This is a genomic window from Streptomyces sp. NPDC006235, from assembly GCF_040613735.1.
In the GTDB taxonomy this organism is placed as follows: Bacteria; Actinomycetota; Actinomycetes; order Streptomycetales; family Streptomycetaceae; genus Streptomyces.
Window position 1 is genome coordinate 57672 of record NZ_JBEXSR010000033.1, and the last position, 51125, is coordinate 108796.

The window sequence follows — 51125 nt, forward strand, 5'->3', positions numbered from 1 at the left end:
TCCAGTCATCCGAAATTTCGGCCTGCTTTCGGTTCGTCGACGCCACGGATACTAGGGAGCTTGCCGAGCTTGTCAACCTCCACCACTTGAAGTCACCGAAACATTTCGGGCTATACCACGAATGATGCGAGACCTATTGACGGGAGCTCTGAACCCCCTAGCATCCAGGATGCTCACCAGTCGACAGCTGTCCGCCATCCCGAACACCACAGAGGGAGCGACACATGGATATGTCATGCCCTCGTCAACCCATGGAGCGCCGCCGTGCGCTGGCCGCCGGCACCGGCCTGATCGCCGGCGCCTTCCTGCCGCTGGCCGGAGCCTCCCGGACGGCCGCGGCCGCCCCCGCGTACACGAACCCGGTCATCTGGCAGGACTTCGCGGACATCGACGTCATCCGCGTCGGCGCCACCTACTACGCCTCCGCCTCGACGATGCACTACTCGCCGGGCGCACCCGTCCTGCGCTCGTACGACCTGGTGAACTGGGAGATCGCAGGTCACTCGGTACCCGTCCTCGATTTCGGCGCCAAGTACGACCTGAACGGTGCCCGTGGTTATGTCAGAGGGATCTGGGCGTCCTCGCTGGCCTACCGGCCGAGCAACAGGACCTTCTACTGGCTCGGCCAGATCGACTTCGCCAGGACGTACGTCTACACCGCCACCGACGTCGAGGGCCCGTGGAGCCGGCTCACCACGATCAGCACGCCCTACTACGACGCGGGACTGCTCGTCGACACCGACGACACCCTCTACGTGGCGTACGGGAACACCACCATCAGCGTGGCCCAGCTCTCGCCCGACGGGCGCAACCAGGTGCGCACGCAGCAGGTTTTCACCACACCGTCGAGCGTGGGCACCCTGGAGGGCGCCCGCTTCTACAAGATCAACGGGCAGTACTACATCTTCGTGACCCGCCCCGCCAACGGGCAGTACATCCTCAAGTCGTCGGGCGGCCCCTTCGGCCCGTACACGATGCGGCAGGTCCTGCTCGACCTGCGCGGGCCGATCCCCGGAGGCGGCGTCCCGCACCAGGGCGGGCTGGTCCAGACGCAGGGCGGCGCCTGGTACTACATGGCCTTCGTGGACGCCTACCCCGGCGGCCGGATGCCCGCCCTGGCGCCGGTCACCTGGACTCCGGACGGCTGGCCCGTCGTGCAGCTGGTGAACGGCGCCTGGGGCACCTCGTATCCCACTCCGGCCGTGCCCACGCCGCCCCGCCAGGTCATCCCCATGACCGGCGTCGACACCTTCGACGGCACGCGCCTCAAGCCGAGATGGGAGTGGAACCACAACCCGGACAACGCCAAGTGGTCCGTCGGCAACGGGCTGACCCTGCGGACCGCGACCGTCACCAACGACCTGTACTGGACGCGCAACACCCTCACGCACCGCATCCAGGGTCCCACCTCCACGGCGACGGCCCTGCTCGACTTCTCGGCCATGCGGGACGGCGACCGGGCCGGGCTCGCGCTGCTGCGTGACTCCTCCGCCTGGATCGGGGTCAAACACGACGGCGGCGCGACGCGGGTGGCGATGGTCAACGGGCTGACCATGGACGGCAACTGGAACACCACCGGCACCGGCACCGAGGTCGCGAGCGCGCCCGTCTCCGGCGGCCGGATCTGGCTGCGTGCGAGCGCGGACATCCGCCCCGGCGCGGCCCGCCCCGGCACCTTCTCCTACAGCACCGACGGCACCAACTTCACCCGCCTCGGGCCCGCCTTCTCCCTGGGCAACGACTGGCGGTTCTTCATGGGCTACCGATTCGCCCTCTTCAACCACGCCACCCGGGCGCTCGGCGGCGCGGTCCGCGTCTCGCGGTTCGAACTGTCGACGCCCTGATCCGATCCCACCGACCGCACCACCCAACCCCCCACCGATCACGAGGAGAAGCATGAACCCGCTGAAACGGCTCGGACGGCGCCGAGCGTCGGTCTTGTCCCTGCTGGCCCTGGGCGCCCTGGTGACGCCCGGTGCCGCGACCGCCGCGCCCGACTCCAGCGCACCCGGCGCGCCCGACGCCGTCCGGGCCTCCACGCTCGGGGCCCAAGCCGCCCAGTCCGGACGGTACTTCGGGACGGCCGTGGCCGCCGGACGGCTCGGCGACGGCACGTACACCGGCATCCTGGGCCGCGAGTTCAACTCGGTCACGGCCGAGAACGAGATGAAGTGGGACGCGACCGAGCGGTCCCGCGGACAGTTCACCTTCGGCGCCGCCGACCAGATCGTGAACGGCGCGTCGGCCCGCGGTCAGCGCGTGCGGGGCCACACGCTGGTGTGGCACTCCCAGCTGCCCGACTGGGTCAAGGGCATCAGGGACGCGAACACGCTGCGCGGCGTGATGAACAACCACATCACCACGGTGATGAACCGCTACAAGGGCCGGATCCACTCCTGGGACGTGGTCAACGAGGCCTTCGCCGACGGCGGCAGCGGCCAGCTGCGCGGCTCGGTCTTCCGGGACGTCCTGGGCACCGGCTTCCTCGAGCAGGCCTTCCGCACCGCGCGGTCGGCCGACCCGGCGGCCAAGCTCTGCTACAACGACTACAGCATCGAGAACTGGAACGACGCCAAGACCCAGGGCGTCTACCGCATGGTCCGCGACTTCAAGGCCCGCGGCGTGCCCATCGACTGCGTCGGTCTCCAGGCGCACTTCGGCGCGGGCGGTCCCCCCGGCAGCTTCCAGACGACGCTGTCGAACTTCGCCTCGCTCGGCGTGGACGTCCAGATCACCGAGCTGGACATCGCGCAGGCGTCGCCGAACGCGTACGCGAACACGGTGCGGGCCTGCATGAACGTGCGGCGCTGCACCGGCATCACCGTCTGGGGCATCCGGGACAGCGACTCCTGGCGCAGCGGGGAGAACCCGTTGCTGTTCGACCGCAACGGCAACAAGAAACCGGCCTACCAGGCAACGCTCAACGCGCTGGGCGGATCGGTCACGGCGAGGTGATCCGCTGACGACGTGGGCCCCGCTGCTCGTGCGGGGCCCATGCCGGTGGTGGCCGGACTCGCCGTCGCCCCACTGCCGTCAGCCCTTGATGGCTCCCGTGAGCATCCCCTTCTTGAAGTGCCGCTGGACGAACGGGGAGGCCACCACGACGGGGATCAGGGCGAGGACCATGACGGCCATCTGCAGTCCCAGGCTGGAGAGTTCGCCGAGGCAGCACAGGAGCAGCGCGCTGTGACGTCACGCTTACTTCCTGCCTTGTCCGCCGGCCGGCGACACGTAGCCGCATGCCCCGTCCACTCCGCCCAGCTCACCGTAAGCCATCGGAGGTCGAACCGGTGCCCCGGACGGAGGGGTTACCGGCCCTGGTGGCCGGAGGGGGGTCGGGTGGACTCGGTGTGCTCGGTGGCGGCCCAGGCGGCAAGGAGTTGCAGGGCGTCCTGCTCGGGTGTGCCGGGGGCGGCACTGTACGCGGTGAGGGTCAGGCCGGGCTGGGCCGGCAGATTCATGGCGTCGAAGTCGAGGGTGAGGACGCCGACGGCCGGGTGCCGGAAGGACTTGCGACCGGTGTGGTGCAGGCGCACGTTGTGCTTGGCCCAGGCGACGCGGAACTCCTCGCTGCGGGTGACGAGTTCGCCGATGAGTCCGGTCAGCCCGCTGTCGTGCGGAGCGCGGCCGGCCTCGGTGCGCAGCAGGGCGACGGTGGTGTTCACCGACTGGTCCCAGTCGGGAAAGAAGTCGCGGCCGTTGGGATCGAGGAACTGGAATCGGGCGATGTTGGCCGTCGCGGTGGTGGGGTCGGGGAAGAGCGGGGAGTACAGGGCGCGGCCGAGGCGGTTGGCGGCGAGGATGTCCAGGCGGCCGTTGCGGATGAAGGCCGGGGAGTCGGTCATGGAGTGCAGGACGCGCAGGACGCTGTCGGGCAGCGGACCACCGGCACGGCCCCGCCGGGTGGGGCGTTTGGCGGCGGCGCGGGCCAGGTCGTAGAGGTGGGCGCGTTCGGCGTCGTCGAGCTGGAGAGCATGCGCGACGGCGTCGAGGACTTCCTCCGAGGCACCCGCGAGGTTCCCTCGCTCCAGACGGACGTAGTAGTCGACGCTGACGCCGGCGAGCATGGCGACCTCTTCGCGGCGCAGGCCCGGCACGCGCCGGTTGCCGCCGTATGCGGGCAGGCCGGCCTGCTGGGGGGTGATCCTGGCGCGGCGGGAGGCCAGGAACTCGCGGATGTCGCTCCGGGTACTCACGCCGTCCAGGCTAAGCCGGACGGCTCAGGCGTGGGGGGTTCTGTCAGTACCGGTAACGACAGACCCTTCTCAACGTCATTGAGCTGCGGTTTCCTCGATCTCGGCGGCTGCCGGGGATGCCGGCGCCGCCTGAATCCGTCCCCCCATCCCCTGCATCTGGGAGACCCCGTGGAATTCGTCAAGCAGCAGGACACCGTCAAGGCCCCCGCGGACTGGTTCACCGGCGACGTCTGGTTCGACGTGCTCTACGCGGGCAAGGAGCCGTCCCGGATGCGTGCCAACCTGGTCCGCTTCTCCCCGGGCGCCCGTACCCACTGGCACGCGCACGTGCTGGGCCAGACCCTGCACGTCGTCTCCGGCACCGCCCTGATCGGCACCCGCGACGGCACCGTCCTCGAAGCGCACCCCGGCGAGACGGTCACCTGTCCCCCGAACGAGGAGCACTGGCACGGCGCCACCCCCGGTCGCTTCATGGAGCACATCGCCCTGTGGGAGGGCACGGGCGACGGCAGCGAGGAAACCACCTGGAACGAGCCGGTCACCGACGAGCAGTACCACCGCCCCCGCAGCCGCTGACCACCCAACGGTCCGCCATGCAGCACCCGTTCCCCCGGCTGTGCTCCGCGGACCGGCGAAAGGACTTCCGATGACCACCCAGCCCCGGCAGATCGGCGGCGGGCGCCGCACGGTCGGCGACTTCGCTCCGAAGCTCGCCGAGCTGACCGACGACGTCCTGTTCGAGGACGTGTGGAATCGCACCGGACTGGCCGCCCGCGATCGCAGTCTGATCACCGTGGCCGTCCTCGTCGCGGGCGGCGACGCCGACCAGCTGCGCTTCCACCTCGGGCGAGCCAAGGAGAACGGCGTCACCGAGACCGAGCTGATCGAGGCCATCACCCACCTCGCCTTCTACGCCGGCTGGCCCAAGGCCATGACGGCGGTCACGGTCGCCAAGCAGGTCTTCTCGGCCTGAGCACCACGGAAGGCACACCCTCCCCATGCGGGAACCAGTCATGATGCGGGAACCAGTCATGCGTCTTGTCGAAGGGATGGTGCGATCGTGAGCCGGATCCTGGTGACCGGCTCCGCGGACGGCCTGGGACGTGCCGCGGCCGATGCGCTGTTGTCCGCGGGACACGAGGTGGTGGTGCACGCCCGGAACCAGCAGCGCGTGGCGGGACTCGACACGCTGGTCGACCGTGGGGCCCACCTCGTCGTGGGCGACTTCGCGGAGCAGGACGCCGTACGGCGCGTCGCCACGGAGCTGAACGACGCCGAGCCGCTCGACGCCGTCATCCACAACGCCGGCGTGTGGAGCGGACCGGCGGTCATGCCGGTCAACATCATCGCGCCCTACCTGCTCACGGCCCTGCTGCGCGGACCGCGCCGGCTGGTGTACCTCAGCAGCAGCTCGCACTTCGGCGGGCGTCCCTCGCTCGACGGTGTCGACTGGCGGGGCAGGAGCGCGGGCTCGTACGCCGACAGCAAGCTGTTCGTCACGACGCTCGCCGCCGCGGTGGCCCGCCTGCGCCCAGAAGTGTTGAGCAATGCGGTCGATCCGGGCTGGGTACCGACGAAGATGGGCGGACCGGGCGCACCGGATGATCTGGAGCTGGGCCATCGGACACAGGAGTGGCTCGCCTCCGGCGACGCACCTCAGGCCCTGACGAGCGGCGGCTACTGGTACCACGGCGAGCGGCTGCAACCGCACCGTGCCGTCCACGACGAGGCGTTCCAGGACCTCCTGCTGCGGACGTTGGCCGAGGAGACGGGCACCGCGCTCTGACCCTTTGCCGACCGGCCCCGTACGCCGCACCGGCCCCCTCTTGCCTCCGACGGGACAGCACCGTACGCTCACCGCTCGTACCGACCAGCCGGTATGTAAGGCCCATGCGACCGTCGAAGGAGCCGCCGGAGATGAGCAGAATCAACCACCAGGTGCGTCTGGCCGCACGCCCCGTGGGCGAGCCGCGGCCCACCGACTGGGACCACGTCGAGGAGCCGGCCGGGGAGCCGGGCGACGGGGAATTCCTGGTGCAGGTGCTCTGCCTGTCGATCGACCCGGCGATGCGCGGCTGGATGAACGCCGGGCGGTCCTACATCCGTCCGGTGGAGATCGGCGAGGTGATGCGCGCCGGCGCGGTGGGGAGGGTGATCGCCTCCCGGCATTCCGGGTTCGCGGTCGGCGACCATGTGTCGGGGTCGTTCGGCGTGCAGGAGTACTGCGTCTCGGACGGCCGCGACGTGACCAAGGTCGACCCGGAGGCCGCCCCTCTGCCGACGTATCTCGGGGCTCTCGGCATGTCGGGTCTGACGGCCTACTTCGGACTGATCGACATCGGGCGCCCCGAGCCCGGTCAGACCGTCGTCGTCTCCGGAGCGGCGGGGGCGGTCGGCAGTGTCGTCGGGCAGATCGCCAAGATCCTGGGCTGCCGGGTCATCGGCATCGCCGGTGGCGAGGCCAAGTGCCGCCTGGTGGTCGACGAGTTCGGCTTCGACGCCGCGATCGACTACCAGAAGGAGGACGTCCGCAAGGCGCTGCGCGAACACGCCCCCGGCGGCGTCGACGTGTACTTCGACAACGTCGGCGGTGAGGTGCTGGACGCCGTGCTGCTGCGGCTGGCGCGCGGTGCCCGGATCGTCGTGTGCGGCGCGATCTCCCAGTACAACAGCACGACACCGCAAGGCCCCGCCAACTACCTGTCGCTGTTGGTGAACCGCGCCTCCATGACGGGCATGGTGGTGTTCGACTACGCCGACCGGTACGCCGAAGGCGTCGCTCAACTGGCCGCATGGCGGGCAGAGGGCCGGCTGAAGTCCCTGGAGGACGTGGTGTCCGGCGGCGTGGCGGCCTTCCCCGACACCCTGATGCGGCTCTTCCGTGGTGAGAACCACGGCAAGCTCGTGCTGAAGATCGCGGACTGACCGGGCGAAGGGAGGGAGGAATCCGGTGAAAGCACTGAGCTACCACGGACGTCACGACATCCGCTACGGGGACGTCCCCGAGCCTGCCGTCACCCGCCCCACCGATGCGGTCGTCCAGGTCACCACGGCCGGCATCTGCGGCAGCGACCTGCACATCTACCACGGCACCCCGTTCAGCCCGGAGCTGGGCTACACACCGGGACACGAGTGCGTCGGCGTGGTGGCCGACACCGGCGACCAGGTCACCCGGTTCAAGCCCGGCGACCGGGTCCTGGTGCCCGCCTCGGTCGGCTGTGCCGCATGCCGGTCGTGCGCGGCCGGATTCACCGCCCGGTGCGAGCGCGCCAAGTCCAGCACGGAACTCTGCTACGGGGTGAGCCCGCAGCTTCAGGGCAGCCAGGCCCAGGCCCTCGCGGTGCCGTACGCCGATGTCAACCTGGTGCACCTGCCCGAGGACATCTCCGACGAAGCCGCGGTCGTCCTGACGGACAACGCCCCCACGGCCTGGTACGGCTGCCGCCGTGCCCGCATCCGGCCCGGGGAGACGGTCCTGGTCGTCGGCCTCGGCCCGGTCGGCCTCATGGCCGCCCAGGGTGCTTTCGCGATGGGTGCCGCGCGGGTGCTGGGCGCGGACCTGGTCGCGGAACGCCGCGCCTTCGCCGCCACCTTGGGTGTCGAGCCGGTCGAGGGCGAGGACACACGGTCGGCCATTCGCGAGATGACGGGCGGGCGGGGGCCGGACGCCGTGGTGGAGGCCGTGGGCTCGGACGCCACCATCGAGCTCGCCCTGAAGGCCGTCCGGCAAGCAGGCCGGGTCAGCGTCATCGGGGTGAGCCAGAGCAAGGCGTTCCCGTTCCACATGGGGCTGGCGCAGGTCAAGGAACTGGAGTTCGCCATCGGGCTGTGCTCCGTGCACTACGAACTCCCTCCGCTGCTCGCCCTCACCCGTGCCGGCCGCATCAAGCCGGAGGTGGTCGTCTCCCACCGCTACGCCCTCTCCGAAGGTCCGGCGGCGTACGAACTGTTCGCGGACCGCTCCGACGGCGTGCGCAAGATCCTCCTCGATCCCACCGGCTGACCCTGTTCACGAGAAAGGACAGACGGTCAGACGGGCGTGCCGGTCAGCGGTTGTTCGGTCCACACGGTCTTGCCGTCGCGGGTGTAGCGGGTGCCCCAGCGTTCGGTCATCTGGGCCACCAGGAACAGGCCGCGCCCGCCCTCGTCGGTCGTACGGGCGCGGCGCAGGTGGGGTGAGGTGTGGCTCGTGTCGCTGACCTCGCACACCAGACACTGCTCACGGATCAGCCGTAGGGTCGCGGGGCCGCCGGCGTAGCGATAGACGTTGGTGACCAGTTCGCTGGCGATCAACTCGGTGGTGAACGCCAAGTGCTCCAGACCCCACTCGGTCAGCTTGGCCGAGGCCAACGCCCGGGCCCGGCCTGCGCTGGCGGGCTCCGGCGGCAGTTGCCAGGAGGCGACACTGTCCGGTGGCAGCACACGGGTGCGGGCGATCAGCAGGACGACGTCGTCGCTGGGGCGCGAGGGCACCAGCGCGTCGACCACCGATTGGCAGGTGCGCTCCAGCGCGCCCGCGGGGCGGGCCAGCGCCGCACACAGCTTCCTCAGGCCGACGTCGGCGTCCATGTGACGCTGGCCGATGATTCCGTTGGTGTAGAGGCTGAGCAGGCTTCCCTCGGCCAGTTCGATGTCCCGGGCCTCGAACGGCAGGCCGCCCAGGCCGAGGGGTGGGCCGGCGGGCAGGTCGAGCAGAGCCACCTGCCCGTCCGGAGCGGTCACCGCCGGCGGCGGATGACCGGCGCGGGCCAGGGAGCAGCGTCCGGACACCGGGTCGTACACGGCGTACAGGCACGTGGCACCGACGACCTGCTCCCCCAGGGGCCGCTCGCCGACAGCTTCCTGTTCGGCCGCCAGCAGGTTGACCAGGTCGTCCAGGCGGGAGAGGACCTCGTCCGGTTCCAGGTCGAGGCTGGCGAGCGTATGGACGGCGGTACGCAGCCGGCCCATGGTGGCGGCGGCGTGGATGCCGCGTCCCACCACGTCGCCGACGACGAGGGCGACCCGGGCCCCGGACAGGGGAATGACGTCGAACCAGTCGCCGCCCAGCCCCGGGCCCGCGCCGGCCGGCAGGTACCGCAGGGCCACCTCGACGGCCGACTGGTCCGGTACCGCCCGCGGCAGCAGGCTGCTCTGCAGTGCGAACGCGGTCTGCTGCTGCTGGGTGAAGCGCCGGGCGTTGTCGATGGCGACGGCGGCCCGCGAGGCGAGTTCCTGGGCGAGGGTGAGGTCGTCCGTCTCGAAGGCATCGGGGCGGCGGGAGCGCCACAGGGTCATCACTCCGAGCACCAGGCCACGCGCCGCAAGAGGTACCACGATCAGGGAGTGGGCGCCCAGGTCCGGAGCCTGCGCCCCCTGACGGCCGGCCGCCGAGACCCAGTCGGGCGGGAGAACCGGCTCCAGGACGGGCCGTCCCTGGGCCAGGCATCCGGCCTGCGGTGTGCCGGGCCCGAACTCCACGGGCTCGCCCTCGGGGTGGGGCGGACCGGGTTGCTGGGCACCGACGCTGCAGGTGCCCAGCCGGACCACGGGCCCTGCCACGGCGCGCGTCGGCTCCTCACCGCGCGTCACCGCCTGAAGCAGGTCCACCGACGCGTGGTCGGCGAGGTGAGGCACCATCACTTCCGCCAGTTCCCGGGCGGTCTCGGCCACGTCGAGCGTGGTTCCGATACGGCTGCCCACCTGGTCGAGCAGCGCGAGCCGGCGCTGGGCCCGGTGGCGTTCGGTGATGTCCTCGATCATCTCGGCCACACCCAGTACGCGGCCGGAGGGATCCTCCATCCGGAAGGACGAGACCAACGCGACCCGCTCTCGTGCCGGGTCCTGCTCCAGGCGGACGAACTGCTCGGAATAGACCAGGGGTCTTCCGGTCTGCATCACCTGGCGCACACGGTCCACGGCCTTGCGCGCGTCGTCGGCGAGGAGCAGCCGTCCGGTGGACAGCCCCCGGAAGTCCGCTGCCGGGACGCCGCTGAACCGTTCGATGGCCCGGTTGACCCGGAGGATCCTCTGGTCGGGGCCGTGGATGACCAAACCGATCGGGCACTGGCGGTACAACCCGTCGAGAACCGCGCGGTCCCTCTGCCATTCGAGGACGTCACCCGCGGGTGCCCCCGCGAGAAACCACTCACGGCCCCCGCCACCGCGTGACAGCTCGTGGGCTCGGATCCCCAGCTCCACGAGCTGCCCGTCGCGGTGGCGCAGTGTGAGCACCCCGAACCAGCCCCCGGCCCTCCTGCACTTCGCCGCGGCCTCGGCGACCGCCGGCAGGTCACCAGGATCGACGAGGATTTCGAACGCCGGACGACCGATCACGGCTGTGTCCGGATGGCCGAGCAGCTCCTGAGCCCGCCGGCTCCATCCGGCCACGACGCCCCGGTCGTCGAGCACCGCCAGGGCGGCGAGGTGCGGGGCGAACGGGTCGTCGTGGCTTTCGCTGAGCTCCGTCATCGGCTTCTCCACCGCTGGAACACCACCGTGTACTCGGTCGCCGATGTCTCCTGCTGACTTTGTCAGCCTATTGAAAGCCGCTCACTTCGCCAGCGGGCCGAACTCCTTCCGGGTGTCCACCGGCTTGCCGAACAGCTGCCACCGTTCGCCCTCGAACCGCATCAGCTGCATCGTCTCGATCGGGAAGGCGTCATCGGGCCCGGTGGCGAGGGTGACACCGGGGAGCAGCATGTCCACCTTGACGTCCTTGAGGTTGCGCACCGCGTCCCGCAGCCCCTCCCTGGTCGGGCACTTCATCGCGTCCAGGGCCTTGTGCAGGCTGGAGGCGGCGGCCCAGCCGTAGGCGTTGAACTGGTTGGCGGGGTCGGAACCGGGCGCGTGCTCGCGCAGCGCTTCCCGGTACGTCTTCATCTCCGCGTCGTCCGCCCACTGCGGGTCGGCGGGGTCCTTGAAGTAGGTCGCCGAGACCACGCCCTGGACGTTCTTGAACCCGACCGGCTTCAGCACGCTGGCGGACGAGGACACGTTGTTGACGATGTGCAGCGGGTTCCACTTGGTGTTCTTGGCATCGGCGGCGAGGGCCTGGCTGCCGAACTTCGGCGTGGTGACGTCGAGCAGGACATCCGCCCTGGACCGGGCGAGGCTCGTCATCTGTGCCGAGACGGAGGGGTCGGTGACCTCGTAGCTCTCCTCGGCGACCACCTTGATGCCGCTGCCGGCGACGGCCTTCTCGAACCCGCCGAGCAGGTCCTTGCCGAAGTCGTCGTTCTGGTAGAGGACGGCGACCTTGGCCTTCGGCTTCTCCTCCTTGAGGTATTTGGCGTACACGCGTGCCTCGGCGATGTAGTTGGGCTGCCAGCCGGTGGTCCAGGGGTGCTTGTCGTCCGTGCCCCAGACGGAGGCGCCGGTGGCGACGAAAGGCTGCGGCACCTTCCGCTTGTCGAGGTAGTCCCACACGGCGGCCGTGGACGGGGTGCCCAGGGTCTGGAAGACGGCGAAGACCTTCTCCTGCTCGACGAGTCTGCGGGCCTCCTCGACCGCCTTGGGCGGCTGGTAGCCGTCGTCGCGGACGATGAACTCGACCGTGCGGCCGTCGATGCCGCCCTTGTCGTTGACGTGCTTGAAGTAGGCGCTGATGCCCTTGCTGATCGTGCCGTACGCGGAGGCCGGCCCCGACAGCGGGTAGATGCCGCCCAGCTTGATGCTCTTGTCGGTGATGCCGGTGGTCTGCTGGCCCCGGCACGCGCCGTCGGCGGCGGCGTCCTTGTCGTCCTGCCCGCGCTGGCTGGTGCAGGCAGTGGCCAGGAGCAGGGCGGCGGACGCGGCCGCGGCTGCGGCCGCACGCACAGTGGTCGTCTTGGGCATGTGATTCATTCCTTTTCCGTGCGGGGCGGTGCGCCCACGGGTTCGGCATCGGCAGGGGCGGAATCCGCCGGGGTGGGAGACGGGGAGGGATCGGAGTCGGACGTCCGGTCGTCGTCGGCGGCGGGGGTGGCCGTGCGGGTGAGCCGACGGGCGGCGGTGCCCCGGACACGGCCCGCCAGACCGGCCAGTCCCGTCGGCGCCACGAACATCACCGCGATGATCAGCAGGCCGAACACCACACCGGGGGCCGCCTCGCTGATGTCCTGGGCCACGCTCGGCACGTACATCACGAAGGCCGCCCCCAGCAGCGGTCCGTACAGCGAGGCGAGCCCTCCGACCACCAGGCCGGCCAGCAGGGTGATGGACAGGACGAAGCTGAACGAGTCGGGTGAGACGAAGCCGATCACCCAGGTGTAGACGCACCCGGAGACACCCGCGAACAGCGCGCTCCACGCGAAGGCGAGCGTCTTGTGCAGCGACAGCCGTACGCCCATGACCTCCGCGGCGCTCTCGTTGTCCCGTACGGCCAGCAGTGCCCGGCCGATGCGGGACCGCAGCAGGTTGCGGGCGAGCAGCAGGGCCACCGCGGTGACGGTGAGGACGACGAAGTAGGTCCACTGGTCCTCGGCCAGCCCGCTCCACACGGGCGGCTGCATCTTGTCCACGGTCAGGCCCATCGAGCCGCCCGTGACCGGTTCGAGCCGCTTGAGCAACGGCGGCAGGAACACCGCGAACGCGAGGGTGACCAGGGCCAGGTACAGTCCGCGCAGCCGCAGGGCGGGCACCCCGAAACCGAGGCCCAGCAGGAAGCATCCGGCGGCCGCGACCGGCAGCGTGGCCAGGTGACCGGTGTCGTACCGGTCGAGCATGACCGCCGCCGTGTAGGCCCCGGCCGCGAAGAAGGCGCCGTGCCCGAGCGAGATCTGCCCGCCGAAGCCGACCAGCAGGTTCAGTCCGGCCAGCGCCACTGCGTACAGCAGCACCATGGTCAGCTGGAAGACCTGGAAGGGGGCGAAGTAGAACGGTGCGCCGACGGCGACGGCCGCCACGAGCAGCGCGGTGAGCGCGGCACGCAGCCGCCGGGCGCGGTCGGTGCCGGGTGGTGCGGTGATCGTGCTCATGCGCGCTCCACCGCCGCCCGTCCGAACAGGCCCTGGGGCCGCACCAGCAGCACCGCCAGGATGATCACGAGGGGTACGCCCACCTTCAGATCGGCACCGACCACGTCCACGTACGCCCCGGCCAGCGTCTCGGCGACGCCCACGCACAGGCCGCCGACGACCGCGCCGACCGGGCTGTCGAAGCCCCCGAGCGTGGCCGCGGCGAACGCGTAGATCAGCACCCCACCCATCATGTTGGGCTCGAGGAACAGCAGCGGCGCGACCAGCACGCCCGACACGGAGCCGACCGTCGCGGCCAGCCCCCAGCCGAGCATCAGCACGCGGCCCACCCTGATGCCCGACAGCCGGGCGGAGGCGGGGTTGCAGGCGACCGCCCGCATCACCAGGCCGCTGGAGGTGTGCTGGAACAGCAGGTACAGCAGCCCCATCACGGCGGCGACGACCGCGATGATCCCGAGCGTCGACCAGTCCACGCGTACCCCGGCCAGGTCGATCCCGCCGTCGGGGAACGGCTGCGGGAAGTCCTTCACGGTGAACGACCAGATCAGACCGGCCATCGCGTTGACGAAGATGAACAGGCCCACCGTGACGATGACCATCGTCAGCTCGGGCGCGCTGCGCACGGGACGGATGACGATGCGCTCGACCAGCATGCCCCCGGCGAAGGACACCGCCAGGGTGACCGGCAGCGCGAGCCAGAAGGACATCCCGGACGCCACGAGCTGCCACGCCACGTACGTGGAGATCATGGCGAGCTCGCCCTGCGCGAAGTTCACGATCCCGGTGAACCGGTGGATCAGCACCAGGGCCAGCGCCAGGCTGGCATAGACCGCGCCGGAGCCGACCCCTTCCACCACTTGCTGGAGCAGTTCGGTCACGGCGCTCCCCCGTCCTTTCCGGAGCGGACGGAGACACCGAGGTACACCTCGGCGACCTGCCCGTCCTCGCGGATCTCCCGGGACGGTCCGGACAGCACCAGGCGGCCGGCCTCCAGTACGTGCGCCCGGTGCGCCACGTCCAGCGCGAGCTGGGCGTTCTGTTCGACGACGACCACGGTGGTGCGTTCCTCCTCGTTGACGGCACGGACGATCTCGAACAGCTCCCGCGTGACCAGCGGCGCGAGCCCCAGCGACGGCTCGTCCAGGAGCAGCAGGGCGGGCCGCAGCATCAGCGCCCTGCCGATGGCGAGCATCTGCTGCTCGCCGCCGCTGAGACTGCCGGCGGCCTGGCGGGACCGCTGGCGCAGTCTGGGGAAGTAGCCGTAGATCCGTTCCAGGTCGGCCGCCACGGCCCCGCGTTCGGCGCGGCCCCGCCGCCACCGCCCGGTGCGCACGTGGGCGCCGATGCGCAGGTTCTCCTCGACGGTCAGGTCGTTGAAGGTGCCCCGGCCCTCGGGTACGTGCGCCACGCCGAGACGGGCGGTCTGCTCGGGGGAGCGCCCCAGGAGTTCCGTGCCGTTCAACGTCACCGAGCCGCGGCCACGGACCATGCCGCACAGGGCCCGCAGCGTTGTCGTCTTGCCCGCGCCGTTGGGCCCGAGGATCGCGCACACCTCGCCGCGTGCGACGAAGAAGTCGAGCCCCTGGAGCACGCGGGCCTGGCCGTATCCGGCATGCAGGCCGGTGCCCTTCAGGAAGTCCGGCTCCGCATGCGCCTGTCCGGCCTCGGTGCTGTCGGTGGCGGGTTCCGTCATGCCGCCACCCCCAGGTACGCCTCGATGACCGCCGGGTCCCGCTGGATCTCTTCCGGCGAGCCCTCGGCGATCTTGCGCCCGAAGTCGAGGCAGACCACCTTGTCGCACAGGCCCATCACGAAGCCCATGTGGTGTTCGACCACCACCAGCGTGAGGTCGAAGTCCTGACGCACCGACCGGACCAGATCCGCGAAGTGGCCGACCTCGCCGTGGCTGAGCCCGTTGACGGGTTCGTCGAGCAACAGCAGCCGGGGGCGTACCGCGAGGGCCCGGGCGAGTTCGACGCGTTTGAGGGTGCCGAACGGCAGCCCGGAGGCGGGGTGGTCGGCGACCTCCGCCAGGCCTAGGCGCCGGAGCAAGTCGTCCGCCTGGTCACGTAGTTCCCTCTCCTCCCGCCGGACGCGGGGCAGCCGGAGCGCCGCGGCGAGGTGTCCCGTGCGCCCCCGGCTGTGGGCGCCGACCATGACGTTCTCCCGGACCGTGAGCAGCGGGAACAGACCCAGGTTCTGGAAGGTGCGGGCGATGCCCCGCCCGGCCACGGAGTGCGGCGGGAGGGCGAGCAGGTCCTCGTCCTCGAACCGCACCGTCCCCGCATCGGGGGTGCAGCGCCTGGTGAGGCAGTTGAACAGGGTGGTCTTGCCGGCTCCGTTCGGTCCGATGAGCCCCACGGCGGTGCCCGGCTCGACCGTGAACGCGACACCGTCCAGTGCCGTGATCCCGCCGAAGCGCACGCTGATACCGTCGACCGCGAGCATGAGTGACGCCCCTTCCGAGGTGCTGGTGGGTGGGCGAGCGTCACAGTAGGTGGGGGCCTTCCGGGCGCACATTGGGTACGAGCACCCAACTTCGTGGCCACCGCCTTGTGCGCCGCGCCCAGCGCCCGCGGCATGTCGCCCGCCCAGCCTGTTGACGGGACACGAGGCGGGCGGCGACGATCGGCGCCATGTCACGCGGCCCCGCCCTGGGCGCCCCCGCACCTTCCGACCCGCTCAGCCGTGAGCGGCACCGGATCCTGCACGCCGTCCAGGACCGGCTCGAGGACGTGGCGAGTTCCGCCGTCGCGGTGATGCGCACGGAGATCCCGTCGTACGCGCTGCAGGACGAGCGGTTCTTCGACGACGTACGGGACCAGGTCCTCACCCACTACCGGATGCAGCTGGCGGCGCTGGCCGGCGACCGGGACATCGCCCCCGAGGACCTGGTCTTCAGCCGCGCGGCGGCCATGCGCAGAGCACGCGCGGGGTTCGCCCTCGAGGACTGGATCAGTGCCTTCCGGGTCGGCCGGCAGGTGCTGTGGGACGTGCTGCTGGACTGCGCGGGCACGTCCGCCGAGGCACAGCAGGCCGCGCTGTCCCTCGTCACACCGCTGATGCGGTACGTCGACTTCGCCAGCACCCATGCCGCGCAGGCCTATGTCGAGTACCAGCAGCACGTGGTCGCCGACGCGGACCGCGAGCGCCGGGACCTCCTGGACCAGCTGCTGGCCGGCGCGGCACCGGCGCGCGGTCCGCTGCTCGCCGCGGCGCAGGCGTACGGCATCGGGCCGCACTCGCCGATGATGGCGGTCGTGGCGGTGTGCGTCGGCGACACCCGCACCGGCGACCTCACCTCGGCCGAGCACGGCTACGCGACCAGCGCGTCCATCGGCATCGCCGGGCCCTGGGCCGGCCGGACCCTGGTCGTCGTGCGCCACGGCGAGGTGGTGGCCGTGCCGGTGGTCCGCACCGGCATGGACGCGGAGGACATCTGCACCCACTTCGAGGCGGTGCAGCGGCGGCTCGCGCGCGAGGGGACCATGCTCTCCATGGGCATCAGCACGGTCGCCGAGGGAGCCGGCGCACTGCCGCGCGCCTACGACGAGGCACGGGCCGCCCTCGACCTGGTGCCGAGCGGGGGCGGGGTGGCGGCACTGCCGCGCCTGTCCCCCTTCGACTACCTGGCGCTGCGCGCCGACGACCTCGCCCGCCAGCTGGTCGATCCCCGCGTGCGTGCGCTGCTGGAGGAGGACCGCAGACGCGGTGACACGCTGGCGGCCACCGTACGGGCCTTCGCGGAGGCCGACCTCAACCTGCGGCTGGCCGCCGACCGGCTGCGGATACACCACAACACGGCGCACTACCGGTTGCGCCGGATCGAGGAACGCACGGGGCGCAATCCGCGCCGGATCGCCGACCTCCTGGAACTGCTGGTCGCCCTCGCCATCCGCGACGGGGCCGGGGAAGGCGGGGATCACCAGTGAGCGGCATCGTGGAGTCCGCGGGGACCGAGGAGGCACCCAGCGCGCAGAGCCGAACGGTCCGCAGTGCGCTCCTGGACGCCGCGCTGGAGGTGTTCACCGAGCGCGGTTACGCCGACGCCGGCCTCGCCGAGATCGCGGCGCGCTCCGGCATCCCGGTGGGCAGCCTCTTCCAGCACTACGGCGGAAAGCGAGGGCTCTACCTCGCTCTGTGGGAGGAGTTCCGGGAGGCACAGGAGCGCCGGACGGCGGCCACGCTGGCCGCCGAGCGAGGCCGTGGCGTGGACGACCCCATCGCCCTGTTCGTGGCGGGAGCCAGGGCGTACCTGGAGGGTGCCTGGGACAACCGCCGGTTCGGCAGACTCCTCGTGGAGGACGACGGCCCCCCGGGCTTCGACGCGCTGCGCCGCCAGTGGGACCGCGCGTGGGTACGGCGCAACGCCCGGCTTTTGAAGGTGGACGAGAAGCGACGGGCCGGCCGGGTCCGGGTGAGAGTGCTCACCACCGTGATCGGCGGGGCGGCACGCGAGCTGGGCGACTGCGGGGACGAGACGGAGGCCCTGGAGGTCGTGGACGAGGTGTGCGGCATCCTGATCCACCTGTCGGCCCCGCCCGGCTGAAACGCGTGGCGCATGCGCGCTCTTGACACTTCTCGACCTTGCCGCAAGGGTACCGGCCAGTCGGTACGAAGAGCTGGATCCCCCGAGGCTGCGCCCGAGACAGAGGTGACCTGATGCAGACTGCCCGCGCAAGCTGGCGCCGTCTCGAGCCCGTGCACGGCATGATCTACTTCGTTCCCGAGGCAAGGCGACGGTACGCGGACCTCGGCCTGAGCGGTCGCGCCGGGTACTTCACCTCCAGGAGCGCCGCATTCGGCCGGGCATCCGCCGAGCTGGTCATCTCGACCTTCTACAACTTCAACCCCCATGTCGTACGGCAGGCGGTCGACGGGGCCTGGGACGCGACGACGCCGCAGCAGGTGCTGGACGCGCGGTACGCCGCGGCGGGCGAAGCCCTGCGGCGCGCGGGGATCCACGAGTTGCCCGGCCTGGACGAAGTGCTGGCGCTGACCCGCCGGGCTGCCGAGGCGGCCTGCGAACACCCGCAGGGGCGCCCGTTGTTCGCGGCGCATGCCGCACTGCCGTGGCCGGAGGAGCCGGTGCTGCAACTGTGGCACGCCCAGACGCTGCTCCGGGAGTTCCGTGGAGACGGCCATGTCACATGCCTGCTGAGCGAGGGTGTCGGAGGCCTGGAGGCGCTGATTCTGCACGCCGCGACCGGTGAGGTCCCCGTGGACTTCCTCAAGGCCAGCCGTGGATGGCCCGAGGAGCAGTGGGCCGCCACCCGGGAACACCTGCGCGAGCGCGGCCTCCTGGACGGCGACTCCCTCAGCCCGGAAGGCGTAAGCCTGCGCCGGCACATCGAGGACCGCACCGACCGCCTGGCCCTTCCCGCCTACGCCGCCCTTGGTGACGCAGGCTGTGAGCGACTCGCCGAACTCGCGAGCCGCTTCGGCCGGGCCGTCATCGAAGCAGGCCTGCTCAACCGGGGCTGAGGGGGGCGTCATCGGATGTGCTTCGCCGGCTTGGTGGCGGCGTGGAGCAGGTACTCCAGGGGTCCGCGGCGGAAGAAACGGGACCAGATCGCGGCGAACACCATCGCCCCGAGGACGAACAGGAGCAGCGGCACCCAGGACTGCTGGCTGCTCTCCCCGCTGGGCATGGACAGCATGGACTGTGCGAGGAAGTGGCCGACGTAGGCCGTCAGGGACATGGTGCCCACGGCGATGACCGGTGTGGCCAGGCGGCGCAGTCGTGGCAGGCGGTCCATCGCCACCGTCGCGCCCACGATCACGAGGATCGCGACTCCCACGCTGCCGATGATGTCGAACGTGGTGCCGCTGTGCGGCCCGGCCGTCAAGAGCATCGATGCCTGGGGCTCGAACGACCCGCTGTCGGGGGGCAACGACCCCGGGCCCCCGGACGACGGCCCGTCTTCCGCCATGCTCCTCAACGCGTCCTTGCCGGCCAGCAGCAGGGACATGCCGTACGCGGCCACGGTGAGGGCGGCGCCCAGCGCGGCCACGCGCCGCTGGACGACGGCTGCGGACAGGTCGAGGCGGGCCAGCGCCATACCGGCGATCACGAACGGCATCCACGTGATCGTCGGGTAGAAGCCGGTGAGCAGCAGATCCAGCACGCCCACGTCGCTGACCCGGTGGAGCGGGTCGTAGGCGCTGACGCTCTGCTGGACCGGCTCGGTCAGCAGCGAGTTGAGGGCGAACGCCAGCTGTGGTGTGACGAGGGCGAGGGTGGCCGCGGTGATCGCGAGCGTCCTGGCGCGCAGTCGCACCAGGGGCAGGGCCAGCAGGAAGTAGACCCCGTAGAAGCCGAGGATGATCACTCCCCCGTACTCCATCGCCATCGCGGTGCCCAGCGCCAGCAGGACCACGGCGCGGATCGCGATCCTGGCCTTCGCCTGCCGGCCGGCCAGGCCGGTCTTCGGCTCCCGGCGGCCGGCGAGCAGCATCAGCGAGAACCCGGCGAGGGTGGCGAACAGGACCGACGAGTGACCGTCCGCCAGGTAGCGGACCCAGCTGGCGACGCCGTCCGTGGCCGACAGCGGCGGGCCGATGTGCACGACGTACATGCCGAACACCGCCAGCGCACGAGCCAGGTCCACCCCGACGAGGCGTCCCATCGAGGGACCCGGCGAGGCAGGCACGGCGGACTCGGGTGGGGTTCGGGGCTGCGGAGGCGAGTTCTCCTGCGGAGCTGATGTCTCCTGCAGCGGCTGCGACTTTGTCATACGGAGAATCTCGCGTGGACATCAGGAGGCGGACCATCCGGCAGTCGTCGGTAACGGCCCCGCCGATCGGCGGGGGTGGACCCGACAGTCGCCGGATGGGCGCGGGGCGGCCGCGCTTCCAGGCTGGAGGCATGACACACCGTGGGCGACAGCCCGGCGGACCGCAGAAGAAAGGCATGTTGTGAACACCGCATCCGCCCCGGCGACGGATGAACCGTCCCTGTCCGCCCGAGAGACGGTCAAGGCACTGTGGGCTTATGTCCGGCCGCACCGGCGGGCCGTCGCACTCGGCCTGCTGTGCGCCCTCGTCGGAGCCGCCGGAGGACTGCTCCAGCCGCTGGCCACCAAGGCACTGGTGGACCGGCTCGCGACCGGTGGGATCATCGCCGGGATCCTGATCGCACTCACCGCGCTCGTGCTGCTGGGCACGGCCGTCGAGGCGTTCGGCGCGTATGTGCTGGAGCGGACGGCGGAGTCGGTGGTCCTGGCCGCGCGGCGCACCCTTGTGGGGCGGTTGCTGCGGCTGCGGATCGCGGAGTGGGAGCGGATCCCGCCGGGCGACCTGATGTCCCGGGTCACCTCGGACACCACGCTGCTGCGGGCGGTCAGCACCCAGGCGGTCGTCTCCGCCGCCACCGGCGCGGTGGCCTTCGTGGCGGCGATCGTGGTGATGGCGTTCCTGGACGTCGTGCTGCTGGGTGTGACGCTCGGCGTGATCGTGCTGGTCGGCGGGGCCTCTGCGCTGGTGATGCCGATGATCGCCCGCGCCACCGAGCGGTCGCAGGAGGCGGTCGGGGAGATCTCCGTCGCGCTGGAGCGGGTCTTCGGGGCGTTCCGCACGGTGAAGGCGTCCGGTGCCGAGGAGCGGGAGACCGCCCGGGTGGAGGCGGCGGCACAACGGGCGTGGCGGCACGGCGTGAAGAGCGCGAAGTGGGAGTCCGTGGCCGGCTCGGCGGACGAACTCGCCGTGCAGCTGGCGTTCCTGGCCGTGCTCGCGGTGGGCGGGGCGCGGGTGGCGTCCGGGGAGATCCCCGTGTCCACCCTCATCGCCTTCCTGCTGTACCTCTTCTACCTGATCGAGCCGGTGTCGAAGCTGGTCGACGCCGTGTCCCACTATCAGGAGGGGGTGGCCGCGATCTCCCGGATCGCCCAGGTGGAACGCCTGTCGACGGAGCCGCCCGCCCGGCGGGCGGGCGCGGTGCCCAGGCAGCGGGCAGCGGTGCCCGGTCCGGCGTCGGTCCGCTTCGAGGACGTGTCCTTCCGCTACCGTCCGGGCCTGCCGTACATCCACCAGCAGGTGAGCTTCGAGGTACCGGGCACCGGGATGACGGCTTTCGTGGGCCCCTCCGGAGCGGGCAAGTCGACGGTCTTCGCGCTCATCGAACGGTTCCACGAGGCCACCGGCGGCCGCATCCTGGTCGACGGCAAGGACGTACGGGACTGGTCCCTGGCCGAGCTGCGGTCCGCCATCGGGTACGTGGAGCAGGACGCCCCTGTGCTGGCCGGCACGCTGCGCGAGAACCTGGTCTTCGCGGCGCCCCGCGCGACGGACGACGACCTCCGTGACGTCCTGGCGCGGACGAAGCTCGACACCCTCGTCGAGCGCCTGCCCCACGGCCTGGACACCCCGGTCGGGCACCGCGGTTCGCAGCTGTCGGGCGGCGAGCGGCAGCGCGTCGCCATCGCCCGTGCCCTGCTGCGGCGGCCCCGGCTGCTGTTGTTGGACGAGGCGACCTCTCAGCTCGACGCCGTCAACGAACTGACGCTGCGGGACGTCGTCGCGGAAGTGGCCCGTGAGACCACCGTGCTGGTGGTGGCCCACCGCCTGTCCACGGTGACGGGCGCCGACCGGATCGTGGTCATGGACGCCGGCCGGGTCCGGTCGGTGGGCACCCATGAGGAACTGGTGTCCCAGGACCGGCTGTACGCGCAGCTGGCGGCCACCCAGCTCCTGATCCCCGCGCGATGACCATCGGACGGCCTCCCGGGCTGTCGGACGCGGATGGGTCTCATGGAATGCGCCGGGCCATCCCGGTCGCCCTGGCCATCAGCCATTCCAGCGGCCCCCGCCGGCAGAAGCGGGACCACACGGTGGCGAGGGCGGTGACGGACGCGATGAAGCCGAGCAGGATGTACAGGGGCGGGACGGTCGCTTCCTCGGTGTCCAGGAGCCAGATGGCGACGATGTGGCAGACGTACGCCGTCAGCGACATCGAGCCGACCGCGATGACGGGCCCGGCCAGGCCCCGCAGCCGGGGGAAGGCGTCCATGGCCGCCAGGCACGCGGTGATGACCAGGATCGCCACACCGGTGTTGCCCACGAGGGACAGGGTCGCCTCGCTGTGCGGGGAGGCGACCAGCATGCCGGCGGGGGTGGCGCCGAAGATGCCCTCGCTGCCGGACGATGCGGACGACATGCCCGGACCTCCTGCGGTTTCCCGGAGGGCTTCGGCGGCACCGGGCACGAGGTGAAGCGCCAGCCAGGAGCCGCCGTAGCCGGTGACGGCGAGGGCGGTTCCGGTGAGGGCGAGGCGTATGCGTACGGCGGTGGCGGCCAGGTCGAGGCGGGCGACGGCCATGCCGGCGAGGACGAACGGGACCCAGGTCAGGGCCGGATAGCCGCCGGTGAAGAGCAGCGAGACGATGCCGTCGGCCTGGCCGAGGGTGGGGAACGAGCGGTCACCGACCACCGGCCGCAGCACGTACAGCAGTTGCGGGCCGATCAGGGCCCAGCCCGCGGCGATCACCGCCAGCGGCTTGGCGCCCAGCCGGTACAGCGGCAGCACGAGCAGGAAGAACAGTCCGTAGAAGGCGAGGATCGGCACGACCGGGGTGCCGGTCATGGTCAGGGCGGTGCCCAGGGCCAGGAGGATCACGGCCCGGATGACGACCTTGGTGACGGCCTGGCGGCCGGCCCGCCCGGTCTTCGGTGTGCGGCGCCCGGTGATGAGGGCGACCGCGAAGCCGGCCAGGACGGCGAACAGGGCGGAGGAGCGGCCTTGCGCCAGGTCCATCAGGAAGCCGATGACCCCGTCCTGCCCCGGGGTGGGGCCCACATGGACCGCGTACATGCCGAAGACGGCCAGGCCCCGGGCCAGGTCCAGCCCGAGCAGCCGGCCCGCGCCGGGCGCACTGGTCGAGGGCTCACCTCGCTCGCGCGCAGGGGACCCTGCCTCGGCCGGGAGCAGCGGAGAGTCTGCGTGGTGTGTCATGCCGCTCAGGCTGGAGTTCCGGGACGATCACGGTGTATCCGGCAGATGGCTGCGATGTCCCTGCCGACCGGAGGGTGATACCCCGCCGTGTGGCTGGAGCTGCCGCTCGTCGGGCCGCCGGGGCTCTGCGTGGCTTTAGGGTCGAGGCGGCATGGGTCCGACGGTAGGGATGAAGGTGAGGCGGGGCGCGCGTGATCCGGGTAGTGGTGGTGGACGACGAGGCACTGGTCCGCTCGGGCTTCGGGCTCATTCTGGGCGCGTCCGAGGACATCGAGGTCGTCGCGACGGCGGGCGGGGGCGACGCCGTGGAGACCGTCCGCCGGGAGCGGCCGGACGTGGTGCTGCTGGACATCCGGATGCCGGACGTCGACGGGCTGACCGTGCTGCGTGAGCTGCGGACGATGCCGGACGCTCCGGTGGTGGCGATGCTGACGACGTTCGACGCCGACGAGTACATCCTGACCGCGCTGCACTGCGGCGCGGCCGGTTTCCTCCTCAAGGACACCGAGCCGGAGCAGCTCGCCCATCTGGTGCGCACCCTGGCCGCGGGCGGTGTCGTGCTGTCCCCCAAGGCATCGCGGAACCTGCTGCACAGCCATCCCCGCACCGAGGCCGCCGTCGATGAGGAGGCGGCCAGGGTCCGGCTCCTCACCGCGCGTGAGCGCGACGTTCTCGTCCTGGTGGCGGAGGGCCTGTCGAACACCGACATCGGGGCGCGCATCCACCTGGGTGCCGGCACGGTCAAGGACCACGTCAGCGCGATCCTCACCAAGCTGCGGGTGACCAGCCGGGTACAGGCAGCGCTGCTGGCGCAGCGGGCCGGACTGCTCGATCGGCGCCCGCAGCCGGAGGCCGGACGATGAACCGCGCACGCGCCCTGTGGGAGCGTGTGCCCGCGCCGGTCGTCGACATCGTCCTGGTGGCGGTGGCAGCCGCGGACATATGGCTGCTGAACCTCTGGGACGACGAGCGTCCCGGCGTCGCGCCGGCCACGCTCGGCTGCGCCGCGCTGGCCTTCCGGCGCAGGTTCCCGCTCGGTGTCTTCCTGCTCACCCTGCCCATCGCGCTGACGCAGCCGGTCGCCGTCGCCCCGCTCGTGGCGCTGTTCACCCTGGCCGAACGCTCCCGCAACCGTCCTCTCCTCGCGGTGTGCGTCGCCCTGGCCGCCGTGGCGAGCAGCGTTCCGTGGCCCCTGGCCAGCGTCTCGGAGGTCGGCCGGACCATGACGCTGGTCGACTTCGTGTACAGCCTCGCGACGGCTGTCGTTCCGGTCCTCTTCGGGCAACTCCTCCAGGCGCACCGGGACTTGGCGCGACGGCTGACCGAGATCGAGGAGGCCAGGGAGCACGAGCGGGCCCTGCACGCCCAGGCGGTGCTCGCCCGCGAACGCGCCCAGCTCGCCCGCGAGATGCACGACGTGGTCTCCCACCAGGTCAGCCTGATCGCCGTACAGGCCGGAGCCATGCAGGTCGCCGCCCGGGAGCCGAGCGCCAAGGAGGCCGCCCGCACGATCCGTTCCCTGAGTGTCACCACACTCGACGAACTGCGCACCATGGTCACACTGCTGCGCGCCTCCGGCGGCCAAGCCACCGAGCTGACTCCTCAGCCCACCCTGGCCGACCTGCACAAACTCGTGGAGTCGAGCGGCACTCACGCACAGCTGACGGGTGAACTCCCGCCCACCGTGGGCACACCGGCCCAACGGGCTCTCTACCGCACGGTCCAGGAGGCACTGACCAACGTCCGCAAGCACGCCCCCGGGGCCACGGCCCGAGTCGAGCTGTGGCAGAACGGCGACGACGTCGGAGTGACCGTCACCAACACCCCGCCCACGCGTCCGTCCCTGCCCCTGCCCGGTTCGCAGCAGGGCCTGGTGGGTCTGCGGGAACGGGCCGACATCCTGCACGGCACCCTGGAGTCGGGTCCGACCGCGGAGGGCGGCTACCGGGTGCGGCTGCGGATTCCCCTGAGCGCGGACTGACCGAACAGTGCTACCTCGGCCGGCCCGTCGTGTGGCGTCGGCTCGCCGCTGTGTCGAGCCCGCTGCGCGGCCACTCAGCCGGTGCCGGGCGTGGTGCGGAGCTTTCCCGGGCGACGAGCTCAGTGCCGATGAGGGTGACGTCCGGGTTGCGCGGTGCTCCTCGCATCTGGGACACCAGCAGGCTGAGGGATCGGCTGCCCGCTGCGCCGAAGTCCTGGCGGACCGTGGTCAGCGGCGGCCAGAGGTAGGCGGCCTCGGGTACGTCGTCGTACCCGACGAGGCTGACGTCACCGGGCACGTCGCGGCCCGCTTCGCGCAGGGCGCCGACGGCCATCTGGTCGTTGGCGGCGAAGACGGCGGTCACCTCGGCTTTGACGGCCTGGCCGTGGCGGCGCGCCTCGACGCGCGGGTTCGCGACCAGAAGGCGTCGAAGTCCTCCGGGGCCCGGCACTCCGGGCGGTAGTCGACGAGTTCGTCGAGTGGCATGTCTGTCAGTGGCATGACGTTCCTCGGGTGTCGGGAAGGAGCGGCCCATCGCTACTCACGGGCGGGGCGGCCGGTTCGGGACGCCGGTTTCTGCACCCCTGGGAAGATGAGCGAGGACTCGAAAGCGTGTCGCGGCGACTCGGTCGTCGAAGCGCTTCGAAAGCGACATGGAGCCGACAGGCTGTCAATCGGTTGGTGGTTTTCCGCCGCCCTTCAGCCTGCCCCAACTGCCTGAACACCAGGCAGCTCTGATGATCTGACAAGCCATCACCTGGTGCGGCACGGAAGACAAAGAGTTGCGTCCGACCACTTGTCGGGCGGGAAACCCGAAGTTAGCGTTAAACGCCCATCGAAGCGCATCGACTCGTGCTGGGCGGCCTTCGGTCCGCCTCCGCCTGCCCCCACCGTGCCCCTCCTCCGCACCGCTCACGATGCGCGGAAACCGTCTCCCTGTCAGAGCTCTGCGCGTGACAGAAGGGCCACTCCAACCCGCTGTCCCCCTCCCACCGCTCGACCGAAAGGCATGACACGTGACGGACATACGGCAACCCGCACGCCACCGCAGACGCGGACGCCTGGCCGGTCTCCTCATGGCACTGTTCGTCGCCCTCGGGCTGGCCGGCAGCACCGCGCTCGCCGCGCCCGGCGGCACGGAGCAGCAGGCAGGCTCCACGGTCAGGGTTCCGGCCCGCGCCATGGACGCCGTGGCGGCGATGCAGCCCAGTTGGAACCTGGGCAACACCCTGGACGCGATTCCGGACGAGACGTCCTGGGGCAACCCCAAGGCCACCAGGGAGCTGTTCAAGACCATCCGGGCGCAGGGTTTCCGCAGTGTCCGCATCCCGGTGACCTGGAGCGCCCACCAGTCCGCCACCGCGCCCTACGCCGTCGACGACGCGTACATGAACCGCGTCAAGCAGGTGGTCGACTGGGCGCAGGCCGAGAACCTCTACGTCGTGCTCAACGTGCACCACGACTCGTGGCAGTGGATCTCGAAGATCTCCACCGACCACGACAACGTGCTCGCCCGGTTCGACGCCCTGTGGACCCAGATCTCCGCCGCGTTCCGGGACGAGCCGCGCACCCTGCTCTTCGAGAGCGTCAACGAGCCGAGCTTCGAGAAGGCCACGGCCGCGCAGAAGACCCAGCTCATGGACGAGCTGAACACCTCGTTCCACAAGATCGTCCGCGCTTCGGGCGGCGGGAACAAGGGCCGCCTGCTCGTCCTGACGACGCAGGGCGGCACCCCGTCCCAGGACCTCATGGACGACCTGTACACCACGATCAAGTCGCTGAACGACCGTCAGCTGGTCGCCACCGTGCACTACTACAGCTGGTACCCGTTCAGCGTGAACGTCGCGGGCGGCACCCACTACGACGCGGCCGCCCAGAACGACCTGAACGACGCCTTCGCCCGCATGCGCGACACCTTCGTCGCCAGAGGCATCCCCGTCTACGTCGGTGAGTACGGCCTGCTCGGCTACCCCGACCACAACCACCCCTCCCGTGTCGAACGGGGCGAGGCGCTGAAGTACTTCGAGCACTTCGGATACACGGCACGGCTCGTCGGTGTCACCACCGCGCTGTGGGACCCCGGAACGTGGGCCTACCTGAACCGGGAGACCCAGAAGTGGACGGACCCCGCGCTGTTCGCGTGGATCAAGTCCAGCTGGACGACCCGTTCGGGCACGGCGTCCTTCGACAAGGTCTTCCTGGAGAAGAAGGAGCCGATCACGGCCAAGGACCTCACCCTGAACCTGAACGGCACCACGTTCCGAGGCCTGTGGCACGGCAAGACCAAACTCGTCGAGGGACGGGACTACACCCTCTTCGAGAGGTCCCGGCTCGTCCTCACGGCCGGCGCACTCACCCGGCTGTCGGGCGATCGCGAGTACGGGGTCAACGTAACGCTCGAGGCCCGGTTCTCCCGCGGACTGCCCTGGCGGATCGAGGTCGTCACCTACGACGACCCGGTGCTGTCGAACACCACGGGCAAGATCGACGCCTTCACCATCCCCACGCAGTACAAGGGTGACTCGCTGGCCACCATGGAGGCCAGGTACGGCGACGGCAGCAACGCCGGCCAGACCGACTGGACTCCGTACCAGGAGTTCAACATGGCCTTCTCCCCGGACTACCCGAAGGGCACGATCATCCTGACCCCCGACTTCCTGAAAGCGCTGCGCGACGGCGAACAGGTGACACTGACCTTCCACTTCTACAGCGGCACCAAGCTCATGTACCACGTCAAGAAGTCCGGAGACTCCATCACGGGCACGGCCGTCAAGGAATCCTGACCGACCGACCCTCGCCCTGGTTGCCCACCTCCCCGGGCAACCAGGGCACGCCTGTGCGCAGTCACCCTCACCCGCACGACTCCATCGAACGACTTGTTCATGAGACTCAGTCGCTATGATGCGGGCATGGCTCACGTTCCCGCGGCCGAGCGCCGCCCTCAGCTGATCAAAGCGGCCATCGACTACATGGCGAGGGAAGGGGTCGCGGCCGGAAGCACTCGTGCCATCGCCGCCGAGCTGGGAGTGGCCCAGGCCACGGTGCACTACACCTTCGGCACGAAGGAGGAGCTGTATCGAGCCGTCATGGAGCAGCTCACCCAGGATCTGATCGCGCAGGTCGAGCGAGCCGCACCGGTCGGCGCGGGGTTCGAGGAGACAGTCAGCACGCTGGCCGCCGCCCTGTGGCAGACGGTCCGTGAGCAACCCGCCAGCCATCAACTCCTTTCGGAACTGACCCTGTTCGCGCTCCGCTCCCCCGCTCTGAGCGAAGCCCTCGAGAGTCACACCCGGAGCGTGACCGAGGTGACGGCGAGACTGGTGGCCGAGGCGGCCGAGCGTACCGGCCGGTCTCTCGCCCAGCCCGCGGAAACGATCGCGCGCTTCTTCCTCGCCGGCTTCGACGGGCTCACGATGCAGCATCTCTCGCACCCCGACGAGGAGGCCGAGCACGCCTGCCTCCAAGCGTTCGTGTCCGCCGTGCTGGCGATGGCGGGCGGTCGCCTGGACCTGGTGTCCGTACCTTCGAACTGACGACGCCTCAATATCCCTTCACACCCGCAGGTCATTCGCTCCAGCGGGAGCGCGGTGCGCCGCGCCCCCTCGCGCAGGACGACACGGCCCCGCTCGCCGCACCGGCGGGCGGGGCCGTGTCGTTCCCAGCGGCGGCCGCGGGGGTGTGGCGGTCGACCTGACCGCTCCACGATCTCGATCTCTCGACTTTGTCGAGTGATAAAGTCTGGTGAACGGAAGCTCGCCGCATTCCTTGTCGCTCCGTGCACCCGCCCCTGCCCGCGAGGGGATTCGCGCGGATCCCCTCTACGGAAGGACCGCCCTCCCATGCGTGTGTTCATGAACGAACCGGTCGAGAGGATGGACCGGCCCTACGCCCGGCGCTGGTGGGCGCTGCTCGTGCTCTGTCTGAGCCTGCTGATGATCGTGATGGCCAACACCGCCCTCACGGTCGCCGCTCCCTCCATGACCCAGGACCTCGGCCTGTCCAGCACGGACCTGCAGTGGGTCATAGACGGCTACACCGTCCCTTACGCCGCCCTGATGCTGCTGTTCGCCGCGATCGGCGACAAGTACAGCCGACGCGGCGCGCTCGTGCTCGGGCTCGTCCTGTTCGGCGGCGGAGCGATAGCGGGTTCACTCGTCGACAGCGCGGCGGGGGTCATCGCGGCCCGTGCCGTGATGGGTGTCGGCGCGGCGCTCATCATGCCCGCCACGCTCTCCCTGCTCGCCGCGACCTTCCCGCGCGCCGAGCGGACCAAGGCGATCACCCTGTGGGCGGGCACCGCCGGTTTCGCCATCGCCGCCGGGCCGCTGATCGCGGGCATGCTGCTGGAGAGCTCCGGCTGGCAGTCCACCTTCCTGATCAACGTTCCCGTGATCGTCCTCGCCGTCGTCGGCGCCTTCGTCCTGGTACCGCCGTCCAAGGCCGCGCACACCCCGCGGATCGACTACACCGGCGGACTGCTGTCGGTGGTGTGGATAGCCGCGCTGGTCTTCACGCTCATCGAGGCCCCGCACGGCTGGGACGCCAAGGCGGTCACGGGCACGGTCGTCGGGGTCGTGGGGCTCGTGGCGTTCGTCCTCTGGGAGCTGCACCACCCGCATCCCCTGCTCGATCCGCGCCGCTTCGCGAACCGCGCGTTCACGGGTGCCAACATCGCCGTCGTCCTGTTCCTCCTCGCGGTCTTCGGCGCCTTCTACTACCTCACGCAGCACCTCCAATTCGTCTTGCGGTACGACGCGTTGGAGACCGGCATCCGCATGCTGCCGCTCGCCGGCGCGGTCTTCGCCGGCTCCACGCTGACCGGCTACCTCACCCCGCGCATCGGTATGAAGGCGACGATCGTCGCCGGCATGGTCGGCGGCACGACGGCACTCGCACTGCTCACCCAGATCGACGAGTCGTCGTCGTACGGCGATTTCGTGGCGCCCCTCCTCGCACTCGGGCTCGCGATCGGCCTGGCGCTCTCACCCTGCACGGACGCGATCATGGGTGCGTTCCCTGAGGAAGAGCTGGGCGTGGGCAGCGCGGTCAACGACACCTCGCAGGAGCTGGGCGGGGCGATCGGCATCGCCATACTCGGTTCGCTGCTGTCGACCTCGTACTCCTCGAACCTGTCGGAAGCAACCGCCGGCAGCAAGCTCCCGGCCGACGCGCTGAGCCAGGCGCAGGACTCGGTCGCCGCGGGGTACGGGGTCGCCCAGGGGATCGGCGATCAGGCACGGCGGCTCGCCGGGCAGGCGGCGCGGGCGACCGACCCGCAGCAGGCCGCGCAGCTCAAGGAGCAGGCCGGGCAACTCGCCGACGGGGCCCAGCAGATGGCGGACGCCGTCAGCTCGTCCTTCGCGGACGCAGTGGCTCACACCAGCCTGGTGGGCGCGGCGATCCTGGGAGTGGGGGCGGTCTCCGTGGCCTTCTTGCTCCCGGGCCATGGCCGCACTGCGCAGACCGGGGCGGAGCGTGGGTCCGAGCCCGTGGACGGGATCAGGACCCCGGCCGCCTCGGAGAAGGAGCCGGAGGTCACGGGGTCGAATCCGTGATCACCCTGGCAGCAGCGTGACCGCCTGCCCCCGTGCCTCTCCCTTGTTCAAGGCGACCTCTGCCCACCACCCGGAGCAGGTCACGGTCCGGCGTCACTCCACTGCGCCGGAACCGATGCCCCTCTCACCAGCCACGCGTCTTGACGTAGAGTGCGGTCGCTCTGCTGCTCAGAGGGTCCGTCACGCAGCGGTCAGGGGGCGACCGGCGATGCCGTTCACAGCGTCTCAAGCGGTGGTCCGCCGGAGCGAGCACTGGTTCGTCCGGCAGGGCACGCCCACCATGATCGAGGGGTACGGCTTCGTCGATCACGTACTCCCCCGGATGCTGCCGTCCCTCGTCTTCGCGGCGCTGGCCGGCCTGGCCTGGCTCGTCCCACTGAGATCCGCAGGCTCGCAGGCGTGGCTCCTCCTCGGCGGCGTGGCCGTGACCACACTGGCCGTATGGGGCGTCGTGACCGCCTTCGTCCGCCGACTCCCTCGCTTCTCGCGCACCAGTGCTGTCGCGGTCCTCGTCGCCTACGCCGCGATGCCGGTCGCGGTGCCTCTCCTCCAGCTCGCCGTCGACGGAACGGTCACCGCACCGGGAGGCCGCGTGGTCGGCCTGCTGGGGTTCGTGATCTTCTTCGCCACCGTCTTCGTGGCCACGCTGCTGGGCACGACGTACGGTTTTGGCACCCTGCTGCGCCGGGCGGTCCGGCACTCGGTCTTCGACCTGCGCAACAGCGTGCACCTGCTGGGCCGCGCGCTGCCCGCGCTGCTCTTCGTGACGCTTTTCCTCTTCTTCACCGGCGAGTTGTGGCAGGCCATGAACCATCTGGCGTGGTGGCGGGTCCTGCTGGTCGTCGTCCTGTTCGGTGTGATCACCGTGCTCGCGGCCGCCGCCCGGTTGCGCGACGAGATCGGCCGCGTCGAACGGGATCTGAGCGTGCCCACACTGTCGGCGGCATGCCAGGGCACACCCTTGGAGGGTGTGCCGGTCCAACGCCTGACGCCCGACGGTCAGCTGCCCGCGTTGCCGCTGACCGCACGGCAGGAGCGCAACCTGCTGCTGATGCTGGCCAGCCGGCAGCTCGTACAGGCGGCGGTGGTCGGCCTGGCCCTGTTCGCCTTCTTCATCACCCTCGGCCTGCTCGTGGTCACGCCCGAGACGGCGGAACAGTGGATCGGCGAGAAACCCGAGACGTCCGTCCTGTCGCCCGTTCTTCCGGTCGCGATGTTGCGCAACGCCGCACTCCTCGCCGGTTTCGGCAGCATGTATTTCGCGGTCACCTCGATGACGGACGCGGACCACCGACAGCAGTTCTTCGCCCCGGTCATCGACGAGATCGAGCGCATCCTCACCGTCCACACGGTCTACGTGGCCGTGCACGAGACCGCCCCGGCCCCGCCCGCTGGAGGGGACAGCCGCTGATGTCGGGGTCGACTCGGACCTGAGCCGTTCGGGTCCGGGCTTTCGAGGCATCCGGCCGGACCGCTGAGCGGCGCTGCCGTTTGGGCATCCTTGACTCAACCCTGACCCGCGATAGCACACATATCGGGCATAAGGGCTGGCAGTGTGGAAGTGCGCCCATCGCTCGCCGCCCATGGTGGGAGGTTCCACCCCATGACTCACATCCCCCGTGCTCACTCTGAGATCCCGGCCCCCCGTCCGGACGTCGCCTCGGCCCGGGGCTGCGAGAGATGCAATGGCTGGGGCACCGTCGTCACCCCCGAGGGCCGTCACGAACTGTGCGCGGCCTGCCAGCAACCCACCAGTACCCCTCCTGCCCCTCCTGCCGCGGTCACCGCCCCGAATTCCTGAGGAACGTTTCCGGCCTCGGGCTCGTCAGGAGCACGTGTCGACGGACCACGCGCCCGGGCCCCACTTCTCGCTGGCCGGCACCATGCACCGCCGGCACAGGACCTTCTTGATGCGCGGTGCGGATGTCCGCGTGAGACTCCTGGAACGTTATAGCCCTCTCTTCCCCCCGGACACTTGACAGAGCCCTGCGGCGGCTGGCGTACTGCTCGTAGCCTATAGAACGTTCTAGTCTCCGGCGCCTCCGGGGAGAGGAGAGCCGCGATGTACGCACTGGCGGTCTGCGCGGAGATGGTCTTCCGCGACCTGCCGATCGAGGAGCGCGCCCGGCGTCTCCACGAGGCCGGCTTCCAGGTCGAGATCTGGGACTGGACGAAGCACGACCTCGACGCCCTCGCCCGGAGTCCCGCCGACATCGTCTCCATGACGGGGTACGTGAGCGGCAGCCTCACCGATGAGGACGGCGCCGCCGAACTGCTGCGCACGGCCGAGGAGTCGCTCGAGGCCGCCCAGCACCTGGGCTGCACCCGGCTGAACCTCCACGGAACCGGGCTGGACGGCCAGGGGCTGCCCGTGGTGCCGGTGTCCGGGGAGCCCACCGGCGCGATGTGGATGGCTGCGCAGCGCACCCTCACCCGGATCGCCGCGCTCGGCGAGAACGCGGGCGTCACCTTCACGCTGGAGAACCTCAACACCGCAGTCGACCACCCCGGCGTGCCCTTCGCGAAGGCCGCCGACACCCTCGCACTGGTCGCCGCCGTGGAACGGCCGGGGCTACGCATGAACCTGGACCTCTACCACGCCCAGATCGGCGAGGGGAACCTGATCGAACTGGTCCGCAAGGCGCATGGCGCAGGACTCATCGGGGAGATCCAAGTGGCGGACGTACCGGGCCGCTGCGAACCGGGAACGGGCGAGATCAACTACCCGGCGATCGCCCGGACGCTGGCCGACATCGGTTACGAGGGCACCGTCGCCATGGAGGCATGGGCCTCCGGCGACAGCGCGGCCGCGCTGGAGCGCTTCCGGTCCGCCTTCACCCTCTGAAACCTGGCGGCCGCGGGACATCCGTCCGCCTCGCCGTCACGCACCACGACCACAGCGTCTACGCAGATCACGGAGCAAGTGCCCATGACTTCGCCCCAGTCCCTCGCGGTCGGCCTCATCGGCGCCGGACGCATGGGCTCCTTCCACGCCGAGACCCTGGCCCGCCGCCTGCCCGGCGTGCGGCTGGCCGCCATCGCCGATCCCGCACCCGGCGCCGCCAAGGAACTGGCCGCGCGCCTCGACTGCCCCACGGCGTACACCGAGATCGGCGACCTGCTCGCCGACCCGGAGATCGAGGCGGTCGTGATCGTCACGCCGGCCCGCACCCACGCCGCACTGGTCGAGGCGGCGGCGCGCGCGGACAAGTCAGTCTTCTGCGAGAAGCCGATGGCCGTCACCCTGGACGAGGCCGACCGCGCCATCGCCGCAGCGCATGACGCGGGCGTGGCCCTCCAAGTGGGCTTCAACCGCCGCTTCGACCCGGGCTTCCGCGCCGCCCACGAGAAGATCACCGCCGGTGGCATCGGCACCCCGCAGCTGTTGCGCTCCCTCACCCGCGACCCCAAGCTGCACGACCCGTCGCGCATCCCGCCGTGGACGGTCTTCCTGGAGACGCTCATCCACGACTTCGACACCCTGCGCTACCTCAACCCCGGGAGCGAGCCGGTCGAGGTGTTCGCGATGGCCGACGCGCTTGTCCGGCCCGACTTCAAGGACCAGGGGCTGCTCGACACCGCCGTGGTGACGATCCGGTTCGACAACGGCGCCATCGCCACCGCGGAGGCCAACTTCCAGGCGGTGTACGGCTATGACGTCCGCGGCGAGGTCAAGGGCTCGAACGGCATGATCACGATGGGCGACCTCCGCCGCACCCACCTCACGGCCTACGGCCCGGCCGGCGCCGCCGCCGAATGCGTCACGTACGACCAGGATCTTTTCCGCGCCGCCTACGTCGCCGAACTGGCCGAATTCACCGACAGCATCCGCGACCAACGCACCCCGTCGGTGACCGGCGAGGACGCGCGGGCCGCGCTGGGTATCGCACTCGCCGCGATCGGTTCGACCACCACGCGCGGCACCGTCCGGGTGGGTGAGATCCGGGAAAGCCCCGCGACCGTGGCGCCGGCGGCATCACGCTGAGCGCAGGCCTCCGCGCCCAGGTCCGCCAAGCGCGGGTGATGGCGGGATAGTCAGTCTCGGTTCCCGGTTCGCGATGGCGGGGAAGCCGTCGGTCAAACGGATCTCGCCACCCCGCACGCCGAGTCCGCATATCCCCTGGGCAGCGATCCCCATCCCTCCGGTGTCCTCGCCTGCCGGGGGCACCGCTCCTCTCCCCCACGTGAGGCTAGAACGTTTTACAATCGGGGCCCAGGATGCGCCCTTCGACCAGGGAGAACACAGTGCCGACGACCCCGGCGGTCCCCGGCGGAAAGCGGCCGACGCTCGCCGACGTGGCAGCACGGGCAGGGGTGTCCACGGCACTGGTCTCCATCGTGATGCGCGGCGCGAAGGGCGCCAGCGCCGCCACCCGCGAGCGCGTCCAGGAGGCCGCACGCGAGATCGGTTACCGCCCGGATGCCCGCGCGCGACTGCTGCGCAGCCACCGTTCGCGGCTGCTCGGGGTGCAGTTCGGCCTCCAGCATCCGTTCCACACCGACCTGGTGGAGGGCATCTACGCGGCGGCCGAACCGGCCGGGTACCAGATCGCGCTGAGCGCCGTGACCGCCGGTCGCGGCGAGCAGCGCGCCGTTGAGACGCTGCTCGCCGATCGCTGCGAGGCGCTGATCCTGCTCGGCCCGCAGGCCCCCGCCGCACGGCTGGCGGATCTAGCCGGGCAGTTTCCGGTCGTCTCCGTGGCCCGTCGGCTGCGACCGGCCGTCCCGGGCCTGGAGGTGGTACGGACCGCCGACGACAAGGGCGCCCGCCAAGCGGTGGACCACCTCGTCGCACTGGGTCACCGCGACATCGCCCACATCGACGGCGGACGGGCACCGGGCGCGGCCGACCGGCGCCGCGGCTACCGCACCGCCATGAACCGCCACGGCCTGTCCGACCACATCCGCGTCCTCCCCGGCGGGCTGACCGAGGAGGAAGGTGCCGAAGCCGCCCGGACGCTTGCGGACACCCACCCGCGCCCCACCGCCGTACTGGCCTTCAACGACCGCTGCGCGACCGGCGTCCTCGACATCTTCCTCCGCAGCGGCATCGCCGTCCCTGGTGACATCTCCGTCGTCGGCTTCGACGACAGCCATCTGGCCCGTCTCTCCCACATCGACCTCACCACCGTCGGCCAGGACATCCCGCGCCTCGCCTCACTCGCCGTCGCCCGGGCCGTCGCGCGTCTGGATGGCGACCAGGTCCCCGCCGGAGAACAGATCATCGCCCCCCACCTCGTCGTCCGGGGCACCACCGCACCGCCCCGCTGACCCCGCCCGGGCGCGCCCGGTTCGAGTGATGGTGTCGCGTCAGTGGGCCCTGCGCTGTTGATGGATCGATCGAGGCTCGCCGCTTCGGCAGTCGGCTCGTGGTTGCCCCTTGCGTGATCAGCGACGAGCCTCCATCATCAGGAATCCTGATACTTTAAGTTTGTAGCGATGGGGTCCCGTCATGTCATTCAGGCCCAGAATCCAGGCCAGAGGGGTTCAGCTGCTGCTCGGCCGAATGATGAGCCGCGTGCACAAGGATCTGCGCTTCACCGACATCCCGAAGCGCACGGAATCCATCCGGGTGGAGACCGGCGCCGGACCGGTGACGTGCACCGTCTACCGCCCGTCGGCCCCCGCCGCAGACCCTGCCCCCGTGTACGTCAACTTCCACGGCGGCGGGTTCGTGATCGCCCGCTCCCAGCAGGACGACCACATCTGCCGCTACATAGCCGCCACGGCCGGCTGCGTGGTGATCAACGTGGACTACGCCGTCGCCCCGCAGCGGCCGTACCCCGTACCCGTCACCCAGGCGTACGACGTCACCGCCTGGGTGGCCGAGAACGGCACCGCCAACGACTGGGACGGTTCGCGACTCGCCGTGGGCGGACACAGCGCCGGGGCCAACCTGACCGCCGCGGTCTGCCGGACCGCTCGGGACCGCGGCACCTTCACGCCCCGCCTCCAGATCATCGACTCGGCACCGCTCGACCAGCTCGCCGACCCGGCCACCAAGCAGTCACCCATCATCAAGCCCCTGCTCACCCCTCAGCTCATGCGGGTCTTCACCGCCGCCTACGTCCCCGATCCGGCCGACCTCGCCCATCCGCTGGTGTCGCCCGGACTGGCCGACGACCTCGCCGGGCTGCCGCCCGCCCTGGTCATCACCGCGGAGAACGACCGCCTGCGCGACGAGGGCGATGCGTACGCCAAGGCCCTGGAAGCCGCCGGCGTTCCGGTCACCCACCGTTGCTTCGAGGGCGTCGACCACTACTTCACCCACACCGGCCCGGTACCGGCCGGGAAGGAAGCCATCGATCTGATGGCCGGCACCCTGCGCACGGCACTCACCGCCTGACCGATGACGGGGGCGCGTAGCCGAGCTCGGGCAACTCCGGCGGCTTCGACAGTGCCGCCCTCCACTGGGTGTTGCCGGAGTAGCTGCCTCCGATCATGCCGACCGGACCGCTGGAGCCGGGGAGAGCGGCGGCCCACCGTACGGTGTCGTAGCCGTCGCTCTCCTCGTGCGTGGTCCTCGGGTCAGTGGTCCCGGGGGTCAGGCCACCGCGTTCAACAGGTCGGCCAGCACGTCGGGCCGTTCCAGAGCGATGAAGTGGCCGGCCTTGGGGATCTGCGTGAAGCCGGCGGCCGGCAGCAATTCCTTGTTGGCTTGCCGGTCCGAGGGGCGGGACCAGTCCTTCTCGCCGTAGACGAGGTGGATGGGGGCCTTGACCGCGGGGTAGCGCGAGCGGGCGGCGATGAGGCTGGGAAGGGCCTGGTACACGGCACGGGCGACGGTCGGGTAGCCGGGGTGGCTGCCCACCTGGAGGAGCTCGTCCAGGTACTCCTCCCGCAGCGCGCTCTTGTCGCCGAGGCCGCCCTGCAGGATCTTGCGGAGGGCGGGCTTGGGCTCCACCCCGGCGATCAGCGGGCCCACTCCCGGTGCGAGGACACCGCTGACCACCACACGGGCGAGAAGAGAGGACCGGGCGATCCCACCGCGGAAGTCGTAGGCGTTGACCGCCACGATGCGCCGGACCCGCTCAGGGAGATCGGCCGCGGTGGTCAGGGCGAGCACCGCCCCCATGGACTCCCCCACCAACGTCACGTCGTGGAGGTCGAGTTCGGTCAGGAGCCGCTCGACGCCCGCGCGCATGGCCGGCTCGTCGTACGACGCGCCGGGCACGATCTCGGAGTAGCCCATCCCCGGCAGATCCAGGGCGTACACGGTGTAGTGGTCCGCGATCAGCGGGATGAGGAAGCGGAAGTGTTCGGCCTGGGTGCGCACGGTGTGCAGCAGGACCAGGGGAGCGCCGGTGCCCGCCTTGAGATATCGCAGCGTTCCCTCGCGGCCGCCACGTCCCGCGCGCGGGGCGAGGGTGTGGCTCGTGGTCCCCGGAACGTGGATCGTGGGACGTGATTCGCGGTCGGGCATCTCGCCGACTCCTTGTGTGTGAGAGGGGCTACTTGGCCAGCTGGGCGTACAGGTCGGCCAGGTCTCCGGCGAGGCCCGCCTTGACCTGCCGTGAGATGTCGTCGGCGAGGACCTCGTACGCGCCCGTCTCGATGCCGTCGAGGGCGAGCGCGGCGACCTCTCGAGGGTCGGACTTGGGCGCCTCGACGCCTGCCGTCAGGTCCGTGTCAACGTAGCCGACGTGGAGTCCGGTGACGGCGATGCCGCGCGGCTGGAGCTCCAGGCGCAGGGAGTTGGTCTGCGACCACAGGGCGGCCTTGGAGGCGCTGTAGGAGCCGCCGAGGGCCAGCCAGGAGAGCACCGAGTGCACGTTGAGGAGGTGGCCGCCGCCGTTGCGCTCGATGACCGGCACGAAGGCCCGGGCGACCAGGAGCGGGCCGTAGAAGTTGGTCTCGAACTCCCGGCGGACGTCGTCGACCGGGGAGTCGAGGAAGGACGCGCCGACCGAGGCACCGGCGTTGTTGATCAGTACGGTGACGTCTTCCGCCTGTGCGGCGGCCGCCGCCACGGACGCCGGGTCGGTGACCTCCAGTGCCACCGGGACCGCGTCCGGGTGCGTCACGCTGCGCGGGTCGCGGGCCGTGGCGTAGACCTTTCCGGCACCGCGCGCGTACAGCTCCTCCACCAGCGCCTTGCCTATGCCGCGGCTGCCGCCGGTGACGAAGACGTTGGCGCCCTTCAAAGCGGTCATGACTCTCTCCACAGAATGAGAAACCGATCGGTTTCCACTAAGGTAAACCGATCGGTTTCAAGACGCAAGTCCGGCAGAGTCACCGGCTTACCCCGGCTTCACCGGGGCGTTCCGTATCCGTGGATCCCCCGGATGACGAGCTCTCCTGCCTGCCCCGCCTGGTCGATGTCGGCGTCCTACCGACGGGAGGGGTTCATCACGCCCTGCCCGTTCCGTCCGCGGAGACGAGCGGGAAAGACGGCGAGGACCACGAGAGTGCCGCCGACGAGGCGGCATCCGGCGGGGCCGCCGCGAGGGTCGAGGCCCTCATCGAGAACATGGGCCGGCAGATCTCCGACGCGTCACCGCACCGCCCGGCACTCGCCGAGAGCCTCGCAGCGCTGAGCCGCCTCGGCGCCGACGACACGGCCGACGACCTCACCCCGTACGCGCGGCTCGCCACCTCGCCCGCGGGCCTGGATGTCGCACAGCTCGAAGGGATCGAGGACCGGATCACCCTCGCCGAGCGGGCGGTGGTCCTCAGTGTGCTGTTCGAACCGGTCGTCAGGCTGCTGCGGTGCCTGGCCCAGGAGGACGCGAACCATCGTCGCCACGATCGTCGTGCGTGCGGGCGGGGGGGGGAGCCGGCGGAGCGAGTCCCCTGGCGGGTACCGGCGTCCCCTGGCGGGTGCCGGCGTCCGCTGGCGGGTGCCGACGTCCGCTGGCGGGTGCCGACGGGGCACCGGCACCCCGCTCGCAGGGCTCAGCCAGCAGCGACGGGGACCCGCTTGTCGGCGGTGTCGTCGGCCGGCATGTCGGTCTCCTTGATGCCGAACCGGTCGTAGCCCGTCGGATCGAAGCCGAGCAGGTGGTGCAGATGTCCGTTCTGGAAGATCCAGACCAGGACGCCGAAGGTCGCGGTCAGCGACAGCATGTTCATCGCGATGGCCTTCAGCGGCAGCAGGACCCAGCCGAACGCGAGGAACAGCAGGAGGTACGTCATCACCGCGATGTAGAGCAGCATCCACGGCAGAGTCTCGCCAGACCGCTCCTTGCGCGTGGAAACCGATCGGTTTACGCTGTCGAAACTGATCGGTTTCTCGCCCCGGGCGAGTCTCACCACCCCACTCACGAGGAGCATTGGATGACTACCGCGCGCGACGTCGAGGGGCAGTCGGCGGATCCCAGGATTCCAGCGAAGCTGGCTGCGCACCCGTCCGTGCGGGCCGTGCTCGCCCGGCGTGCGGCGGGTGACGTCACGAGTCCGCCGGCGGTGATCGACGCGGCCTGGCTGCGCGAACTGTGCCTGGCGGCCGGTGCGGACGACGCGGCCGCGGTCAGTCTGGACCACCCCGACCTCGCCGGCGAGCGCGAGCACGTGCAGTCCGCGTTGCCCGGCACCCGCACCCTGATCGCGATGGCGGTCCGGATGAACCGCGACAACTGCCGCTCCCCCGCCCGCAGTGTGGCCAACCAGGAGTTCCACCAGACCGACGAACAGGCCAACCACGCCGCCCGCAGCGTCACCCAGGCACTCCAGGACGCCGGCTACCGCGCGCTCAATCCCTCCGTCGGCTTTCCCCAGGAGATGGACCGCTTCCCCAGCGAGCGGATCTGGGTGGTGGCGCACAAGACGGTCGCGGTGGCCGCGGGGCTCGGCGTGATGGGCCTGCACCGCAACGTCATCCACCCGAAGTTCGGCAGCTTCGTCCTGCTCGTGACCGTCCTGGTGGACGCGGAGGTGAGCGAGTACGGGCAGGCGCTGGACTACAACCCCTGCATCGACTGCAAGTTGTGCGTCGCGGCCTGCCCGGTCGGCGCCATCAGCAAGGACGGGGCGTTCGACGCGCTGGCCTGCACCACGCACAACTACCGCGAGTTCATGAGCGGGTTCACCGACTGGGCGCAGACCGTGGCCGACAGCGAGGACGCCGCCGACTACCGCTCCCGCGTCACCGATTCCGAGAGCGCCTCCATGTGGCAGAGCCTGAGCTCACCGCCCGGCTACAAGTCCGGCTACTGCCTCGCCGTCTGCCCCGCCGGGGAGGACGTCCTGGGCCCCTACCTGGACGACCGCAAGACCTTCATGGACACCGTCCTGCGACCGCTCCGGGACAAGAAGGAAACGCTGTACGTCCTACCGGGCTCCCACGCGCAGGAGTACGCCCGACGCCGCTTCCCCCACAAGCCCGTCAAGGAAGTCACCGGCGGCTGGCAGCCCCCGGCGAAACGCTCCGGGTCCCCCGACCGAGAGACACGTACGGCATGAGTGGCATTCCCCCTTTCGCGTCCTGCGCGCCAAGCTCTTGTGGATCGCGAACGGCGTCATCACGGGCGTACTCGCGCTGCTGTTCGCCGTGTTCTACGTCGGCGCCAACATCGACCCGGTCGATCACCTGTCGAAGCTGCCCGTCGGCCTGGTCGACGCCGACAAGGGAGCCGCTGTCGGCGGCAATCAGGTCGACCTCGGGGCGCAGATCACGGAATCGATCAAGAAGTCCACCGCGGCCGGGGACAAGATCGACTGGAAAGTGATGGGCGAGAAGGAGATGCGGGAGGAACTCGGCAAGGGCAAGCTGTTCGGCGCGCTCGTGGTGCCCGCCGACTTCACCGCCTCCGCCACCGCGCTGACCGGCGGCGTGCCCGACGGGACCCCGGCCCGCCCAACGCTGAGGGTGCTGACCAACCAGTCCGCCGGCAGCCTGGGCTCCAGCCTCGCCCGGACGGCGACGACCCAGGCGGCCGAGAACGCCTCGCTCCAGGTGGGCAAGGAGCTGACCGCCCAGATCGGGACCGCGCAGGCGAAGCTGCCCGCAGCGGCACGCGTCCTGCTCGCCGACCCGGCTGCCGTCGCGGTCGAGGACGGCCACCCCCTCGACTCGAACAGCGGCCTGGGCCTGACGGCGTTCTACTACGCACTCACCCTCGTGGTCGTCGGCATGCTCTCCGCCAACGTCATCGGCGGCCAGGTGGACCACGCCCTCGGCTACACCCACAACGACATGGGACCGCTGCGCCTGCACCGCCCGCTGATCAGGGCGACCCGGGCGCAGACCCTCGCCATCAGCGGCACCCTCATGACCGGACTGTCCCTGCCGATGGGCACCCTGGTCATGGCGGGCGCGGTCGGCATCATGGGCATGGACGCCTCCCACCTGCCACTGCTGTGGCTGTACTCGGTGTGCGCCATCGCCGTCTCCGGCATCGGCGCGCTCACCCTCCTCGCGGTCTTCGGCACGCCCGGCATGCTGGTGGTCACGCTGGTCTTCATCGGGATGGCGGTACCCACGGCCGGCGCCGCCACCCCCATCGAGGCACTGCCCGGCTTCCACCGCTTCCTCGCGGAGTTCGAGCCGCTGCGGCAGATCACCGGCGGTGTCCGCTCGATCCTCTACTACGACGCCCAGGGCGACGCGGGCCTGACCCGGGGCTGGGTCATGATGGCCGCCGCTCTCGTGGCCGCCGCACTGTTCGGCTTCGGCGTACTGGGGTGGTACGACCGCAAGGGACTGCACCGCATCCCAGGGGAGACGACGGCGGAGAAACCCACCGTCCCGGCGTAACGGCAGGTCACCGAGACGGGCCATGACTCGGAGTGGCCTCGGAGCCCATGAAAACCGATCGGTTTTCTTTTTGTCCGCTTCGGGTTAACCTCGCGGTATGACCACCGAAGTGAAGAGAAGCCCCAGGGAGCGGCTGCTGGAGGCGGCGGCCACGCTCACCTACCGAGACGGCGTCAGCATCGGCGTCGAGGCGCTGTGCAAGGCGGCGGGGGTGTCGAAGCGCTCCATGTACCAGCTGTTCGAGAGCAAGGACGAACTCCTGGCAGCAAGCCTGAAGGAGCGCGCCTCCGCCTATGTGGCGACCCTCCTGCCCGCCGCGGACGACCGCCGTTCACCCCGCGAACGGATCCTGCACGTCTTTCGGCAGGTGGAGTCGCAGGCGGGCACGCCCGAGTTCCGGGGCTGCCGATACCTGGCCGTGCAGATCGAGCTCAAGGATCAGAGTCACCCCGCGAGCCGGGTCGCCCATCAGGTCAAGGGGAACCTGACCGCGTTCTTCCGCGACGAGGCCGAGCAGGGCGGGGCGGGCGATCCGGATCTGCTGGCCCGCCAGCTCAGCATGGTCTTCGACGGCGCCAGCGCCCGCGCGGGAATCCACGCCGACAACCTGACCGGGCTCATCGCACCCACGGTGACCGTCCTGCTCGACGCGGCAGGCGTACGCTGACGCACTCGTCCAGAACACTCCCCCACCGCCCGGCACTCGCGGAAGCCCTCTGGCCGTAAGTGTGTTGCCAAGCATGCCGCAAGCGAAGAAGTTCGCCGTCTCGCCCGTGTCGGCACCCAGCGACAGGTGCACGGTCTCCCAGATCCTCGTCCAGCCGGCCCGGACGACCTCGCCGATCAGGCCATCGCCCTGCGCCTCGGCGGCATACCCCTGCCTTCCCGGATGGCGCTCTCGCGCCTCTCCAGCGCACTGATCCTGCCCCATGACGTCATCCTCCCCGCTTGACCTTGCATGTTGAAACCGATCGGTTTACTGTAGTGGAAACCGATCGGTTTCTAATGAGCGGGAGTCCATGATGACGACGGATCAGCCGGTGGCACTCGTGACGGGTGCGTCATCCGGCATCGGGAAGGAAACCGCGCTCGCCCTGGTCGCAGCGGGGTTCAACGTGGTCGGCACAAGTCGTGACACCTCACGCGTCGCCCCGCTCGACGGCGTGACGTTCCTCGGACTCGACGTCGCCAGCGATGCCTCGGTCGCCGCGGCGGTCCAGGAGGTGAGCGAGCGGTTCGGGCGGATCGACGTCCTGGTCAACAACGCCGGCGTCGGCTCGATGGGTGCGGCGGAGGAGACCTCCGTCGAGCAAGCCCAGTCCGTCTTCGACACCAACGTTTTCGGGGTCATGCGCATGGTGAACGAGGTCCTGCCGCACATGCGCGCTCAGCGACGCGGGCGCATCATCAACATCTCGTCCGTGCTCGGATTCCTGCCCCAGCCCTACATGGCCGCCTACGCCGCCTCCAAGCACGCGATCGAGGGCTACACCGAGTCCCTGGACCACGAGACCCGTGACCACGGCGTCCGGGCGCTCATCGTCCAACCCGCGTACACCAGCACCGGGTTCGAGGCCAACAGCGCGAAGCCCGACACCCCCCTGCACGCGTACGCCAAGCAGCGGCAGACCGTCGACCGCGTGATGGCGCAGGCGGTCAGGGACGGCGACGCCCCCGCCGTCGTCGCCCGGGCGATCGTCGCGGCGGCGACCGACACGAAGCCGAAGCCGCGCTACACCGCCGGGCCCCTGGCCGGACGCGCACGCGTACTGCGCCGCCTCGCTCCCCCCGGGGTCTTCGACAAGCAGATCCGCAAGATGAACCGGCTGACCGGCTGACGCGCAGGCGCTGCCCGGGCTTTCTGAGCAGCCGTCCCACCTCCCCCAGACAAAGGAACCTTGATGTCAGAGCGCAATCCCATCCTGATCACCGGTGCCGCCGGCGAGATCGGTGGTGTGAGCCGGACGATGGTCGACTTGCTGCTTGAACAAGGGCACCCGGTACGGGCGTTCGTACGCCAGGACGACGAACGCGCGCACTCGCTCCGCCAGGCCGGCGCGGAGGTCTTCGTCGGTGACCTGCTCACCATCGCCGACGTGACCGCCGCGCTGAAGGGGGTGCGGCGCATCTACTTCAGCATGAGCCTGTCGCCGTACTACACCGACGCCGTGAGCCTGATGGCCGCGGCGGCGCGGGCCCAGGGCGACATCGAGGTGTTCGTCAACATCTCCGAGTACGAGCAGTCGTTCATGACCTTCGACAAGATGACCGCGCCGGAGGAAGAGCGGCGTACGCACCTCGGCGGCCTCGTCGCCAACTGGTCGCCGCAGCAACGGGCCCACTGGGTCGCCGAGCGGGTGCTGGAGTGGTCCGGTGTCCCGACCGTCAACATCCAGGCGGCCTTCTTCGTCGAGAACCCCATCATGACCTGGCTGGCCCTGAGCTCACTGGCCGACGGTGAACTGCGCCTGCCCTTCGGTGACCACCGGCTCGCGCCCATCGCCGGTTACGACGTCGCGGAACTGTGCGCGAAGATCCTGGCCGACCCGGCGCCGCACATCTCCAAGTCCTACGCGCTCACCGGCCCGGAGCTGAAGGACATGCACGAGATCGCGGAGGACTTCACGGCCGTGCTGGGGCACCCGGTCACCTACGTTCCCGAAGACATCGAAACCTGGAACGAGACCTACGTGGACACCAACATGTCCGCGTACCCGCACATCGCGGAGCACCTGAAGACCCTGACCCGGATCATCGGCCGCGGAGGATACGGCGGCATCACCGACGAGCTGGAAACCCTGCTCGGACGCCCGCCGAAGACCGTGCGCTGGGCGTTGGAGAACCATCCGCGCATCCGGAAGCCGGCGACTGCCTGAGCGGCTGAGCGGTCCGGGCAGGACGAGAACACCACCGCGCGGCCTGCGGACCGGACACGGGTGGAGGCCGCCTCGAACCACGCTCGGCGGAGCAGCGCCGAGGCGGCTCCCCGAGGACGGATCTTGAAGGGCCAGGCACCCGTGTGCACTGCAACCACTCCGCGTGACCGGCCTCGGCGCCGACAGCCCTCACACGGAGAGTGAGCCATGTCAACGCGACTCCGGCCTGTCATACAGTGCCGTGCCCGGGTGTCCGTCTCACGCCGGACCAGCGGAAACCGCACCTGAGTCACAGCCGGCGGCCGGTGACGTCCCCGCCCGGATCGTCGGCCAGCGCGATGGCCGTGGTGATCCGTTTTCCCACGGGTTCACGGCGGACCGTGAAGCTCTGGCCGACCGCCATGACGATCTCCAGCCCGTGCTGGCCGATCCGCATCGGGTCGGGCGCGAGGATCGCCGGCGGCGTCGGGTTGCTGTCCCACACGGTCACCTCCACCGCGCCGCCGGTGACTTCCAGCGTCAGCAGGCACGGGCCGGGTGCGTACTTGCGGGCGTTGGTCACCAGCTCGCTGACCACGAGCTGCACCATGCCCATCGCGCGCCCGGACACCGGCAGCCCGTGCACGGCCTGGACGTCGGCGAGGAAGCTGCGGGCCAGATCGCGGGCGGCGGCGATGTCCTCGCTGTTCTCGAACGCCCCCGACACCGATACGAGGTTCTCCACCAGAGACTGCTCGCCCTCACCGCCCGTCGACTGCTCCACGCCTGCCCACCCCCTGTACCCAAACGTCCTGCGATCCGATTACCCCCGAACCTTCACATCAGGCCTGCTGGGGCAGTCAGGGGGGTGACGTCTCCGGTGGTCTTTCCTGTTCCGGCGTCTACAGGCTGAGGCATGTGTCACAGCCGTGCTGTGCCTGTCGCGTCGGCGGGAAGACGAATGGGCAACACAAAAGGAGGCTGACGTGGCACGCGATCGGATCGGACTGGCTGAGGTGCTGGCAACGGCGGAGGACGCCGCACCGGTGGCCTCCCTCGATGTCGTGGCGCGCAACCTGCGCGACCGGTTCGGCGCGCGGCACGTGTCGTTCCTGTGCGTCGACGTCGTCGGCCAGCGCCTGCTGCGGGTCAGCGAGGAGGCGGCTACGCGACAGGAGCGCCGCGCCGAACAGGTTCCCTTCGACGACAGCATGTACGACGAGGTCCTGCGCGCCCAGGAACTGGTGCAGGCTCCGGAGGGCGAGCGCGGGCAGCGGGTACTCGCCCCCGTCACCAACCGCGGCGACGCCGTCGGTGTCCTGGAGCTGCTCCTTCCCCAGGTCACACAGGATGTGCTGGAGCAAGTGGAAGAGGCCGCGCATGCGCTGGCGTACATCATCGTCACCGATCGCCGGTTCACCGACCTCTACCACTGGGGCAACCGCACCACCTCGGTCAGCCTGGCCGCGGAGATCCAGCGCCAGTTGCTGCCCTCGGCCCCTTCGTGCGAGGCGGCCGAGTTCGCCCTCGCCGGCGCCCTGGTCCCGGCCGCCGACATCGCCGGTGACACCTACGACTACGCCGTCGACCAGGACACCCTGCACCTGTCCATCACCGACGCCATGGGTCACGACGTCGACGCCGCCCTCATGGCCACCCTCCTGGTCAATGCATCCCGTGGCGCCCGCCGCGCCGGGGTCGACCTCGCCGAACAGGCCCGCCAGACCCACCAGGCCCTCCTCGACCACGGCAGACGCACCTTCGCCACCGGCCAGCTGCTGCGCATCGCCCTGGACGGGACCGGTGCCCAGCTCGTCAACGCGGGCCACCCCTGGCCCCTACGACTGCGCGACGGCACGGTGGCCGAGCTGAACCTCGCGGTGAACCTGCCCTTCGGCGTCGCCGCGCACAAGGGGCCCTACAAGGTGCAGAACCTCGATCTGTGCCCCGGTGACCGCCTCGTGCTCTACACCGACGGCATGCAAGAGCGCCAGGCGCAAAAAGTCGACCTCCCGGGCCTCATCCGTGACACCGCCGGCGAGCACCCGCGCGAGGTCGCGCGCAATCTGGCCACCACAGTCACCGACGCCTGCAACGGGCACCCGGAAGACGACGCCACCGTCCTGTGCCTGGACTGGCACGGCTCCCAGAGTTGAGAGCGCGTCCGCGTCAGTGGGATTCACCAGGAGAGTGGCCGGCCGTGCCAACGGAGCTTCTCTTCCGGCTTATCGGCGACGGAAGCGGATCACGCCTTCGGCAGCCGCCACAACTGCGGGAACGCGAGCATGTCGTCGAAGAGGTCGAACGCCGGGTGCTCCAGGGTCACGGTGGCGGCGTCGCCGGTGAAGAGTGCGGAGCACTTGACGGCCAGTCGCTCCATGGGCGGCACGTCGGATGCCAGCGGCTTGACCAGGCGGTAGCCGATGGTCGAGTGGAACTGGTAGGTCTCGAAGTTCGACGCCCGGAGCTCCAGCAGGGCGCTCAACTCCCGTCGGATCGTCCAGAGCGTGTTGAAGGTGGCCTCGTCGGCCGGGGTGAGGTTCATCGTGAAGCCGGTGTCGAAGGGGCCGAACCCCTCGGCCTTCATCGTGATCGGGCCCACCGGGGTCAGCGTCGACTCCTGGAGGCGCGCGAGGATGGACAGGTGAAAAGTGCCGGAGCGACCTGACGGTCGGATGGACCCGGGGCTACACCCAGGCGGAGCAACTGTGAGCCTGTCCCAGCCATAGCCGCCCACGCCTGCCCTACTGTCCTGCCGGCCCGCGCATAGGACGCCGGAAAGCAGAAGCGGATCCTCTCTTCCGCTACTTGCCGGCCGCCGGATCGCCGTCGCCGAGGCCGATCCACCAGTGTCCGTCGTCCTTGACCAACAGCAGTTCCTGCCGCTGACCGGTCTCCTCGTACGCCACTGTCACCGGGTTGAAGTAGTCGACGGACCCCTCCAGCACAGTGACCTCTACGTGCCCGCCCGCTGCTTTGCCGTACTCGCGTACATACTTGGCTGCGGCCGCTCCGGGCTGCTTGTAGGCGGGCCCGGCGAGCTCGGCGAGTCCCTTGGCGTCGCCGTCTTTGAGCCGTTGCACATAGATCCGGACGAGGGTGTCGACGTCCTCGGCCGTCTCCTCCACGTCGGGATACACGGACTTCTCCGCACGCACCGTCACGTCGACCCTGGGCGAATCGGCCAGGGCATAGGGCGCCCGGAACCAGTTCCACCACACCGCCGCGGCGATCCCGGCCACGACGAGTACGCCACCGCACAGCACGACGACCCGCTTCTTCATACGCATCCTCCCCTCACTACCAGTTGGGCTTGACGCGGATGATCGACTAGTCGGTTCCCCAGAAGGAGCCTGTCAGAACGGGGAGTCTTGGCCGAGACGACAGCCGCCTCCGGGCGGCCTGGAATCTGCCCGAGCAGCTGCTGGTCTCGTGCGACGTCGCGATGGAGTCCTCGCTGCTCGGCGAGTCGCTGAGCATGGCGGTCCTGGTGATGATGGAGACGCTGTCGCCGCTGGAGCGTGCGGTGTTCGTGCTGCACGAGGTGTTCGGCTTCAGCTTCCCCGAGGTCGGCAAGGCGGTCGACCGCACCGAGACGGCGGTACGCCAGCTCGGCAGCCAGGCCCGGCGCCATGTGCGATTGCGCAACCGGCGCTTCGGGCCCGATCGCCGGCAGGCCCGTGAGATCACCGAGCGCTTCCTCGCTGCCTGCCTCGACGGCGACGTGGAAGCGCTCATGGCTGTGCTCACCCCCGACGTGACGATGTGGGCGGACGGCAACGGCCACGCGGAGCCCCCGCGTGTCCCGCTGCACGGCGCCGCCGCCATCGCCGAGTACTTCGCGTCCACGGCGGGCCACTACCCGGCCGGGCTGGTGGTCCGCATGCACGAGCACCGTCCTAGCCACACCGGCCGGCGTGTTCGCCGTGGTCACCGTGGACGTCGACGTGGCCGACGGACTCCCCCGCATCACGGCCGTCGGCGCCGTGCGCAACCCGGAGCATCCGTGGTCCAGGGCCGGTGGCCGCATCCCGAAGGCCGTGCCGGGAAGCGGCTTCCGGAACTGCGAGAACCGACCCGTTCGCGCAGCTTCCTGCCGTCCGCCATTCTGACCGGCACCCCGCGTCGCCTGCTCCGCTGTCACCGTCGCCCACCGGTAGGCGAGCAGCTGCTGAAAGGCGAGCGCGATGGCGTCGTCGGCGGCCGCGACGTCGACGACGACCATGCCCGGCTCGGTGACGGGTCCATGTGGGGCATTGCGCATGGGCTGCCGGACAGGTTCCGCCACCGTGGTGTCTACACCCGACCGAGTGCTGGTGTGTTCAGAAGCCGTCTCGAATCCTCCCGTTCAGCGGCGCGTCCAACTGGCATGATCCCAGGATGACTTCGTCGATATCCGAGTCGTGGACACGTATAGAGGCTTGGCTCGCCCAGCGCACGCCTCGTACGTTGGCTGCCCTGGGCCCCCCGGCGGAGCGCTCGGCGATCGCCGTGGCCGAACAGTCCATCGGCCAGCCGTTCCCCGAGCCCTTGGTGGAGTCCTTGCTCCGGCACAACGGCATGGGCCACTACGACCTGCTGCCGCCGTTCTGGTCTTTGCTCGAGGTGCAGAGCATCACCAGGGCATGGCAGACACGTATGAAGATCTACGGAGATGAGCTGGCGGGAGCAGAGGAAGGCGACCCGGACGGGGAATACGGGCCGTGGTGGCATGCGCAGTGGGTCCCCTTCGCCTTTAACGGTGCAGGGGACTACCTCATCGTGGACCAACGCCTGTCTCGTCGCCGCGGAAGGATCGGCGAGGCCGATCATGAAACGGGGTGCTCCTTTTCGTCCCATCCCATGTGGGCGTCGCTTCCGGCTCTCCTGGATGCGACAGCCACGGCGCTGGAGACCGGCGAGGCGGTGGACGGGTACCTGCCAGTCGCAGCCGACGGGGAGGAACTGGACTGGGTCTTCTGATCCGGCGAACTTGGAGGAGAAGCCAGTGCAGTTGCGCAACGTACTACCGGACGATATCGATGCCTATGTCCGCATGCGGTGCGATCCCGTCATGATGGCCAACCTCGGCGGGCCTCTGCCGCGTGAGGGGATGGCAGACACGGTCCGTCGGGATGCCCAGCAGGCAGCAGCCGGCCTTGCGTGGGTCAAGATGATCGTTCCCGATCCGGTTGCCCCCGAAGTGGTGGCAGGGACGGTGACCATCCGATTCCGTGACATCGGTGAGGGACCGATCTCCGAGATCGGCTGGATGGTTCTGCCCGAATTCCAGGGACAGGGAATGGGCAAGCGTGCAGTCCGCGCGCTCCTGGAGCAGTCCCGGGATCAAGACCGCTGGGGGGTCGTGCATGCTTTCCCGGCAACAGACAACGCAGCGTCCAACGGCATCTGCCGTTCCGTCGGCTTCCGGTTCCTTTCAGAGGTCGACGTGACCTTCGCAGGCCGGGTTTTCCGGACCAACCACTGGGCCATACACCCGGGGACAGATCTGACCTGATGACGCCGGCCTCAAGGCCCTGTGTTCGGTTTTGCGGCAGGGTCAGCCGACCGCAGTGTGCTGCGCCTGTGCCTTGGTGTGGGCGAGTTTGAGGGGCTGTTCCGCGACTGTCCGAGGAGTTCTAGACCCCACGGCCAGCGTGTGCACCGCCCGGCTACTCAACGGTGCCAGGTGTTCGCCGCGGCGTTCTCGGCGGATGTGGCCTTCACCGGCTCGGTTACCTTCACCGGCTCCGTGCCCGTCGCGCTGTGGCGCTCCGCCCAGCTCTCCAGGGCCGTGCGGCAGGCGTGGTCGAGGTGGTGCAGACCCGAGAGGTCCAGCTCGACCGGGCGGTCCTGCGGCAGCGCCTCCAGGCTGTCGAGGATGTTCGGCAGCCGCAGGAACGTCGCGTTGCCCGACAGGTACGCCTGGATCGGGCCGGCGCCCTTGTCTATGACCTCCAGCTTGACGTGCGAGGCCTC

General features: G+C 70.2%; 47 protein-coding genes and 6 pseudogenes. 30 read left to right on the plus strand and 23 right to left on the minus strand.

Going from position 1 to position 51125, the window contains the following annotated elements:
* The first annotated feature begins 251 nt into the window (after window positions 1-251).
* Window positions 252-1844, plus strand: coding sequence for a glycoside hydrolase 43 family protein (locus tag ABZ192_RS30555; RefSeq protein ID WP_356927708.1), 1593 nt, complete (start codon window positions 252-254; stop codon window positions 1842-1844).
* Between the two features lie 52 nt (window positions 1845-1896).
* Window positions 1897-2940: pseudogene (locus ABZ192_RS30560) on the plus strand (endo-1,4-beta-xylanase); the annotation flags it as partial.
* 93 nt (window positions 2941-3033) lie between these two features.
* On the opposite strand, the pseudogene ABZ192_RS30565 reads toward ABZ192_RS30560, so the two are convergent.
* Both ABZ192_RS30565 and ABZ192_RS30570 read right to left on the minus strand, forming a co-directional pair.
* Window positions 3034-3162 (minus strand): annotated as a pseudogene (locus ABZ192_RS30565) (carbohydrate ABC transporter permease); the annotation flags it as partial.
* Window positions 3163-3308: 146 nt separating this feature from the next.
* Complete coding sequence (locus ABZ192_RS30570; RefSeq protein ID WP_356927709.1) at window positions 3309-4196, minus strand: helix-turn-helix transcriptional regulator; 888 nt, start codon at window positions 4194-4196, stop codon at window positions 3309-3311.
* A gap of 168 nt (window positions 4197-4364) precedes the next feature.
* Here ABZ192_RS30570 and ABZ192_RS30575 point away from each other — a divergent pair, with 168 nt between their 5' ends.
* The 5 genes from ABZ192_RS30575 (at window position 4365) to ABZ192_RS30595 (ending at window position 8199) form a co-directional block, all read left to right on the plus strand.
* Complete coding sequence (locus tag ABZ192_RS30575) at window positions 4365-4772, plus strand: cupin domain-containing protein (protein ID WP_356927710.1); 408 nt, start codon at window positions 4365-4367, stop codon at window positions 4770-4772.
* Window positions 4773-4842: 70 nt separating this feature from the next.
* Window positions 4843-5169 carry a carboxymuconolactone decarboxylase family protein gene (locus ABZ192_RS30580; protein ID WP_356927711.1) on the plus strand — a complete coding sequence of 109 codons (327 nt, stop codon included), beginning with the start codon at window positions 4843-4845 and terminating at the stop codon, window positions 5167-5169.
* Between the two features lie 87 nt (window positions 5170-5256).
* Window positions 5257-5982: an SDR family NAD(P)-dependent oxidoreductase gene (locus ABZ192_RS30585; protein WP_356927712.1), complete on the plus strand. Its 726-nt coding sequence runs from the start codon at window positions 5257-5259 to the stop codon at window positions 5980-5982.
* A gap of 131 nt (window positions 5983-6113) precedes the next feature.
* Entirely contained in the window at window positions 6114-7121 is a 1008-nt protein-coding gene (locus tag ABZ192_RS30590) for an NADP-dependent oxidoreductase (protein ID WP_356927713.1), read from the plus strand.
* Window positions 7122-7146: 25 nt separating this feature from the next.
* The gene (locus ABZ192_RS30595; protein WP_356927714.1) at window positions 7147-8199 is read left to right on the plus strand and encodes an alcohol dehydrogenase catalytic domain-containing protein; all 1053 of its coding nucleotides are present in this window, start codon (window positions 7147-7149) and stop codon (window positions 8197-8199) included.
* Window positions 8200-8225: 26 nt separating this feature from the next.
* On the opposite strand, the gene ABZ192_RS30600 is transcribed toward ABZ192_RS30595, so the two are convergent.
* The 6 genes from ABZ192_RS30600 to ABZ192_RS30625 form a co-directional block, all read right to left on the minus strand.
* Entirely contained in the window at window positions 8226-10646 is a 2421-nt protein-coding gene (locus tag ABZ192_RS30600) for a SpoIIE family protein phosphatase (RefSeq protein ID WP_356927715.1), read from the minus strand.
* 81 nt (window positions 10647-10727) lie between these two features.
* Window positions 10728-12011 carry an ABC transporter substrate-binding protein gene (locus ABZ192_RS30605; protein WP_356927716.1) on the minus strand — a complete coding sequence of 428 codons (1284 nt, stop codon included), beginning with the start codon at window positions 12009-12011 and terminating at the stop codon, window positions 10728-10730.
* Between the two features lie 5 nt (window positions 12012-12016).
* A complete protein-coding gene (locus ABZ192_RS30610) occupies window positions 12017-13132 on the minus strand; it encodes a branched-chain amino acid ABC transporter permease (RefSeq protein ID WP_356927717.1) in 1116 nt (371 codons plus the stop codon).
* Window positions 13129-14010, minus strand: coding sequence for a branched-chain amino acid ABC transporter permease (locus tag ABZ192_RS30615; protein WP_356927718.1), 882 nt, complete (start codon window positions 14008-14010; stop codon window positions 13129-13131). Before ABZ192_RS30615 ends, ABZ192_RS30610 begins: the two co-directional genes overlap by 4 nt.
* Window positions 14007-14825: an ABC transporter ATP-binding protein gene (locus ABZ192_RS30620; RefSeq protein WP_356927719.1), complete on the minus strand. Its 819-nt coding sequence runs from the start codon at window positions 14823-14825 to the stop codon at window positions 14007-14009. Before ABZ192_RS30620 ends, ABZ192_RS30615 begins: the two co-directional genes overlap by 4 nt.
* A complete protein-coding gene (locus ABZ192_RS30625; RefSeq protein WP_356927720.1) occupies window positions 14822-15580 on the minus strand; it encodes an ABC transporter ATP-binding protein in 759 nt (252 codons plus the stop codon). Before ABZ192_RS30625 ends, ABZ192_RS30620 begins: the two co-directional genes overlap by 4 nt.
* Before the next feature lie 188 nt (window positions 15581-15768).
* Here ABZ192_RS30625 and ABZ192_RS30630 point away from each other — a divergent pair, with 188 nt between their 5' ends.
* The 3 genes from ABZ192_RS30630 to ABZ192_RS30640 all read left to right on the plus strand — a co-directional run bounded on the left by ABZ192_RS30630 (window position 15769) and on the right by ABZ192_RS30640 (window position 18616).
* A complete protein-coding gene (locus ABZ192_RS30630) occupies window positions 15769-17064 on the plus strand; it encodes a helix-turn-helix domain-containing protein (protein WP_356927721.1) in 1296 nt (431 codons plus the stop codon).
* Window positions 17061-17681: a TetR/AcrR family transcriptional regulator gene (locus ABZ192_RS30635; RefSeq protein WP_356927722.1), complete on the plus strand. Its 621-nt coding sequence runs from the start codon at window positions 17061-17063 to the stop codon at window positions 17679-17681. Before ABZ192_RS30630 ends, ABZ192_RS30635 begins: the two co-directional genes overlap by 4 nt.
* Window positions 17682-17794: 113 nt before the next feature.
* Window positions 17795-18616: a hypothetical protein gene (locus ABZ192_RS30640; protein WP_356927723.1), complete on the plus strand. Its 822-nt coding sequence runs from the start codon at window positions 17795-17797 to the stop codon at window positions 18614-18616.
* An 8-nt stretch (window positions 18617-18624) separates the two neighbouring features.
* On the opposite strand, the gene ABZ192_RS30645 is transcribed toward ABZ192_RS30640, so the two are convergent.
* Window positions 18625-19761: a DUF418 domain-containing protein gene (locus ABZ192_RS30645; RefSeq protein ID WP_356927724.1), complete on the minus strand. Its 1137-nt coding sequence runs from the start codon at window positions 19759-19761 to the stop codon at window positions 18625-18627.
* Window positions 19762-20050: 289 nt separating this feature from the next.
* Between ABZ192_RS30645 and ABZ192_RS30650 the strand changes: the two genes are divergently transcribed.
* Window positions 20051-21838, plus strand: a complete 1788-nt coding sequence (locus ABZ192_RS30650) for an ABC transporter ATP-binding protein (RefSeq protein WP_356927725.1) — start codon at window positions 20051-20053, stop codon at window positions 21836-21838.
* Window positions 21839-21878: 40 nt separating this feature from the next.
* Here ABZ192_RS30650 and ABZ192_RS30655 read toward each other — a convergent pair whose 3' ends face one another.
* Window positions 21879-23081 (minus strand): DUF418 domain-containing protein, encoded by a 1203-nt coding sequence (locus ABZ192_RS30655; RefSeq protein WP_356927726.1) that lies wholly within the window; start codon window positions 23079-23081, stop codon window positions 21879-21881.
* 191 nt (window positions 23082-23272) lie between these two features.
* Between ABZ192_RS30655 and ABZ192_RS30660 the strand changes: the two genes are divergently transcribed.
* Together ABZ192_RS30660 and ABZ192_RS30665 are read left to right on the plus strand one after the other, a co-directional pair.
* Window positions 23273-23944, plus strand: a complete 672-nt coding sequence (locus ABZ192_RS30660) for a response regulator transcription factor (RefSeq protein ID WP_356927727.1) — start codon at window positions 23273-23275, stop codon at window positions 23942-23944.
* Complete coding sequence (locus ABZ192_RS30665) at window positions 23941-25062, plus strand: histidine kinase (RefSeq protein ID WP_356927728.1); 1122 nt, start codon at window positions 23941-23943, stop codon at window positions 25060-25062. The genes ABZ192_RS30660 and ABZ192_RS30665 overlap by 4 nt, the downstream gene beginning before the upstream one ends.
* 10 nt (window positions 25063-25072) lie before the next feature.
* On the opposite strand, the gene ABZ192_RS30670 is transcribed toward ABZ192_RS30665, so the two are convergent.
* Together ABZ192_RS30670 and ABZ192_RS30675 are read right to left on the minus strand one after the other, a co-directional pair.
* Window positions 25073-25396: a substrate-binding domain-containing protein gene (locus ABZ192_RS30670; RefSeq protein WP_356927753.1), complete on the minus strand. Its 324-nt coding sequence runs from the start codon at window positions 25394-25396 to the stop codon at window positions 25073-25075.
* A gap of 26 nt (window positions 25397-25422) precedes the next feature.
* Window positions 25423-25563: an acetylxylan esterase gene (locus tag ABZ192_RS30675; RefSeq protein ID WP_356927729.1), complete on the minus strand. Its 141-nt coding sequence runs from the start codon at window positions 25561-25563 to the stop codon at window positions 25423-25425.
* A 575-nt stretch (window positions 25564-26138) separates the two neighbouring features.
* Here ABZ192_RS30675 and ABZ192_RS30680 point away from each other — a divergent pair.
* The 8 genes from ABZ192_RS30680 (at window position 26139) to ABZ192_RS30715 (ending at window position 36963) form a co-directional block, all read left to right on the plus strand.
* Window positions 26139-27845, plus strand: a complete 1707-nt coding sequence (locus tag ABZ192_RS30680; protein ID WP_356927730.1) for a cellulase family glycosylhydrolase — start codon at window positions 26139-26141, stop codon at window positions 27843-27845.
* A gap of 126 nt (window positions 27846-27971) precedes the next feature.
* Window positions 27972-28595 (plus strand): TetR/AcrR family transcriptional regulator, encoded by a 624-nt coding sequence (locus tag ABZ192_RS30685; protein ID WP_356927731.1) that lies wholly within the window; start codon window positions 27972-27974, stop codon window positions 28593-28595.
* Window positions 28596-28901: 306 nt separating this feature from the next.
* A complete protein-coding gene (locus tag ABZ192_RS30690; protein ID WP_356927732.1) occupies window positions 28902-30617 on the plus strand; it encodes a DHA2 family efflux MFS transporter permease subunit in 1716 nt (571 codons plus the stop codon).
* Window positions 30618-30825: 208 nt separating this feature from the next.
* On the plus strand, window positions 30826-32028 hold the full coding sequence (locus ABZ192_RS30695) for a hypothetical protein (RefSeq protein WP_356927733.1): 1203 nt from the start codon (window positions 30826-30828) through the stop codon (window positions 32026-32028).
* A 651-nt stretch (window positions 32029-32679) separates the two neighbouring features.
* Window positions 32680-33462 carry a TIM barrel protein gene (locus ABZ192_RS30700; RefSeq protein WP_356927734.1) on the plus strand — a complete coding sequence of 261 codons (783 nt, stop codon included), beginning with the start codon at window positions 32680-32682 and terminating at the stop codon, window positions 33460-33462.
* Between the two features lie 84 nt (window positions 33463-33546).
* On the plus strand, window positions 33547-34602 hold the full coding sequence (locus ABZ192_RS30705; RefSeq protein WP_356927735.1) for a Gfo/Idh/MocA family oxidoreductase: 1056 nt from the start codon (window positions 33547-33549) through the stop codon (window positions 34600-34602).
* Between the two features lie 260 nt (window positions 34603-34862).
* Complete coding sequence (locus ABZ192_RS30710) at window positions 34863-35888, plus strand: LacI family DNA-binding transcriptional regulator (protein ID WP_356927736.1); 1026 nt, start codon at window positions 34863-34865, stop codon at window positions 35886-35888.
* 238 nt (window positions 35889-36126) lie between these two features.
* A complete protein-coding gene (locus ABZ192_RS30715) occupies window positions 36127-36963 on the plus strand; it encodes an alpha/beta hydrolase (protein WP_356927754.1) in 837 nt (278 codons plus the stop codon).
* Here the strand turns inward: ABZ192_RS30715 and ABZ192_RS30720 are convergent.
* The 5 genes from ABZ192_RS30720 to ABZ192_RS30740 all read right to left on the minus strand — a co-directional run bounded on the left by ABZ192_RS30720 (window position 36953) and on the right by ABZ192_RS30740 (window position 39773).
* Entirely contained in the window at window positions 36953-37264 is a 312-nt protein-coding gene (locus ABZ192_RS30720; RefSeq protein WP_356927755.1) for a CocE/NonD family hydrolase, read from the minus strand. The two genes, ABZ192_RS30715 and ABZ192_RS30720, sit on opposite strands and share 11 nt — an antisense overlap.
* Window positions 37162-38040, minus strand: a complete 879-nt coding sequence (locus ABZ192_RS30725; RefSeq protein WP_356927737.1) for an alpha/beta hydrolase — start codon at window positions 38038-38040, stop codon at window positions 37162-37164. The genes ABZ192_RS30720 and ABZ192_RS30725 overlap by 103 nt, the downstream gene beginning before the upstream one ends.
* 28 nt (window positions 38041-38068) lie before the next feature.
* Window positions 38069-38770, minus strand: a complete 702-nt coding sequence (locus ABZ192_RS30730; RefSeq protein WP_356927738.1) for an SDR family oxidoreductase — start codon at window positions 38768-38770, stop codon at window positions 38069-38071.
* Window positions 38771-39111: 341 nt separating this feature from the next.
* Window positions 39112-39354: a hypothetical protein gene (locus ABZ192_RS30735; protein ID WP_356927739.1), complete on the minus strand. Its 243-nt coding sequence runs from the start codon at window positions 39352-39354 to the stop codon at window positions 39112-39114.
* 158 nt (window positions 39355-39512) lie between these two features.
* Complete coding sequence (locus ABZ192_RS30740) at window positions 39513-39773, minus strand: hypothetical protein (protein WP_356927740.1); 261 nt, start codon at window positions 39771-39773, stop codon at window positions 39513-39515.
* 120 nt (window positions 39774-39893) lie between these two features.
* On the opposite strand from ABZ192_RS30740, the gene ABZ192_RS30745 reads away from it, so the two are divergent.
* From ABZ192_RS30745 to ABZ192_RS30755, 3 genes are all read left to right on the plus strand, one after another.
* On the plus strand, window positions 39894-41018 hold the full coding sequence (locus ABZ192_RS30745) for a 4Fe-4S binding protein (RefSeq protein ID WP_356927741.1): 1125 nt from the start codon (window positions 39894-39896) through the stop codon (window positions 41016-41018).
* Window positions 41019-41055: 37 nt separating this feature from the next.
* Window positions 41056-42312 carry a DUF3533 domain-containing protein gene (locus tag ABZ192_RS30750; RefSeq protein WP_356927742.1) on the plus strand — a complete coding sequence of 419 codons (1257 nt, stop codon included), beginning with the start codon at window positions 41056-41058 and terminating at the stop codon, window positions 42310-42312.
* A gap of 97 nt (window positions 42313-42409) precedes the next feature.
* Window positions 42410-42979 carry a TetR/AcrR family transcriptional regulator gene (locus ABZ192_RS30755; RefSeq protein ID WP_356927743.1) on the plus strand — a complete coding sequence of 190 codons (570 nt, stop codon included), beginning with the start codon at window positions 42410-42412 and terminating at the stop codon, window positions 42977-42979.
* A 39-nt stretch (window positions 42980-43018) separates the two neighbouring features.
* On the opposite strand, the pseudogene ABZ192_RS30760 reads toward ABZ192_RS30755, so the two are convergent.
* Window positions 43019-43183 (minus strand): annotated as a pseudogene (locus ABZ192_RS30760) (TetR family transcriptional regulator); the annotation flags it as partial.
* Between the two features lie 151 nt (window positions 43184-43334).
* On the opposite strand from ABZ192_RS30760, the gene ABZ192_RS30765 reads away from it, so the two are divergent.
* Together ABZ192_RS30765 and ABZ192_RS30770 are read left to right on the plus strand one after the other, a co-directional pair.
* Complete coding sequence (locus tag ABZ192_RS30765) at window positions 43335-44150, plus strand: oxidoreductase (RefSeq protein WP_356927756.1); 816 nt, start codon at window positions 43335-43337, stop codon at window positions 44148-44150.
* A gap of 63 nt (window positions 44151-44213) precedes the next feature.
* Complete coding sequence (locus tag ABZ192_RS30770; RefSeq protein ID WP_356927744.1) at window positions 44214-45188, plus strand: NmrA family NAD(P)-binding protein; 975 nt, start codon at window positions 44214-44216, stop codon at window positions 45186-45188.
* Window positions 45189-45477: 289 nt separating this feature from the next.
* Here the strand turns inward: ABZ192_RS30770 and ABZ192_RS30775 are convergent, their stop codons facing one another.
* The gene (locus ABZ192_RS30775) at window positions 45478-45951 is read right to left on the minus strand and encodes an ATP-binding protein (RefSeq protein ID WP_356927745.1); all 474 of its coding nucleotides are present in this window, start codon (window positions 45949-45951) and stop codon (window positions 45478-45480) included.
* A 202-nt stretch (window positions 45952-46153) separates the two neighbouring features.
* On the opposite strand from ABZ192_RS30775, the gene ABZ192_RS30780 reads away from it, so the two are divergent.
* Window positions 46154-47323, plus strand: a complete 1170-nt coding sequence (locus tag ABZ192_RS30780; protein WP_356927746.1) for a PP2C family protein-serine/threonine phosphatase — start codon at window positions 46154-46156, stop codon at window positions 47321-47323.
* 89 nt (window positions 47324-47412) lie between these two features.
* On the opposite strand, the gene ABZ192_RS30785 is transcribed toward ABZ192_RS30780, so the two are convergent.
* Both ABZ192_RS30785 and ABZ192_RS30790 read right to left on the minus strand, forming a co-directional pair.
* Window positions 47413-47769 (minus strand): hypothetical protein, encoded by a 357-nt coding sequence (locus ABZ192_RS30785; RefSeq protein ID WP_356927747.1) that lies wholly within the window; start codon window positions 47767-47769, stop codon window positions 47413-47415.
* A 202-nt stretch (window positions 47770-47971) separates the two neighbouring features.
* Window positions 47972-48451 carry a hypothetical protein gene (locus tag ABZ192_RS30790; protein WP_356927748.1) on the minus strand — a complete coding sequence of 160 codons (480 nt, stop codon included), beginning with the start codon at window positions 48449-48451 and terminating at the stop codon, window positions 47972-47974.
* Between the two features lie 194 nt (window positions 48452-48645).
* Here ABZ192_RS30790 and ABZ192_RS30795 point away from each other — a divergent pair.
* A pseudogene (locus tag ABZ192_RS30795) lies at window positions 48646-49164 on the plus strand (sigma factor-like helix-turn-helix DNA-binding protein); the annotation flags it as partial.
* Between the two features lie 159 nt (window positions 49165-49323).
* On the opposite strand, the pseudogene ABZ192_RS30800 reads toward ABZ192_RS30795, so the two are convergent.
* Window positions 49324-49431, minus strand: a pseudogene (locus ABZ192_RS30800) (DUF6207 family protein); the annotation flags it as partial.
* A 116-nt stretch (window positions 49432-49547) separates the two neighbouring features.
* On the opposite strand from ABZ192_RS30800, the gene ABZ192_RS30805 reads away from it, so the two are divergent.
* Window positions 49548-50129: an SMI1/KNR4 family protein gene (locus ABZ192_RS30805; protein ID WP_356927749.1), complete on the plus strand. Its 582-nt coding sequence runs from the start codon at window positions 49548-49550 to the stop codon at window positions 50127-50129.
* Window positions 50130-50154: 25 nt separating this feature from the next.
* Window positions 50155-50664, plus strand: a complete 510-nt coding sequence (locus tag ABZ192_RS30810) for a GNAT family N-acetyltransferase (RefSeq protein WP_356927750.1) — start codon at window positions 50155-50157, stop codon at window positions 50662-50664.
* 158 nt (window positions 50665-50822) lie between these two features.
* Here the strand turns inward: ABZ192_RS30810 and ABZ192_RS30815 are convergent.
* Window positions 50823-51125: pseudogene (locus tag ABZ192_RS30815) on the minus strand (SulP family inorganic anion transporter); the annotation flags it as partial.

Coding starts and splice junctions, on each gene's coding strand:
- ABZ192_RS30555 (WP_356927708.1), top strand. CDS start 252: ATGGAGCGCCGCCGTGCGCTGGCCGCCGGCACCGGCCTGATCGCCGGC.
- ABZ192_RS30580 (WP_356927711.1), top strand. CDS start 4,843: ATGACCACCCAGCCCCGGCAGATCGGCGGCGGGCGCCGCACGGTCGGC.
- ABZ192_RS30590 (WP_356927713.1), top strand. CDS start 6,114: ATGAGCAGAATCAACCACCAGGTGCGTCTGGCCGCACGCCCCGTGGGC.
- ABZ192_RS30600 (WP_356927715.1), bottom strand. CDS start 10,646: ATGACGGAGCTCAGCGAAAGCCACGACGACCCGTTCGCCCCGCACCTC.
- ABZ192_RS30605 (WP_356927716.1), bottom strand. CDS start 12,011: ATGCCCAAGACGACCACTGTGCGTGCGGCCGCAGCCGCGGCCGCGTCC.
- ABZ192_RS30610 (WP_356927717.1), bottom strand. CDS start 13,132: ATGAGCACGATCACCGCACCACCCGGCACCGACCGCGCCCGGCGGCTG.
- ABZ192_RS30620 (WP_356927719.1), bottom strand. CDS start 14,825: ATGACGGAACCCGCCACCGACAGCACCGAGGCCGGACAGGCGCATGCG.
- ABZ192_RS30625 (WP_356927720.1), bottom strand. CDS start 15,580: ATGCTCGCGGTCGACGGTATCAGCGTGCGCTTCGGCGGGATCACGGCA.
- ABZ192_RS30630 (WP_356927721.1), top strand. CDS start 15,769: ATGTCACGCGGCCCCGCCCTGGGCGCCCCCGCACCTTCCGACCCGCTC.
- ABZ192_RS30640 (WP_356927723.1), top strand. CDS start 17,795: ATGCAGACTGCCCGCGCAAGCTGGCGCCGTCTCGAGCCCGTGCACGGC.
- ABZ192_RS30645 (WP_356927724.1), bottom strand. CDS start 19,761: ATGGGACGCCTCGTCGGGGTGGACCTGGCTCGTGCGCTGGCGGTGTTC.
- ABZ192_RS30655 (WP_356927726.1), bottom strand. CDS start 23,081: ATGACACACCACGCAGACTCTCCGCTGCTCCCGGCCGAGGCAGGGTCC.
- ABZ192_RS30665 (WP_356927728.1), top strand. CDS start 23,941: ATGAACCGCGCACGCGCCCTGTGGGAGCGTGTGCCCGCGCCGGTCGTC.
- ABZ192_RS30670 (WP_356927753.1), bottom strand. CDS start 25,396: ATGGCCGTCGGCGCCCTGCGCGAAGCGGGCCGCGACGTGCCCGGTGAC.
- ABZ192_RS30675 (WP_356927729.1), bottom strand. CDS start 25,563: ATGCCACTGACAGACATGCCACTCGACGAACTCGTCGACTACCGCCCG.
- ABZ192_RS30680 (WP_356927730.1), top strand. CDS start 26,139: ATGGCACTGTTCGTCGCCCTCGGGCTGGCCGGCAGCACCGCGCTCGCC.
- ABZ192_RS30685 (WP_356927731.1), top strand. CDS start 27,972: ATGGCTCACGTTCCCGCGGCCGAGCGCCGCCCTCAGCTGATCAAAGCG.
- ABZ192_RS30690 (WP_356927732.1), top strand. CDS start 28,902: ATGCGTGTGTTCATGAACGAACCGGTCGAGAGGATGGACCGGCCCTAC.
- ABZ192_RS30695 (WP_356927733.1), top strand. CDS start 30,826: ATGCCGTTCACAGCGTCTCAAGCGGTGGTCCGCCGGAGCGAGCACTGG.
- ABZ192_RS30700 (WP_356927734.1), top strand. CDS start 32,680: ATGTACGCACTGGCGGTCTGCGCGGAGATGGTCTTCCGCGACCTGCCG.
- ABZ192_RS30705 (WP_356927735.1), top strand. CDS start 33,547: ATGACTTCGCCCCAGTCCCTCGCGGTCGGCCTCATCGGCGCCGGACGC.
- ABZ192_RS30715 (WP_356927754.1), top strand. CDS start 36,127: ATGAGCCGCGTGCACAAGGATCTGCGCTTCACCGACATCCCGAAGCGC.
- ABZ192_RS30725 (WP_356927737.1), bottom strand. CDS start 38,040: ATGCCCGACCGCGAATCACGTCCCACGATCCACGTTCCGGGGACCACG.
- ABZ192_RS30730 (WP_356927738.1), bottom strand. CDS start 38,770: ATGACCGCTTTGAAGGGCGCCAACGTCTTCGTCACCGGCGGCAGCCGC.
- ABZ192_RS30735 (WP_356927739.1), bottom strand. CDS start 39,354: ATGGTTCGCGTCCTCCTGGGCCAGGCACCGCAGCAGCCTGACGACCGG.
- ABZ192_RS30740 (WP_356927740.1), bottom strand. CDS start 39,773: ATGCTGCTCTACATCGCGGTGATGACGTACCTCCTGCTGTTCCTCGCG.
- ABZ192_RS30745 (WP_356927741.1), top strand. CDS start 39,894: ATGACTACCGCGCGCGACGTCGAGGGGCAGTCGGCGGATCCCAGGATT.
- ABZ192_RS30755 (WP_356927743.1), top strand. CDS start 42,410: ATGACCACCGAAGTGAAGAGAAGCCCCAGGGAGCGGCTGCTGGAGGCG.
- ABZ192_RS30765 (WP_356927756.1), top strand. CDS start 43,335: ATGACGACGGATCAGCCGGTGGCACTCGTGACGGGTGCGTCATCCGGC.
- ABZ192_RS30770 (WP_356927744.1), top strand. CDS start 44,214: ATGTCAGAGCGCAATCCCATCCTGATCACCGGTGCCGCCGGCGAGATC.
- ABZ192_RS30790 (WP_356927748.1), bottom strand. CDS start 48,451: ATGAAGAAGCGGGTCGTCGTGCTGTGCGGTGGCGTACTCGTCGTGGCC.
- ABZ192_RS30805 (WP_356927749.1), top strand. CDS start 49,548: ATGACTTCGTCGATATCCGAGTCGTGGACACGTATAGAGGCTTGGCTC.